Raw genomic sequence first — 55994 nt, 5'->3', positions numbered from 1 at the left:
CCGGGGCGCCCCTCGCGTCGTCCTGGGTACTCAGTGCTCGGCGGCCTCGCGGGTGAGCCGCGCGACGACGGCGTCCACCACCAGCTCGGTGACGGCGGCCATGTCCACCGCCTCAGGGTCCAGCAGCCACTGCACCTGGAGCCCGTCCATGGCGGCGAGTACCGCAGTGGCCGCCGACCGTGCGGGGGAGTGGCCGTGCGGGCCCGGCGTGCTCGCGGCCTCCCGGTGCTCGGGGCCGATCCGGTCCAGGACCGCCGCCTCCGCCTCCTCGCGCAGCACGGAGTAGCGCTCCCGGAACCACTCCTGGGCGGGGTGTTCGGCGGTGGCGCTCTCGGCGGAGAGCACCGCGTACAGCTGGGTGGTGCCCGGGCGTTCGGCGTTGCGGCGTGCGGTGGCGACCAGGTGGTCGAGCATGGCTCTGCCCTCGGGCGCCGGGTCGTTGCTGTCGCGCAGCTCCAGCACGGCGGTGAGCAGGTCGGTCTTGGAACCGAAGTGGTGCAGCACCCCGGCGGGGGTGATGTCGAGCAGCGCCGCGATGTCCGCCAGTGAGGTGTTGTGGAAGCCCTGCGTGGCGAAGACCTCGGCGGCGGCGCGCAGGATGCGTTCGCGCCGGTTCACCCGTCGGCGCGGTGCGCCTCCGGGCGTCGGTCCCTCCTCCGAACGCGTCCGCGCGGGGGTCGTCTCGCTCATGCCTGCTCTCCACTTCCTCGTACCGCTCGGGTACTCCGGGCCACCGGAGGCGCCCGCCAACTCCCCACGCTATCCAGGCTCCTCGGGGGTTCCGCCTCTCCCGGGGCCGCTCGGACTCACCCCGGAAGGCCGCACAAAGGGTCGGCGCAGGCTGGCGTACGCGCCGAGCAGCTGACCGGGGATCAGGGGGAGTGCGGTGACCGCCAACAGGACGAACGGGTGGCGGGCGTAGTGGGCGAGGGGGAACCACAGGACGGAGCCGAAGGTGCGCGGAAGCCGGGGGTGCGACACGAGGCCTAAGGGGGGAAGGGGGGATCGGGGCGGGGACAGACTACCGGTGGCCCCTGATCTCGCTGAGGCGGGCGTTCGTGGCGTGTGCCAAGGAGCTGGCCGGGGGCGGTGACGGAGCTGTTCCACCGCCGCCCCCGGCGTGTGCACGGCCGTTTGGGGCCGGTGCCGGGCTCACGTCGCACTGGTGACGCGGCGGCGGAAGAGGGTGTAGTCGGCGCCGCCCTCGAAGGTGGTGCTGCTCAGCCGCTCGAAGCTGGCGGGGTCGAAGGCTGCGCCCTCGAAGAGGGGGCGTCCGTGCCCGGCGACGACGGGGTAGCGCTTGATCATGAGTTCGTCGATCTCCGGGAGCAGGTAGCCGGCCATGGCCGGGCCGCCGACGATGACGATCCCCAGGGGGCCCTCCTCCTTCTTGAGCTCGCGGACGGTTTCCAGGGGGTCCGTGGCCACGACGGTGACGTTGGGGTCGGTGTCGGCGGGCAGGGTGCGCGAGAACACGATCTGGCGCATGTGGTCGTAGGGGCTGGTCACGCCCTCGTTCAGGGCGACCTGGTAGGAGCCGCGGCCTTGGAGCATGGTGTCGAAGTGCTTGTTGGGTACGTCCAGCCCCAGCGGGGTGCGCGCCACGGTGGGGAGGAGTTCGGGGTACTCGTCGACGTGGAACCGGCCGTTGTCGCCGAGTTCGCCGCCCGGGTCGGGGGCCTCGTAGAAGTCGTGCGAGTTGTCGGGGCCACAGGCGTAGCCGTCGATCGATACCGCGACGAAGTAGGTGAGGGTTCGCATGTGTCTCCTTGGAAGGGGTACTCCTGCGGCCGATTGACCACTAAGATTGAAGTACTTCGATTAAAGTACTCCACGCATAGTGGTTTGCCAAGCGGTCGCACGGGATTTCTTCGCACGAAGGGAAGAACACATGGTCAGGAACCCTGAGCGGCGTGCCGCGCTGCTCGACGCCGCCATCGACGCGCTCGCTGAGGAGGGCGCGCGCGGACTCACCTACCGGGCCGTGGACACCCGCGCGGGCGTGCCCGTGGGAACGGCCTCCAACTACTTCTCCAGCCGTGAGGACCTGCTCGCCCAGACCAGCGTCCGCACCTACGAACGGTTCATGCCCGAGCAGGAGGAGTGGGCCAACGTGCTGGAGGGCCCACGGGACCGGGCCAAGCTCGCGGAGGTCATGCGCGCCACGGTCACGCGCATGGCGGCGAACCCCAACGTCCACCTGGCCACGCTCGAACTCCAACTGGAGGCCACCCGCCGTCCGGAGCTGCGCGCCGACCTCACCGCCCGGGTCCGCGCCGACCTGGACGCCAACATCGCCTTCCACGAGCAGAGCGGCATCCCCGGCGGCCGACACACGGTGGTGGTGCTGTACCTGGCCCTGAACTGGCTGGTCACCGAGCACCTGACACTGCCCGGGGTGCTGGCCGCGGAGGGGGACCTGGAGGGGCTGGTGGACCTGGTGGTCGGCCAGCTCACCCTTGAGGGCTGAGGCCCGTGGCCGGGTGGCGCGGGGCCGTCACGCCCCGCGCCGGAGCCGGGGTCACCAGGCGCGGACGCCGACCGGGGCGGGCAGCCGCTCCGGCAGCCAGGTCCACGTGCCGTCGTTCTCGGTGAACCGGCGCTGGACGCGGCTCACCTCCCCGATCGGGTTGCTGAACACCTGCCGCCAGTCACCGGCCGCGCGCTCCTCCAGGTAGAGGCTGCTCGCGTCGGTGCGCATGCGCACCGCCTGGAGGGTGTGGGAGGAACCGTCGTTCAGCTGGATGCGGTAGTAGGCCATGGGAGTCCCCTGAGTGTCGTCCTGGAAAGTGAGGACGGTGGAGTCCGGTACACGCGCGTTCGAGGCTGGAGGATCTGTCTCCCGGGTGCGGCGTGGCCTCGGGGCGGTCCACGAGGCCGGGCCGAGGTTGTGTTGGCGCGGTGCCAAGGCGGGAAACAGGTGCGGGTGCCGGGGCACCGTGCTGTCCGCGTGTGGGGACTCTACTCCGGCGGGTTCGACGACACAGCGTGAACAGGCGAATCCGAAGTGAAATCGGGGAGAACGGTGTCTCCGCTCAGTCGGCCTCCCCGGAGAGCCGGGCCCTGGCCTCCATGAGGGCGAAGCCCAGCAGGTTGCGGCCGCGCCAGAAGCGGGGGCGCTCGGCGTTCTCGTGGGTCCGGCCCAGGCCGATGCCCCAGATCCGGTCGCGGGGGCTGGCCTCGACCAGCACGCGCTGACCAGTGCCGAGCAGGAACGCGCGCAGGTCCTCGTTCTGGCCGAACTTGGCGACACTCCCCCGCACGACGATCTCGAAGCGCTCCCGCTCCCAGACCTCCTGGTCGAAACCGCCGACCTGGCGGCCGATCACCTTCGCGTCGCGCGGGTGATCGGCCGCCACGATCCGGTCGGCGGCCTGGGGGTCTCCGAAGAGCCGCGCCTTCCCGGCCATCATGAAGTGCTCGGCGGTGCGGTAGGTGGTTCCGTCCACGGTGAAGTCGGCGGGCCACCACTGGGAGAGGCAGCTCGACGACACCCCGCTGGGCGGCGGCTGGTGTCCCCAGAAGTGCAGGTACCTGATGCGACCCTCGACCCGGAGCAGGTCCGCCACTGACCTCGCGTCGGCGGGGTGGTGTCCGTCGTTCATGGCAGGAGTCTGCCAGCGCCCTGTGACGTTCTGGCGGGTCAGTCGAACTGGAACGACCGCTTGGCCAGCCCGTGCCAGAAGCCGTCCACCGTGGACGTGGCGGTCCGGCGGTCGTCCAGCCCCGCGCCGAGCGCGACGAACAGGGGTGCGAAGTGGTCGCTGCGCGGGTGGGCGAGGGCTGCGGCCGGGGCCTTGTGCCGGAAGTCCAGGAGCGCGTCGACGTCGTGGTCCAGGACGGCCCGGTGGGTCCAGTCGTCGAACTCGACCGACCACGAGGGCGCGTCGCCGTGGGTCTGCCGGGACATCTCCCGGAGGTTGTGGGTGGTGAACCCGCTGCCCATGATCAGTACGCCCTCGTCGCGCAGGGGTGCGAGGCGGCGGCCGAGTTCGAGGAGGCGTGCCGGGTCGAGTGTGGGCATGGAAACCTGGAGGACCGGGATGTCGGCTTCCGGGTACATCTCCTTCAGCGGGACGTAGGCGCCGTGGTCGAGGCCGCGGGCGGGGTCCTGGTGGAGGGTCTCACCTGGACCAGTGGTGAGTTCGCGGACGCGTCCGGCGAGTGTCGGAGCACCCGGGGCGGCGTAGGTCACGTCGTAGTAGCGTTGCGGGAAACCCCAGAAGTCGTAGGTCAGAGGGGTGCCGTCCGTGGTCGCGCCGACGGTGAGCGGCGCGTCCTCCCAGTGCGCGGAGACGACGAGGATCGCCTTCGGGCGGACGAGGTCACCAGACCAGTCGGCCAGCTGGCGGGTCCACTCGGTGTCGTCGGCCAGGGGTGGTGCGCCGTGGCTCAGGTACAGCGTGGGCATGCGTGTCGCCATGGCGGCGCCTCCGGGTTCGGGGTGGTGGTCCGTGTCCGGTAGAAACACAATTGAACGCTCAAGTATTTCAGGGGGCACAGGTCCGATGGCCGAGACACGCTGGCTCGACGACGGCGAGCAGAACACGTGGCGTGCCTTCCTGATGGCCGTCAACCTGCTCGACGGCGCACTGGACCGCCAGCTCAGGCACGACGCGGGGTTGCCGCACGCGTACTACCAGATCCTGGCCATGCTGTCCGAGGCGCCGGGGCGCGAGCTGACGATGACCCGGCTGGCCCGCCTGCTGCGCTCCTCGCCGAGTCGCCTCTCGCACGCGGCCGCGCGGCTGGAGGGCGACGGGATGATCCACCGCCACAAGCGGCCGGAGGACCGGCGCACCGTGATCGTGGAGATCACGCCTGTGGGGATGAAGGCGCTGGAGGATGCGGCGCCGGGGCACGTGCACGAGGTGCGGCGGGTCCTGTTCGACACGCTCAGCTCCGAGCAGGTGGGTCAGCTGCGGGAGATCTCCGAGTCCATGCTGTCCGCGCTCGACCCCCAGGGTGAGGAGCCCAGGTACCCGGACCCCGACGGGACCGGCACCCGGGACTGAGCGGAGTTCTGTTACCAGCCCTGACCTGGGCGGATGGTGGTCCCGTCGAACCCGTTCCCCCGGACTCTATGTGTTCGGCCGGATACGTACTACCATGCTGCTTCCCGGGAAAAGGTTGTGACCTCAAGTGTTGCAGTCTCTGCAACGAGGTGGCCGCTGACACCGGGATACCCGCTCACAGAACAGGAACACCATGAACGAATCACTCAAAAGCAGGGCTGGCGATGTCGTCGCCCTGCTCTCAAGGGCCGTGATCGGGGGGCTGTTCATCCTCCACGGGCTCCAGAAGGCCGTTGACCTGGGTGGCGCCACCGAGGGCTTCGCGGCTCTGGGTGTGCCCTTCCCGACCCTGTCCGTCCTCGTCGCCGTGGTCGTCGAAGTGGGTGCCGGTGTGGCGCTCGTCGTCGGCTTCGCGCTTCCTCTCGCGGGCCTGTCCCTCGCCCTCATGATGGTTGGGGCGTACGTCTTCGCCCACGTCGGTACCCCGCTGGTCGGCGGGTACGAGCTGGTGCTGGTGCTCGGCGTCGCAGCCCTGGCCCTCGGGTTCTCGGGGGGTCGCCACGCGGTGGACCGGCTGCTGCCCTGGGGCCGCGTCCGCCACGCGCGCGGAACCGAGGAGTCCGTGTCGGCATGAACCGCACGGACTGATTCGGCGTCCGTCCTGACCAGGGGCCCGTGATTCCACCCCCCGTCCGGACTCGCACCGCTGACGCGGCCGTCCACACCGGTGCTGGGCGGCCGTTCGTGCTGTCCGGGGTCCCCGCGCGGGAGACTCCCGGCCCGGCACGTCAGTGGTAGGAGATCGACACCAGCCCCGCCGCCGCGAAGTTCCCCGCCGCGAGCTCGTCGCGCTGGATGATCCAGAACACGCACGCGGTGAAGCCCGGGTCGTCGGGCATGTCCAACTGGGCCTGGGCCAGCAGTACCCAGCCCCCCTTCTCGTCCTCGGGGGAGGAGCCCATGATGGGCGGGTCCTGCGGCGAGTAGGCGTATCCGCCCAGGTACAGGCTGACTTCCCATTGACGGGATCTCTGGTCGAGGTACTCCAGCTCGTGCTCGAAGTAGAGGTCGCTGATCTCCGGGTGGAGGAGGACGGCGTCGTCGGCGTGCGACGGGAGGCTCGGGAAGGTCCGGGCGTAGAGGGGGTGCTGGTCGAGGGCGGGGAAGTACTCCCCATCGTCGGGGACCGGCCGCTCGGTGGTGGGCGTTCCCGCCGGAACGTGGATCACGGAGCGGGAGTTCTCCATCAGGGCGAACCCGGCGGGGTCGGTCCGGTCAGCGAAGAACAGCAGGTGGCCGTCGCGCGGCAGGGCGAGGTTGCAGGCGTCCGGGGGGAGCGCGGCGCAGTCGACGGACGCGATGAAGTCCAGACCGCTGTCCCACTCGACGCCCTCGGGGAGCGAGGGGAGCCCGCCGTACTGTCCGACCAGAACGCCGCCGTCCTTGTTCGACGGAGTGAGTTCGGCCTGGGGAAGGGCGAGGTTCAGGGCCAGCTCGATGGCGTGTTCGGGGACGCCCTTGGCGCGGGCCTTCTCGCGGTACGTCTGGGTGCTGTGCATACCGGACATGCTGCCGTAGCGGAGCGACAGTTCCGGAAGCGCTGAGGAAAGCGCTGGTCCCGCCGGGCACTGCCCGTGGAGATGGTTTCAGTGTCCGTCTCTGAACCCGGTTCTCTTCTAGCCTGTTCTCAGGAGAGTGAAGGGAAACACGGTGGGAGAGAGCTTGTCGAGCAATACGGCAGGGAACGTCGGACCGGGCGCGTCTCTGTTCCAGGCACGGAGCATTGGCCAGGTCAACCAGTATTTCCAAGGGGAGAATCCGCCGACGTCGGAATGCGCCGACCGTGATCCCTGGGTGGAGAAGGCTGGGGAATCCCCGTTGTGGAGGCTCGTTCCGGCCGACCGTGACATCGAACCGTTCCGCCGGGCCACCGTGGAGTTCGTCGGGAAGCTGGTCCCTCTGCGAGATGAGGCGGAGTCCCAGCTGTCCCACGATCCCTGGCTCGACCCCGGTGTGCCTCTGCGCTTTCACGAGCGGCTGACCCAACTGCTCGATTCCCCTGGACGGGTCGAGGACACGGACCTGTATCCGGCCGAGGCGGCCCTCCTGGTACTCACTCCCTTCCTCTTCCGCGTGTACGAACTCCGCAGGACAGCGGAACGGGCCACACTGGCTCCGGGCACTCTCGAAGCCGCCGCTTCGCCCTCTCCGGCGCGCGCCTCCTTCGAGGCGTTCGCCGCCGAATACCGGGGCCTCAGGGAACGGGTGCTTCGCCGGGGCCAGGATGAGGAGGCCGTGGGCTGGTGGCTGTTCCACCGCTGGATGGCGAAGGCGGAGAACAGCCTTGGGGTCGATGACCTCTGGGGAATGGCGCCGGATCTTTTCCACAGGCTGTGGAAACCCGATCGGATTCGGCACGTCCTCCACGGACTCCGCCTCGGCCGCGGGGTCTGCAACGGCGAATACCTGGCAGACCTTCGGGAGGATGAGTACGTGCCCGCTGAGGGTGCACAGCACCTCCGCGAGCGCCGACTGGCCCTGATCCTGGCTCTGGGTAAGGGGATGGCTCCGGAACCGACCTCACTGCCGGACACCGTGGTCGAACACCTCGCTATCCCGTTCCCGGTGGACCCCGCGCGGGTGCGGGAGACGGTGTCCGAGGCCTGGTGGGGCGGGGACCCGCACCTGCTCAGCCTGAACGCGGAGTGCGGCCACGAAGCGGTGATCGAGGGCCTGCACCAGTACGTGCAGCGGGTGGACGAGATGTTGCACGGCATCCACCTGGCCCTGCGCGGGCGCTTCGCCCAGCTGCCTGCCCGGCTCTCCTCCGACCGGGTCGAACCAGCCAAGGGGTCCTTCGAGAGCTGGGCGAGGTTCCGCATCGACGAGCGACGCGCCCGTGAGCTGCTTACCGGCGAGCAGTTGTACAAGAACAAGGATCTGGCGATCCGGGAGTTGTACCAGAACGCCCTGGACGCCTGCCGCTACCGCAGGGCACGGACCGAGTACCTGGACCGGATCTCCCTGGCCAGTTACACGTACGAGGGATCGATCGAGTTCACCCAGGGCGTGGACGAGGCGGGACGTCCCTACGTCGACTGTTCCGACAACGGGGTCGGTATGGGGGAGGAGGAGCTTCGGGGGGTCTTCTCCCACGCGGGCTCGCGGTTCGCGGAGGAGTCGGGCTTCCTGATGGAACAGGAGCGCTGGGCACGGGAGGACCCGCCGATCCGGCTGTACCCGAACAGCAGGTTCGGGATCGGGGTGCTGAGCTACTTCATGCTCGCCGACGAGATCCGGGTGACCACCTGCCGCATGAGCGCGGACGGAGCTCTGGGACCGGAGCTTGAGGCGGCCATCCACGGTCCTGGGCACCTCTTCCGCGTGGTCCGGACCGGGAGGGATTGCAGAACTCCCGGTACGACGGTACGCCTCTACTTGAAAGAGGATGAACTCGGAAGCCGTTGGTCGTCTGTTCGGGCACTCAGGGAAGTACTTGCCCTAGCCGAATTTACGACAAAAGCCAGTTCGATTGAAGATTCCGAGTGCTGGATGGCGGGGAGGCTCAACCATGCCGGCTTGGCAGGACGAAAAGCAGATTCTGGTCGCTTGAGGGGAAGTCCTATCGTTTGGGAGCGGTCTCCTGAGGGTGTGGACTTCTTCTGGTGTGAAGGTCAAGGTCAGATTCTCGTGGACGGCTTGAAAGTAAAAATCAGTGATTTCTATCCTAGTGTTCCTGTCATGGACTCTGATTTCCATGGGTTTGTGGTGAATCTTTCAGGCCCGCGCGCCCCGAAGGCGCTCTCTGTGGACCGATCACAGGTGTTGAGTGATGTATATAGTGGCATCCTTAAGCTGCTTCATGACTCTGTTCAAGCTTTCGGGGTGGGGATCGAGTGTCCTTGGGATGACGAATGGTTCATGAAAACCGTTGGGGGGCGACATCGGGTCGGTGATATTCTGGCGGGTCTATCGATTCGGGAGGGGTTTTCTGCAGGAATAAGCCGCGAGCTTTGTCTGGGGGATGGCGGCTACCTTCCTGTCGACTCGTGGCTTTTGGGGGTTAATATCAAAGCCTCCGGTGGGCTGCTTCCAGTTCAGGTTTTGAAGCCCAATGTCACCTATCCAGTGGAAACTGGATTACTCCTTTGGCGGCTTCTCTATTTGGGCAAAGGAGGAGTTGCTGAAGAGCTTTTGGGAATGTGTAAAGATTTGCCTGATGTTAGTGAACTTCGTTTGGGCATTCCGACTGACCAGGTCCTTGCGATAGGCGATGGTGGGATCTGTGAAAATGATTTGATATCTGCGATCCAGCGGGGTTCGATCCTGGGTATGGGTGTGGGCGATGTTGTGCAGAGGTGGTTGGATCTGGGATTCACCCAGGGTGACCTCACTGTACCCGTTCATTCTTTGCCGCGTATGTTGGATACTGTAGAAACTCACGAACTTGTCCAGACTGGGGTCATTCGCGTCGTAGGGAGAGCCCGGCCAACTGATCTCGCTCAGGTTGCGAATCGCATGAAAGTGGGTCTGGAACAAGCCCGGGGGCTTATGCAGGAACTAGGTGCGACGGTATTTGATGACGTTGTCTCGGAGGCAAAACTGGCCCACGTGAACACCTTGCGGGAGATCGTTTACTCGGGAGAATGGACTACTCCTTCGCTGGAAGATATCGCTAGTTCGCTCAGATTGCCGCTGGTGGCGGTATGTGAACTACTGGATCGGATGGACCTTGGGGGATTGCTCGATATTCTGCTCAAGAGGTTCTTGGTGGATATTTGTTTCGATGGAAGCACTAGTTCAGGAGAGGTGCTTCGTGTCGCCCGTGGTGTGTTGAAATTCTTGGAAGATTCGGAAGTTCAGTATGGGGATCTTCTGAGGAAGGAAGGCCCTGGAAATCTGGATCTGGATAGCGCCGTGCGGCGTCTCGTTGCATGCGGCGTGGAGGTTCCTCTGGGGCTGGTGGACTCTAAGGACGGTGCGAATGGTTGGGATTGGATAAGAAAGTTTTCATCTCTTCCTATTGGTGCTCCTGTTCCCTTGGGAGTGGTTCTGGCTTTGACTCGCAGTGATGTTGACCGAGTATCTGTAGTAGGCGAAATATCGGAAATGGGTATATCTGTAATGGAACCAGACCTGCCGCCCGGGTTGTCGTATAGTCAATCGGTTGAACTGATGCAGAGGAACGCGGAAAACAAATATTCAACCCGGATTGATATCAGTAAGCCACTGTCCGTGTCTCATCTGATCGTTCGGTCTCAGCGAATGGGGGAGTCGCTGGCGAACGTGATGCAGTGGTACGACCACCTCGGATACAGGGTCCCCAACCTGGAGAAGCTGCTGCCGCACGCTATCCCGCGCATACCGCGCAGGTGACCTGCAGGGTCATCGAGCAGGAGCGGACGCGTGCCGGTGGGGCGAGTGCCCTGGTCTCTGCCTACTATGGCTAGCCATGCGTATTCTCGTGGTCGAGGACGATGACCGGGTGGCGCGCGGGCTGGTCACCGCGCTCCGGGCAGCCTCCTTCGACGTACAGCGGGTGGCCACGGCCGAACGGGCCCTCTCGGCGCCCTCGGCGGACGTGGTCCTGCTCGACCTCGGCCTGCCCGACGCCGACGGGATCGACCTCCTGCGCAAGCTCCGCGAACGCCCGCAGACCGCGATCATCGCCGTCACGGCCCGGGGCGAGGAACGCGACCGGGTCCGGGGCCTGCGCGCGGGCGCCGACGACTACGTGGTCAAGCCCTTCGGGGTCGCCGAACTCCTCGCGCGCATCGACGCCGTGCTGCGCCGCACCCGGACGGCGCGCGCCGAACCCGAGCAGGTCGACCCCCCGTTGCGGGTCGGGAAACTGACCCTGGACGTCCACTCCCGGGAGGCCCGAATGGGGGCCGAGCCCCTGCCACTGACCCGCAAGGAGTTCGACCTCCTGCGTCTGTTGGTGGAACGCTCCCCCCGGGTGGTCGCACGGGACCAGATCCTCGACCAGGTGTGGGGCGCCGCCTGGGAGGCCTCCTCCCGCACCCTCGACACCCACATCGCCTCCCTGCGCGCCAAGATCGGCCCCGGTCCGCGTATCCGCACGGTGCGCGGGGTCGGCTACATGCTCGACGAGGCCTGAGTGCTCCGCCGCCTCCTGACCATCCTGCTCCCGATCGCCTTCGTGCTGGTCGGCGCGGTGCTGGTGCCCATCGCGACGGTGATCGCCCAACAGCAGACCCAGGCCGTGTACGTCGACCGGCTGGGCGACGCGGGCCGGTTCGCCTCGTTGGCGGGGACGGCCCTCCAGGCCGAGCGGAGCAACGCCCTCACCCAGGAGATGTCCCGGTACGAACAGCTCTACGGCATCCCCGTGGTGCTGGTCGCCCCCGACGGAGAGGTGATCGCGGGCTCCGGCGAGTCCGACCGGATGCGCACCCTGGTCGCGGACGTGGGCATGGGTTCCGTGATCACGGTGGCGCTGGCGGGCGAACGCCCGGAACCCCCGACCACGGTGTGGCCCTGGCGGTCGGACCCGCTGGTCATCGCCGAACCCATCGGCCGGGACAGCGAGGTCGCCGGGGCGGTGGTGCTGGTCGCGCCCACCGACGTGCTGGGCGCGGAGATCCTCACGACCTGGGGCTGGATGGTGCTGTTCAGCGTGCTGCCCCTCGGGCTGCTGGTGGCGGCGTCGCTGCCGCTCTCGCGCTGGGTCCTCCAGCCCATCCACCGACTGGACGCCGCGACCACGGCGGTGACCTCGGGCGACCTGGACGTCCACGTGGACGCGGAGAGCGGCCCGCCGGAGCTGCGCCGCCTCACGGACTCCTTCAACACGATGGTGGGCGTGGTGCGCCGCGCCCTGGAACGCCAGCGCTCCTTCGTCTCCGAGGCCTCCCACCAGCTCCGCAACCCCCTGGCCAGCCTGCGGCTCTCGGTGGAGAACCTGGCCCCCTACCTGAAGGGGGCGGACGCCCGCGAGGCGCACGAGATCGCCATCGACGAGGCCACCGCCATGAACCGCATGCTCAACTCGCTGCTGGCCGCGACCCGGCTGGAGAGCGTGACCGGATCCGAGGTGGTGGAGGTCGCCGGACTCGTCGACACCCGGGTGGCGCGCTGGAACGCGCTGGGGGAGTCGCGCGGGATCGAGGTGACCACGGACCTGCCCGACCTGCTGTGGGCGCACGCCCCGGCGGGCGGCCTGGGCAGCATCCTGGACGAGCTGGTCAGCAACGCGCTGCGGCTGTCCGGCGGCACCCGGATCGAGGTGCGCGCGGAGGACGGGGAACAGGTGCGCGTGGGTGTGCTGGACAACGGTGTGGGCCTGCCGAAGGAGGAGCGGGAGGCCGCCCTGGACCGGTTCTGGCGGTCCCCGACCCAGCAGAACACCGAGGGCACCGGCCTGGGCCTGCCGATCGTCGCCGAGCTGGTCCGTGAGTCGGGCGGTCAGCTCAGGCTGGGCGACGGACTCGCTGACGGGGACCGGCCCGGCTTCGGTGTGGTGATCACACTGCCCTCGGCCCCGCCGCCGTCGGTGGAGGACCGACCGGGCTGACCCAGGCCGCCTCGGACGCGGGTTTGTTGTGCCGGTACCACCGTTCGGCCCCGGCGTGCAGCGGAACGACCCCCGTCGAGATGCCGGTCCGCACGTTGATCTGCGCGGCCTCGGGGCGCTGCTCGGCCAGGCGTGACGCCCCGGTGTAGACCGTGTCCGTCACCGCGTACACGAGCTGTTCGGGCAGGTCCTCCCGGCACAGGAGCAGGTTCGGGATGGACATGGTGGGACAGGCCGGGATCCCGGTGTAGGTGGTGGCGGGGATGGTCGCCGGGAAGTAGGACTCCGGGTACACGGTGACCATCTCGTTGGCGGGTCCGGTCAGGTCGACCAGGCGCAGCGGCAGCTGGTCCGCGAGGTCCGCGATGGCCGGGGTGGGCAGCCCGGTCAGGGAGAACATGGCGTCGATCTCCCCGGCGGCGAGCGCCTCGGCGGAGCTGGCCTGGTTGATCCGGACCGCCTCGGGGCGCACGCCCGTCACCTCCGCGATCTGCCGGGCGGTGAACTCGGTCCCGGAGTTGACCGCGCCCACGGAGACCCGCAGGCCCTCGATGTCGGAGAGGGAGCGGACGGGGGAGTCGGCGGGCACGAGCAGGTGCACGAAGCTGTCGTAGAGCCGCCCCACCGCCTGGATGGTGGAGCCCTGCGTGACGACGTCCGTCGCGAGGATCGAGTCCAGGTTGGCCAGCCCGAGGTCGGCGTCGTCCGAACCCAGGAGGGTGAGGTTGTCGTGTGAGGCCCCGGTCTCGACGGTCTCGACCCTCTGGTCGGGCAGCCGTTGGTCGAGGAGCCGGGCCAGGGCCCCGCCGATCTCCCGGTAGACGGCGCCGGCAGGGCCGGTGGCGACCACGATCCGGTCGATCCCCGGCGCGGGGTCGTTTGTGCAACCGCTCACGGCCGTGGTGGTGAGCGCCCCGAGGGTCCCCAGGAGCACTGCCCGTCTGGTCGGTCCGGTCGATCGCATACCCGCAGCTTAGGCGGGGTCGTGTAGGGGGAGGGAGGCCGAGGGCACCTCACCGCGTGTTCCAGGACACATACCCAACGTCGTCCTATGTCAGAGGAATCCCAAGAAATGGAGAGTTACTTTGCACACATGACGGTGTGAGCTCACCATCTGGGGAGTTGAGAGGTAACTCGGAGGTCATCCTGCGGCAATCCGCAGATCACACCTCCGAATACGGGCACTCCGCAGCGTCGGCGCCCAATGGAGGAGGTACCCATGACTGTCCAGAAGGACGTCGAAGCTCCCGACGGTCCGTCGGTCCAGAACGAGGAGGACTCCTCGTCGGGCATGACCCGAGGCCGTCTGATCGGGCTCATCGCCGGTCCGCTGGTCGGCCTGGCGATCTTCCTCGCCATGCCGGAGATGCCGCTTCCGCTGGGTGAGGGCGAGACCGAGGCGGTCCTGTCCGTCAACGGAGCCGTCGTCGCCGCGATCACCGCGTGGATCGCGATCTGGTGGGCCACCGAGGCCCTGCCGATCCCGGTGACCTCGCTGCTCCCGCTGGTGCTCTTCCCGCTGATGGTCGAGGGCGCCGCGATCGGGGACGTCGCCTCCTCCTACGGTTCCGACACGATCTTCCTGTTCATGGGCGGCTTCATGCTGGCCCTGGCCATGCAGAAGTGGAACCTCCACAAGCGCATCGCGCTGACGATCGTCTCGAAGGTCGGCTCCAACACGGTCGGTCTCATCGCGGGCTTCATGATCGCCACCGGGTTCATCACCATGTGGGTGTCGAACACCGCCACCGCCGTGATGATGCTGCCGGTCGGCCTCTCCGTGATCGCGCTGATCACCCAGTTCCGCGGCGGCCGCACGGACGCGAACTTCGCCACCGCCCTGATGCTGGGCATCGCCTACTCGTCGTCGATCGGTTCGGTCGCGACCCTCATCGGCACCCCGCCCAACGTCCTGATGGTCGGTTACCTCAAGGACAACCACGACATCAGCATCGGCTTCGGCCAGTGGATGATGGCCGGTGTGCCGCTGGCCGCCGTGTTCATGCTGATCGCCTGGTTCGTGCTGACCCGCCTCTTCAAGCCCGCCGTCAAGAAGGTCGAGGGCGCGCAGGAGCTCATCTCCGAAGAGCTGGCCAAGATGGGCCCGATGTCCAAGGGCGAGAAGCTGGTCCTGGCCGTCTTCGCCTTCGCCGCGCTCTCCTGGATCTTCATCCCGATGATCGCGGACCTGGGCCCGGTCGCCTCCGTCGCCCCGTGGCTCGGCGGCGTCACCGACGCCGGTATCGCGATGACCGTCGCGGTCCTGCTCTTCCTGATCCCCGTGAACCGCAAGACGCAGCTGATGGACTGGGAGACCGCGGTCAAGCTGCCCTGGGGCATCCTGCTGCTGTTCGGTGGCGGTCTGGCCATCTCCGCGCAGTTCACCGCGACCGGCCTGAGCGCCTGGGTCGGCAGCCAGGTCTCCTTCCTGTCGGGTGTCCCGGTCTGGGTGCTGATCCTGGCCGTCACGGCGCTGGTCCTCTTCCTCACCGAGCTCACCAGCAACACGGCCACCGCGGCCACGTTCCTGCCGATCATGGGCGGTGTCGCGATGGGCATGGACATGGACGTCCTCGCCCTCGTGGTCCCGGTCGCGCTCGCCGCCACCATGGCGTTCATGCTGCCGGTCGCCACCCCGCCCAACGCGATCGCGTTCGGCTCGGGCTACGTCAAGATCGGGGAGATGATCAAGGGCGGCCTCTGGCTCAACCTGACGGCCCTGTTCCTGGTCCTGGGCACCATGTACGGCCTGATGACCTGGGCCCTGGGGATCTCCCTGTAGCCGTCACAGCCACGGGCCGCCCGGAGCTGAGACCGGGCGGCCCCTTCCCCGGGACGGTGGCTCCGCCTCCCCGGAACCGTCCCGGAACTCCCGAGAGCGCCCCTTCCGACCCCGTCACCGTTCACCGGGGTCAGGGAGGGGCGCTCCCTTCGTCGCTCAGATCCTCCGGTCCCGGCCCGCGCCGAGCGCGACCCCCGTCTGGACCAGCGCCAGGGCGCCCACCAGGACCAGCACGAGGTCCGTGGCGCCGGTGAGCTGGATGAGGACACCCGCCGCGATCGGCCCGCACGCGGCGAGCAGGTAGCCCATGGACTGCGCCATCCCGGACAGCCGGGTGGTCTCCGCCTGGGTGCGGCCGCGCAGGCCGATCAGGGACAGCGCCACCACGATGGAGCTCCCCGTGCCCGCGCCCGCCACCATGATCCACAGCGGCCCCCAATCCGGGAACCACAGCAGACCGGCCATGGCCACCACGATGAGCAGGCTCACCGCCAGGCAGGCGGGGCGCTGCTCCGCGCGTCGGCCCATCAGGGTCGTGATGGCCAGCCCGGCCACCACCCCGGTGATCTGGAACGCAAACAGGTGCCACCCGGCGGTCTGCGCGCTCACCCCGCGCGCCGCCTCCACGCTCGGCAGCCAGTTGATCAGGGTGAAGTAGGCGGTGGACTGGAGCCCCATGAACGCGGTGACCAGCCACGCGGTCGGTGAGCGCCACACCGACCCGGCCGGTTCGGCGGGGGAGTCGGCCGAGGCGGCGACGGGCACGGGGGAGGGGACCCAGCGGACCCGGGCCGCCCAGACCAGCAGGGCGAGCACCACCGGAACCGCCCACAGGGCCAGCGACGCCCGCCATCCGCCCGCGAGCGCCGCGAGGGGTACGGAGAGCCCGGCGCCCAGGGCGGCGAACCCGGTCATCACCGAGGAGGACACCCCGGTGAACAGGGCGATCCGCCTCGGGTGGTCGCGCCGCAGGATCACCGGGACGAGCACGTTCCCGAACGCCACGGCCGCGCCGATCATCGCAGTGCCCAGCCACAGGGTGGCCAGGGTCGGGAGGGAGCGGACCACGATCCCGGCGGCCAGGAGGGCCAGGGCGGCCAGGACGACGCGGTCCACCCCCCACCGGGCCGTGGGGCCGTGGACGACCGACGAGAAGAGGGCGAAGCCCAGCAGCGGAAGCGCGGTGAGCATCCCCAGGGCGCCGTCGGAGAGCCCGGTGGTGGTGCCGACGGCCTCCAGGACGGGACCGACCGAGGTCAGGGCCGGGCGCAGGCAGGAGGCGATCACCAGCACCGAGCCCAGGGCCAGGGCGGCGCGCGCCCAGGAACGGGTGGGGGACTGGGTGGCGGGGGCGCTCACGCGGTCCCGCCCGGCCGGGTCTCGTCCTCGATGACGGCGCTGATGAACCCGAGCTCGTCGGCGAGCTCGACGGCGATGGCGCGGGCGTGCTCGGGGGAACCGTCCTCGACCGCGGCGAGCAGGCCCTCGTGCAGGTCGTTGAGGCCCTGCACCTCGGGCAGGGAGGTGGTGCGCCGGATGGACTCCACCACGTTCTCCCGGAGCGCGTCGTAGAGCCGGGTGAGCAGCGGGTTGTGGGCGGCCTCCACGACGGCGCGGTGGAAGCGGGAGTCGGCGGCCACGTAGGCGTCCACGTCGTCGGCGCGCTCGGCCTCGGCTCGGGCGGCGACGGCCTCGCGCATGGCGTCCAGGTGGGCGTCGGTGCGGTGGCGCGCGGCGCGTTCGGCGGCGGCGACCTCCAGTACGGCGCGGACGTCCAGGACGTGTTCGAGGTCGGTGCCGCCGCTCTGGGCGAGCAGACCGGTGAGCTCGTCGCTGGCCCGGACGTAGGTGCCGTCGCCCACGCGGGGCTCCAGCAGCCCGGCGGCGGTGAGGGCGCGCAGGGCCTCGCGGACGGTGCCCCGGCTGACCCCGAGCTCCTCCGCGAGGTGCTTCTCACCGGGGATACGGCTGTGGACGGCCCAGGCCCCGGTCGTGACGCGCTCCCTGAACTGCCTGCTGACCTGCACGACCAGGGGTTCGGCCCGGGTGGGCTGGGTCATGGACGTCACGGTGGCCTCCTGGTTGTCCGACATTTGCACGGGGAGTCTAGGGATCCGGGGTCCGCGCCCACAAGGGTGCCCCGGGGCGTTCGTCCCGGGACGGGGGTGTGCGACAATCGCCCCGGCCGCACACCACTCTCCACCTTGGAGGTCTGTGTGCTGCCCGCACTCGGAACCGACGCCGTGCCGCCCGCTCGCCGGGCCCCGACCGAGTGCCCGGACCGCCCGCCGCGCCGAGGGCTCTGACCCCGGACCGGCCGCGCCCGTCTCCCCTTCGCCGCCCGACGGCCCTTCCGCACGAGAGCCCTCCGGGGCGGTCGCCGCCGTGCCCGGACCCGTATTCATCCGATGATCCGAAGGAGTGTCCACCAACGTGACCAGTACCGAGCCCGAAGAACGGACGACCGCCCCCCGAGGGGCCGTGTGGTGGGGGCCGCTCCTGGCGGCGGCCGCCACCCTCATCTGGTCCGGGAACTTCGTCATCGCCCGGGTCGTCTCCGGGGAGATCCCACCCGTCCAGACCGCCTTCTGGAGGTGGGCGATCGCCCTGGTCGTCCTGCTGCCGTTCGCGGCCAGGGGGCTCTGGGAACACCGGCGGACCATCCGGGAGCGCGCCCCCTACATCGCCCTGGTCAGCCTGCTCGGCGTCACGCTCTTCAACACCCTGATCTACGTCGCGGGGCACACCACGTCGGCCACCAACCTCGCGCTCATCGCGGCGGCCTCCCCGGTGGCGATCGCGGTCTTCGCCGTGATCGGCGGGGAACGCCTGTCCCCGCTGCGCGTCACGGGCATGGCCGTCGCCCTGGCGGCCGTGGTCGGCCTGATCACCAAGGGCGACGTCGGGGTGCTCCTCACCATGGACCTCGCCACCGGCGACCTCTGGATGCTCGCGGCCATGTTCACCTTCGCCGGGTACTCCGCGCTGCTCAGGCGCAAACCCCAGGGGCTGCCCGCCGTGGTCTTCCTCGCCGCCACGGTTCTCTTCGGGCTGGTCATGCTGCTCCCCGCGCAGATCGTCTCCGTGACGACGCAGGGCGGCTTCACCCCGACACCGGGGAACCTCGCGGCCCTGCTCTACATCGGGGCCGCCTCCTCGGCGCTGGCGTTCTTCCTGTGGAACAGGTCCGTGGAGATGATCGGCGCCACCCGCGCCGGGGTCCTCTACTACCTCCAGCCGGTCTGCGTGGCGGCCCTCGCGTACCTGACCATCGGGGAACCCGTCACGGGAGCCCAGGCGGTCTGCGCGGTGCTCATCGTGGCCGGGGTGGCGCTGTCGTCAGCGCGCAGGTGACACGACGGAGCCCCGCCACGGGTGTGACGGGGCTCGTGAGGTCGGTGCCTAGTCCTGCGGGGCGCGACGCGGACGGCGCGGGCGGGAGGACCCACCCGAGCGCGGGCCGCCGTAGCCGCCACGAGGACCGCCCTGGCCGCCGCGCGGACCGCGCTGACGGTTCTCCCGGCGCGGCTCGGGGGGCAGGCTCACCGGCACACCGGACGGGGTGCGGGCGCCGGTCACGCGGGCCAGCTCCGGGTCCTCGGCGTGCACCTGGGCGATCTGCGGCTCGATCCGCGCGCGGTACATCAGGCGGGTCATGTCGCGGCGCTGGTTGGGCGTCACGAGCGTGACCACGTTGCCGGACTCGCCCGCGCGGGCGGTACGGCCGCCGCGGTGCAGGTAGTCCTTGTGGTCGGTGGGCGGGTCGATGTTCACGACCAGGTCCAGGCCGTCCACGTGGATGCCGCGCGCGGCGACGTTCGTGGCGATCAGCGCGGTGACCGTGCCCTCCTTGAACTGCTTGAGGGTGCGGGTGCGCTGCGGCTGGGAGCGGCCGCCGTGCAGCGGTGCCGCCCGGACGCCGCTGGCCAGCAGGTGCTGCGCCATCCGGTCCACGGCGTGCTTGGTGTCCAGGAACATGATGACCTGGCCGTCGCGGGCCGCGATGTGGGTGGCGGTGGCCTGCTTGTCCGCGTGGGACACGTGCAGGACGTGGTGCTCCATGGTCGAGACCGCGCCCTCGGACGGGTCGACCGAGTGCACCACCGGGTCGTTGAGGAAGCGGCGGACCAGCTGGTCCACGTTCCGGTCCAGGGTGGCCGAGAACAGCATGCGCTGACCGTCGGACGGGACCTGCTCCAGGATCGCGGTGACCTGCGGCATGAAGCCCATGTCGGTCATCTGGTCGGCCTCGTCGAGCACCACGGCCTCGACCTGGTCCAGGACGCAGTCGCCGCGCTCCATGAGGTCGCGCAGACGGCCGGGCGTGGCCACGACCAGCTCGACGCCCTGGCGCAGGGAACGGGCCTGGCGGTGGATGGGCATGCCGCCCACCACGGTCGCCATGCGCACCCGCACCGAACGGGCGTAGGGCGTGAGGGAGTCGGTGACCTGCTGGGCGAGCTCGCGGGTCGGCGCCAGCACCACGGCCAGCGGGTGCCGCTCCTCGGCCTTGCGGCCCTCCAGCCGGGCCAGCAGAGCCAGGCCGAAGGCGAGGGTCTTGCCCGAGCCCGTCTGGCTGCGGCCGAGGACGTCCCGCCTGGCCAGCGAGTTCGGCAGCGTGGCCGCCTGGATCGTGGAGGGCGTGGTCAGCCCCTGGCGGGCCAGCGTCTCCTTGAGCGGAGCGGGCATGTCCAGGGCCTGGAAGTCGTCCACCGGGTCGAGCCCGGGGTTGACGGTGGTCGGCAGCGCGAACTCGCCGCCGGAGAAGCGCGAGCCGCCGCCGGGGCGGCCCTGGTTGCCGCCGCCGCGACGGGGACCGTCGAAGGAACGACGGGGACGCGGGCGGCCGTAGGAGCCGGAGCCGCCGCGGGAACCGTTGGAAGTGCGGTCGCGACGTGCGTTGGTACGGGGATGGTTCACAGATGACCTTTCGCCGACGACATAGGCCGGGTCGGAAGTCCACAGCAGTGCTTCGGCGAGTGACACCGAGACTGCGTGGGGGAAAATACTTCGATATCCACGGCCCACACGTAGCGCTGGGGGTCGTGGCGGACGAACCGGTGCCTGTCGGAGAACGACTGCCAGATGACCGGCTCTGGAACGGCAACGCGGAGAACGCCCGAGAACACGGGCACCGCGATGGCAACCTCACGAACCTAGCACACGGCCTCCGAGCCGACGGGTACCGCGCCCTGTGGGACTGCGCACCATACGACGGAGGGCCCCGCCGTCCGCTCGCGCGGAGGACGGGGCCCTCGGCCGTCGACTAGGAGTCCTTCTCCGTGGCGGCCAGGTCGTCGAACCTCGTGTTCTCGGTGGGTCGCACCCCGGTCAGGTAGCCGGCCCGGGCGATGGCGTTGCCGCCGACCGCCGCCGTGGCCAGCTGGATGAGCAGGGCCAGGCCGATCTTGACCGCGTTCTCCACGGACGGGTAGTGCAGGAGCAGACCGAGCAGCACCAGCGCCGTCCCGAGTCCGCCCGCGATCCCCACCCCGCTGAGCCGGGCGTAGAAGTCCTGGAGGCGGAGCAGACCGACCGCCCCGACCAGGAACACCAGGCCGCCGGCGACCATGCAGGCCACCCCGGCGACGTCCAGCGGGTTCATCGCTTACCTCCGGTGATCAGGCGGGCCAGGGACAGGGCGGCGAGGAAGCCGGTCAGCGCGCACACCAGGACGATGTCCACGACCAGCTCGGTGTCCAGCCGGAAGCCGAGCATGGCGACCAGCCCGACGAAGCCGAAGAAGATGATGTCCGAGGCGGCGCCCCGGTCGGCGGCCGAGGGGCCGGTCAGGATGCGGTAGGCGGCGATGGCCATGGCCAGCACGATTGCGGCCAGGCCGATGTCGATGAGCTGCATCAGTTCCGTTCCCCCTCAACAGGGACGCTCTCCGGCGGGCCCGCCGGGCGGGTGACTCCCAGGACGCGGTCCTCCATGGCGTGGATCTCCTGCTGGAAGGACGCGCGGTCCTCCACGTACAGCCCGTGCACCCACAGGGTGGCGGGTGAGCGGCGCACGGCCACCGTGACCGTCCCCGGTGTCAGGGAGATCAGGTTGGCCAGCAGGGTGAACTCCAGGTCGGTCCGGCAGCGGACCGGGACCTCCACGAAGGCCGGGGTCGCGGAACTGCCCGGGGTGACGATGTCCCACATCACCTGGAGGGAGGTCTTCACGATCTCGGCGCCCGCGTAGAAGGGGAACCAGAGCACTCGCGGTGCCCACATCGGGTGGATCATCGTCCCAGCACCGCCTCGACGTATCCGGAAGTGTCCATGAGCCCGTTCGCGGCCTGTGCGCTGAGGTCGAGCAGGACCTGGGCGCCCAGACCGATGCCCAGGGTCGTGGCTGTCAGGATCAGGCCCGGCACGATCAGCGCCGTCCGGATCCTCGGTGTGGTGCGGGTCGCGGTGGCGACCGCACCGTTGGGGTCGGCCGAGACGGGGGAGACGTCCTCGTCCGGGGCCTTGCCCCAGAACACGCCGCCCCAGATCTTCAGCATCGACATGAGGGTGATCAGGCTGACCGCGATCATCACCGCCATGGCGGTCCACTGGGCGTCGTCCACGGCCGCCACGACCAGGGTGAGCTTGGCGACGAACCCGGAGAACGGCGGCAGTCCGGCCAGGGACAGGGCCGCGCCCATGAACACCAGGGCCAGCAGCGGCTCCCGCTTGGCGATGCCGCCGAGCCGGTCCAGCGCGCCGGTTCCGTAGGTGTGCTCGATCGCGCCCGTCGACAGGAAGAGCGACGCCTTCACGATCATGTGGTGGATCAGGTAGAAGATGCCCGCCATGAGCCCGAGCTCGGTGAACAGGGCGACCCCGAGCAGGATGTACCCGATCTGGCTGATCATGTGGAACACCAGGATCGAGCGGGTGGTGCCCTCACCGACCGCGCCCATCACGCCGATGAGCATGGTGAGGGTGAAGGCCACGACGCCGATCCACAGGAACTTGGCGTCCCCGTCGAAGACCAGCGCGTACAGGCGGTAGATCGCGTAGATCGCCACCTTGGTGTGCAGGCCGGAGAACAGGGCGGTGATCGCCGGGGAGGCGGCCGGGTAGGTGCGGGCCAGCCAGCCGTGCACCGGGACGACCGCGGCCTTGATCGACAGGGCGAGGATGACCACGCCCATGCCGACCGCGACCATCGGGTCGTCCTTCGCGGCCCCGGCCAGCTCGCCCATGTGCACGGTTCCGGCGGCGGCGTAGACCAGCGCCACACCCGCGAGGAAGATCGTGGACGTGAGCAGGTTGACCGTGACGTAGATCCGTCCGGCGCGCAGCCTGCCCATGGCACCGAGCATCGCCAGCAGACCGTACGACGGCAGCAGCATGACCTCGATGAACACGAACATGTTGAAGATGTCGCCGGTGAGCAGCGCACCGGACACACCGGCCGCCAGCACCAGGACCAGCGGGGAGAAGAACGACCGCCGGTCGTCCCCGGTGGCCATCGCGAACGCCGAGCACACCAGTGCCAGGAGCGAGGTGGTCCACAGCATGAGTGCGCTGAAGACGTCGGCCACGAACGGGATGGCGACCCCGTTCTGCCACAGGCCCACGTTGTGGGCGAACACGGCGCCGTCGCGGGTGAGCCAGACGAGACCCGAGGCGCCGAGCAGCGACACCGCGGTGGGCAGGAGCAGCAGGGTCCGGCGCAGCCACAGGGGTCCGCGCAGGACGATCAGCAGTCCGGCGCCGACCAGCGGCACCGCGACGAAGAGAGGCAGCAGCGCCGCGTTCATGAGGCGTCCTCGGTGTCGTCGTCGCTGCCGGAGGCGGCGAGGGTGAGCATGTAGATCGCGATGGAGAAGGCGATCACGATCGCGGTGAGCACGAACGCCTGGGGCAGCGGGTCGGCGGCCGTCGGCGCGGTGCCGAACTGGAGCAGGGGCAGGTCACGGCGGAAAATGCCGCCCGCCGACATGATCAGCAGGTTCACGGCGTGGCCCACCAGGATGAGGCCCAGGACGATACGCACCATGCCGCGCTGGAGCATCAGGTAGACGCCTCCGGCGACCATGACGCCGATGGTGATGGCGAGGGTCATCGCTTGCCTCCCGTGGTGGAGCCGTCCAGGTCGTGTGCGTCGGTGTCCGGGGACACCCCCGTGTCGGACCCGGGCGGGGCCGAACCGTCGGAGCCCGGGCTGCCGCGTTCGAGCCCCAGCTCGTTGAGCGCGGTGAGCAGGACGCCCACGACCGCCAGGTAGACGCCGATGTCGAAGACGAACGCCGTCGTGAAGTGGAAGTAGTCGCCCCAGGCCAGCGGGATCTCCGCGTGCAGCGGCTTGAGGAACGAGCCCTCCAGGTAGCCCAGGAACCCGGAGAACGCGGCCACCAGCACACCGGTGCCGATGATCGCGGGATAGGCCAGGCGGATACGCGCCGCCTTGTCGCTGGCCGCCGAGAGGTAGGTCAGCGCGAAGCCCGCACCGCCGACGAGACCGGCGATGAACCCGCCGCCGGGTTCGTTGTGGCCGCGGAACAGCAGGTACAGCGACCAGATGACCAGGAGCGGCATCAGGAAGCGGCCGACCGTGCGCATCAGCACCGTGTTGTCGGCGGGGTCGTGCGCGGCGTTGGTCGGGCCCACGACCACCTGGCGCGAGGAGTGCACCGGGAGCAGGTCGCTGGACCGGATCACCGCGATGATGATCAGGCCCGCCACACCGAGGACGGTGAGCTCGCCAAGGGTGTCCAGGGCTCGGTAGTCGACCAGGATCGTGTTGACCACGTTGGTGCCGCCGGTGTCCTCCGGGGCGTTGGCCAGGAGGTAGTCGGCCACGGGCGAGAGCTCGCGCCGACCGGTGAGGGCGTAGGCGCCCAGACCGGCGGCCAGACCGGCGCCGATCGCGATCGCGGCGGTCAGGACGGTGCGGCGGCGCCGGACGCTGTGGAAGCGGCGCGGCAGGCGGCGCAGCACCAGCACCGCGACGACCACGGTCAGGATCTCCACCAGCAGCTGGGTGAGGGCCACGTCGAAGGCGCCCAGGAAGAACAGCCACAGGGCGACGGTGAACCCGGCCACGCCGACCAGGGCCAGACCCGCCATCCGGGAGCGGGTGACCACGGCGGCTCCGACGGCCACCACCATCAGGCCCACGAGGAGCCAGTCCAGGCCCAGCGAGGTCTGCCCGGCCGGTGGCGGCAGGTCCAGGCGGAACACCACGGCGACCAGGGCCAGCGCGATGATCAGCACCATCGGCACACCCAGGTGGAAGGCGGGGGAGTCGGTGCGGGTGAGGTCGCCGGTGCGCCTGCCCACCCGGATGACGCCGTCGTACAGGGCCTCGAAGACCCGCACACCGGTCACCGGTACGAGGTCGCGTCCGGCCAGCGCCTCACCGGAACGGCTCCGCCAGGACAGCAGGGCGCCCAGGCCGATCGCCAGCGCGGACATGCCGAGGGCGGCGTTGAACCCGTGCCACAGCAGCAGGTGCGCGTCGGCCGCCTGGTGGGTGGCGTTCAGGGCCACCTCGTTGACCAGCGGGTCCAGGGCCGGGACGGTCAGACCGAGCAGCACACCGCCCAGGGACGCGAGGATCGCCGGGAACCAGAAGCTGGAGCGCGCCTCGGTCGCGGCGCGCTCCTGGGAGTCGCCCCTCGGCTCACCCCCGAACGCCCCGTACACGAACCGGAACGAGTACGCGAAGGTGAACGCTGCCGCGGCGACCGCGACGGCTCCGGCCACCGGGCCGAACCAGGCCGGGCCGGGTGCGTGCAGCAGCGACTCGAAGAGGTTCTCCTTGCTGATGAACCCGAGCAGCGGCGGGATGCCCGCCATGGAGAGCGCGGACAGGGCGGCGACGGTCGCGGTGACCGGCATCCGCCGACGCAGGCCGCCCAGCTGGCGCAGGTCACGGGTGCCGGTCTGGATGTCGACCAGGCCGACCACCATGAACAGCGCCGACTTGAACAGGGCGTGCGCCACGGTGTGGACCGCGGCCGCGACCAGGGCGGCGGGGGTGCCCACACCGATCACCGCCACCAGGAAGCCGAGCTGGCTGACGGTGGAGAAGGCGGCGAGCCTCTTGAGGTCGTGCTGTTGCAGGGCGAAGACCGCGCCGATGACGGCGGTGGTCAGACCCAGGGTGATCAGCAGCGTGTTCCACACCATCAGGTCACCGAAGGCGGGCGTGAAGCGCATGGCCAGGTAGATCCCGGCCTTCACCATCGCCGCCGCGTGCAGGTAGGCGCTGACGGGTGTGCTCGCCGCCATGGCGTCCGGCAGCCAGTAGTGGAACGGGAACTGCGCCGACTTCGTGAACACGGCGACGGCGACCAGGACGGCCACCAGCGACGCGAACCCGGTGTCCTGGGTCCAGGAGGTGTCCGCCAGGATCGCGCTCAGCTGGGTGGTGCCGGTGCGCACGATGAGCAGCACGACCGCCGCGAGCAGCGCGAGGCCGCCCATGGCGGTGAGCAGGAACGTGCGGATCGCCGGGCGGCTGGCCGACACCCCGGACAGGCCGATCAGGTAGAAGGACGCGATCGTGGTGAGCTCCCAGAACACGAAGAGCAGCACCACGTCGTCGGCCAGGACCAGGCCCGTCATCGCCAGGGCGAAGAGGGACATCAGGAAGTAGAAGCCGAGGCGGCGGCCGGGCGGGAAGTACCGGGTCGAGTACGCCATGATCAGCGCGCCGATGCCGGTCACCAGCATGGTGAACAGCCAGCCGAGGCCGTCCATGCGCAGGTGGAGGGAGACCCCGATCTGGGGCATCCAGGGCCGGGAGAACTCCAGCGGGACCCCGGCGCCCAGCACCTGCGGGGCCTGGGCGGCCACGAGCACGGTGAGGCCGAGGAACACGGCGGCGACGGGCCAGCCCGCGTTACGTCCCAGCAGTCTGTCCAGTAAGGGTGTGCTCGCCACGGTCAGTGCGAGCACGATCATCAGAAGCAGCAGCACCACGCCACTGTCCTTTCACGGCGTTGTGCCGCGCGACGGAGGCATGGCGGGCCCAGGGGGCGACCGGTGCGGTACGCGCGGCGACACGGATGGGGAGCGGTTCGGAACGCGTCGGAGGGACGCGGTCAGCCGGGTCCCGGCGGGCAGGAACTGAGTTCGCCGTGCGCGTTGGTGCCCCACGAGGTGGTGTAACCGTTGGTGCCGTGCGGGCGGGGGTTCCCGACCGGGAGCTTGTGGCGCTCACCGAAGCGGCTTCTGCGCAGCGCGCGCGAAGGAATCGCGCTGGTCCTCGTCATTACGGTGTGCTCCGGACATGGGTCGTAGGGACGCCGACCAGTCTTCCCGGCACACCATTGGCGCGTGTGGCGCCGCGCCCATGTTCGTCGATGGTGCCGCATATGTCCAGTTCCGGCCATGTTTCACCAGGGACAGACGGTACCGACGAGCTCGGAGCGCTCCGGTCAATATAGCCCCTGAACAGGTACTATGCCCAGGGCTGTCGAATCGGAGGTCGAAGCCCCGCCCACGGTTGGCCGGACCGGGGGAACGCGCGTAGAGTGCCGGTCAGGTGTGCCGGGAAGACTGGTCGGCGAAGCGCTCATCCCTACCCGAAACCAGGTGCGCCCATGCCGGAGACCACTCCCCACGGAGCTCGTGTCTACCGTTCCGAACTCGCGGAGCGGACCGTCCGAGGATGGTGCAGGGAGCGGCTCGACGAGTACCCCGACCTGGTCTTCCTGCCGGAGATCGCCACGTCGATCGGCCCCACCCGAGCCTTCCGGATGCCCGGTGGGCCCGGAACCCCCGTGGTCGTGCTCAGCGGCACCAACTTCAACAGCGCGCTCAGCGCCTCACCCGCCTCCGACATGACGGAGGAGCGGGACGTCTACCTCGTGGACCTGCCCGGGCAGCCCGGGCTCAGCTGCGGCGTGCGCCCCCGGGGACACCGCGCCGAGGCGTACGGCAGATGGTTCGACGAGGTGCTGCCCGAACTGGTGGACCGCCCGGCGGTGGTGCTCGGCCACTCCCTGGGCGCGGCGGTCGCCCTGGCCTCGAAGCCCCGTGACCTGGTCAAGGGGATGGTCCTGGTGAACCCGGCCGGGCTCACCAACGCGGCGACCCCGCCCGAGCTGATGCGGGTGACCCTGCCCTGGATGATCGGTCCGCGCGACGACAAGAGCACGAGGCTGCTCAACTTCATGAGCGGGCCCGACTTCCGCCGCCCCCTCCACCCGTTCGCGGCGTGGATGACGATGGTCGGCAGGTACTGCCGCACCAGCCTGGCGCCGGGGCCGCTCCCCACCGAGTCCCTGCTGGCCTGGCAGCAGCGGAACGTCACCGTGGCCACCGGTTCGGACGACGTGTTCTTCTCCCCGGCCCGCCTGCACGGCCCGGCCCGCCGGTTCCTGGACACCGATCTGCACGTGCTGGAGAAGGCCGGTCACCTGGCCCCCTACGAGTTCCCCGAGCAGGTCCGCGAACTGGTCCGCCGGGCCGCCTGACCCGGGTGGAACCGTCCCGGTTCGGGGAAGACTCACCGCATGGGATTACGGAACCACATCGTCGGACTGGACGAGATCCGCCGTGACATGGGGACACTCGTGGGAGGCAAGGCGGCCAACCTCGGTGAGATGGCCGCCGCCGGGGAGCGGGTCCCCGCCGGGTTCTGCGTGACCACCGCCGCGTACGCGTCCGGCACGGTCCCCGCCGAGCAGGTCACCCGCGCCTACGAGGCACTGGGCGGGGGCAGGGTCGCGGTGCGCTCCAGCGCGACCGCCGAGGACCTGCCCGACGCCAGCTTCGCCGGACAGCAGGACACCTACCTCGACGTCGAGGGCGCGGACGCCGTCGTGGACGCGGTCCGCCGCTGCTGGGCCTCCCTCGACAACGAACGGGCCGTCGCCTACCGCCGGGCCAACGGGATCGACCGGGCCGACGTGGGCATGGCGGTGGTCGTGCAGCGCATGGTGGACTCCGCCACCGCCGGGGTCATGTTCACCGCCGACCCGCTCACCGGCACCCGTACCCGCACCGTGGTGGACGCGGTGCGCGGTTCGGGCACCGCGGTCGTGGACGGCTCGGTCGAACCCGACCACTACACGGTCGACGACGGGCACGGCCCGAACGAGGACGGGGGCTGCCTCACCCGGGCCCAGGTCGTCGAGCTGGCCGCGACCGGGCGGCGCCTCCAGACGCTCTTCGGCTCCCCGCAGGACGTCGAGTGGTCCCACGACCGCGACGGCACCCTGTGGCTGCTCCAGTCCCGCCCCGTCACCACCCTCTTCCCGCTGCCCCCGCAGGGCCTTCCCGACCTGCCCCGCTTCTACATGGAGACCGGGCACATGCAGGGCATGCTCCGCCCCTTCACCCCGCTCGGCCTCTCCCTGCTCCAGCAGGTGTGGACCCGCTGGTGGTCGGGGGCCGGGGGCGCCGCCGGGACCGCCGACCCCGACCCCGACCCCCTGATGGTCGGCGTCGGTGGTCGGCTGTACGCCGACCTGTCCCCCCTCCTGAGGAGCGCTCCGCTCCGGCGGAGGGTGGCCCGGGGTATGGACGTGTACGGACCCCGGGTGCGCGCGGCGGTGGAGCACGTGCTCGACGACCCGCGCTTCGCCCCCCGCCCCGGGCTGCCGTTCTCCGCGTCCACGGGGCTCAGGGTCGCCGCCACCCTTCTGCCCGCCGCCGTGCTCGGCGTCGGGTACGCCCTGGCCCGGCCCCGCGCGGCCCGGGACCGCGCCCACGCCGCCGTGGCCCGTCTGCGCACCCTGCGCGGCCCGGGAGCCGGGACGAGCCCGGCACGACGGTGGGACTGGATCCACGGACCGGCCTTCGACGCGATGCTCGGCCGGGACCTCATGGCGGTGATCGGCCCGGTCTTCGCCGGGATCGTCACCGGCACGGCCCCGGCGGCCCTGCTCGGCGGCGTCGCCACGAAGGCGGAGACCGACACCGTCCTGGGCGGTCTGGCGCACAACGTCACCACAGAGATGGACCTGGCCCTGTGGCGGGTCGCCGAACGGGCCCGCACCCATGGAGACCTGTTCACCGGCACGCCCCCGGAGGAGCTCTCCGCCCGGTACCTGCGCGGAGAGTTGCCCGACATCGGCTTGGACGCGTTCCTGGACGCCTACGGGCACCGGGCCGCCGCCGAGGTGGACATCGGTGTCCCGCGATGGCGCGAGGACCCCGCGCCCGTGTTCGGGACGGTCGCCAACTACCTCCGGCTCAAGGACCCCGACCAGGCGCCGGACCGCAGGTTCGAGCGGGCCCGGGCCGTCGCCGAGACCAAGCTCGCGGAGCTCGGTTCCCGGGCCGTGCGGAGCCGCCCGGTGCGCGGGACGATCGCCGTCTTCCTCATGCGCCGCTCCCGTGAACTCGCGGGCATGCGCGAGTACGCCAAGTTCGCCTGGCTGGTGCCGTTCGCGGAGATACGCCGCCAACTGCTCCTGGTCGGGGAGGACCTGGCGGACGAGGGACTGCTGGCCGGGGCCGACGACGTCTTCTTCCTGCGTGTGGACGAGGTCCGAGCGGCCGTGGAGGGCGCAGACCAGCGGGAGCTCGTGGCCGGGCGCCGCCGCGTCCACGGACGGGAGCTGCGCCGCCGCACGGTGCCGGGGACCCTCCTGACCGACGGTACCGACGGGGAGGCCACGCTTCCCGCTCCGGCCTCGGAGCGGGGCGGGCTGCCGGGGATGCCGGCCGCGCCGGGCCGGGCCGAGGGGCGTGCCCGCGTGGTCCTCGACCCGGTCGGCGCCCGGATCGAACCCGGCGAGATCCTCGTGGCCCCCACCACCGACCCGGGCTGGACCCCGCTGTTCATGACCGCCGCAGGGCTGGTCTCCGAGACCGGTTCACCGATCGCGCACGGCCCCACGGTCGCCCGCGAGTACGGGATACCGGCGGTGATCTGCGTCCGGAACGCCACCACCGTGATCCGCACCGGGGACCTGCTGCGGGTCGACGGCGCCACGGGGACGGTCGTCGTGGTCGACGGGACGGCGGACCCCGGCGCGGGGTGAGGGACCCGACCGCGTCGGTACTGGAAGATGACGTGGAGTTGGCGCGGCGCCGGGGGTCCGTTAGGGGACCGGTGCCGACCATGGAGGTCGGGCCGGTCGGCCCGACGCACGAGCGCTCAGACGGAGGGACGGCCATGACAGAGCCCGGCTACGAGGACGGGACGGACTTCGAGGACGCCGACCGGGGGTTCGTCGGCGCGCTGGTCCCCGGGGTGGTGCGCGACGACCGGGGCCGGGTGGTGTGGGACGGTGACGCCTTCGGGTTCCTGGAGGGCGAACGCCCCGACTCCGTCCATCCGAGCCTGTGGCGCCAGGCCCGGCTGTGCGCCCGGCAGGGCCTGTACGAGGTCACCGAGGGCGTCTACCAGGTCCGGGGCCTGGACCTGTCGAACATGACGCTGATCGAGGGCGAACGCGGTGTGGTGGTCGTCGACCCGCTCGTCTCGGCGGAGACCGCCGCGGCCGCCCTGGCCCTGTACCGGGAGCACCGGGGCGAGCGGCCCGTGACGGGACTGCTCTACACGCACTCGCACCTCGACCACTTCGGCGGCGCCCTCGGGGTGATCGACCCGGAGCGGGACGACGTGCCCATCCTTGCGCCCGAGGGCTTCCTGGAGCACTCCGTGGTGGAGAACGTGTACGCGGGCCCCGCCATGCTGCGGCGCGGCATGTACTACTCGGGCGCCAACCTGGGGGTCGGGCCCGACGGGGCCGTCGGCATGGGGTTGGGGGCGGCGGTCTCCACGGGCACGCCCAGCCTGGTGCCGCCCACTGTGGACGTCACCCGCACCGGCCAGGAGGAGGTGGTGGACGGGGTCCGGTTCGTCTTCCAGATGACGCCCGGGACCGAGGCGCCCTCGGAGATGAACTTCCTGCTGCCCGACCACAGGGCCCTGTGCATGGCGGAGAACGCCACCCACACCATGCACAACATCCTCACCCTGCGCGGCGCGGTGGTGCGCGACGCCCGTGTGTGGTCCCGCTACCTCAACGAGGCCGTCCAGCTGTACGCGGACCGGGCGGACGTGCTGTTCGCCTCCCACCACTGGCCGACCTGGGGCCACGACCGGATCGTGGGATACCTGTCCGAGCAGCGCGACCTGTACGCGTTCATGCACGACCAGACCCTGCGCCTGCTCAACCGGGGACTCACCGGCCCGGAGATCGCGGAGGAACTGCGGTTGCCGGAGGGGCTGGAACGGGCCTGGAGCACCCGTGGCTACTACGGTTCGCTCTCCCACAACGTGAAGGCGATCTACCAGCGCTACCTGGGCTGGTACGACGGCAACCCCGCCTCGCTCTGGGAGCACCCGCCGGTGGAGAGCGCCCGCCGGTACGTGGACACCATCGGGGGCACGGACACCGTGGTGGCCAGGGCCCGCGCGTACGCGGACGACGGGGACCCGCGGTTCGCCGCCCAGCTGCTGCGGCACGCGGTGTTCGCGGACCCGTCGCACACCGGGGCGAGGGAGCTCCTGGCCTCGGTGTTCCAGCGGCTCGGGGAGGGCGCCGAGAACGCGACCTGGCGCAACTGCTACCTGACCGGCGCGAGCGAGCTGCGCGAGGGCGTGGTGCACACCGGCCTCGGGTCGTCGAGCATGGCCGCCATGCTCACCGTCACCCAGCTCTTCGACACGGTCTCCATCCGGGTGGACGGCCACCGTGCCGCCGCGCTGTCCGTGGTCATCGACTGGACCCTGACCGACCTGGGGGAGTCGTACCGGACCCGGGTGTCCAACGGGGTCTTCGTCCACTGGCCCACCGAGGGGGAGGGCGACGGGGACGCGGACCTGACCCTGCGCCTGACCAAACCCCGGCTCCTGGCCCTGCTCGCGCACGGGGACACGGAGGGGATCGACCACGACGGGGACCTGGACGCGGTCCGGCGGGTCATGGAGGTGCTGGACCGGCCCGACCCCGACTTCGCGATCGTCACCCCCTGACCTCGTCGGGCCACGCGAGGACACCCGGACACGACGTTCCGGGGGAGGGCGGCGCCGGTCCGGGCCGCCCTCCCCCGTGTGCGGTCAGACCCCGGAGTCGGTCGTACGGGCCAGGTGGCGGTCCTCCACGTCCGAGATCCGGTGGGCGAAGGACACCGCGACGATCGAGACCACGGCGGTGAGGCTCAGGTACACGGCGATCGGCACCCACGAGTCGTCGAACCGGGACAGCAGCCAGGTCGCGATCAGCGGCGCGGTGCCGCCCGCGAGCGCCGCGCCGATCTGGTAGCCGAGGGTCACCCCCGTGTAGCGCACGCGCGTGGAGAAGATCTCCGAGCTCAGGGTGCCGATGGTGGCGGTCACGGGCGCCCACAGGACACCCAGGCCGATCACGGTGGCCAGGATCAGCATGAGGTTGCTGCCGGTCCCCAGCATCAGGAAGTACGGGGCGGTGAACAGGCCCAGGGCGGCGGCGCCGACCAGGTAGACGCGCTGGCGGCCGAACGTGTCGGAGAGCCGTCCCGCGAGCGGGATGCACACGGTCGCCACGACCGCGCCGATGGTCACCGCGTTGAGCGCGGTCGTGTTGTCGAAGCTCAGGGTCCCGGTCGCGTAGCTGACCACGAAGGTGCCGAAGACGTAGAAGGGCGCGGTCTCCACGATCTTCGCGCCCACGGCGACGAGCACCGCCCGCCAGTGGTGGCGGAAGGTCTCCGCGACGGGCAGCTTGGCGACGTTCCCCTCCTCCTTGGCCTGGCGGAAGGTGGGGGTCTCGTCGATCCCGGAACGGATCCACAGACCCAGCAGCACCAGGAGGACGCTGGCCACGAACGGGACCCGCCAGCCCCAGGTCTCGAACTGGTCGTCCGGCATCAGCGACATGAGGGTCAGCGCGAGGCTGGCCAGCAGCATCCCGGAGGTGATGCCCATCTGCGGCACGGATCCGAAGAAGCCGCGACGGTTCTCCGGGGCGTACTCGTAGGCGAGCAGCAGCGCCCCGCCCCACTCCCCGCCGATGCCCAGGCCCTGCACGATCCGCAGGAACACCAGGAGGACCGGCGCGAGGATCCCGATGCTGTCGTAGGTGGGCAGCAGCCCGATGAGCATCGTCGCGCCGCCCATGAGCGACAGCGTGATGATCAGCGTCTTCTTCCGGCCGATCCGGTCACCGATGTGCGAGAACAGGACGCCGCCGAGCGGTCGGATGAAGAACGTCAGCGAGAAGGTCAGGTACGACAGCATCAACGAGACGAGCGGGTCGTCCGAGGGGAAGAAGAGCTTGTTGAAGACGAGGGCGGCGGCCGTGCCGTAGAGGAAGAAGTCGAACCACTCGATCGTGCTTCCGGTCAGACTGGCCACCAGGACCTTGGCCCTGGGTGGGCGGGCCTGCGCGTCGGACGCGCTCGTGCTCTCGGGACTCATGGACGGGGCTCCAGACGGGGACGGGTTCCACGGGCGGAAGGCAGAGCCCGTGAGTACGGCCTGGAGCCTAGGAGCGGGTGGCGCCCGTCACCGTTGTCCGAACCGACGACAAGCCGGGCGGGGCGGTGTCGGCCGCGACAACGCGGCCTCGCACGGGGATCACCGCAGGTCGGCCGTGATCTCGGGGAGACCTGAGGGCGGCCGGACCGCGACCCGTCGCCCCGGTCACACCCGCAGGCTGACCGACGCCAGGAGCCGCTGGTCGGCGTCGTCCAGGTCGAGCCCGGTGAGCGCGCAGATCCGCCGGATGCGGTGGCGGAGGGTGTTGGGGTGGACGTGCAGTCCGGTCGCCGCACTGGTCACGTCACCGAAGGCGTCCAGGTAGGCCGCGAGGGACCTGCGCTGCTCGTCGTCGAGGGAGTCCAGCCGCTCGTCGCGCAGGTGGGGGCGTTCCGCGAGGTACTCGACCACCTCACGCAGCACCACCGAGGAACGCGTCTCCTCGTAGTCGGCGACCAGCCGGCCGGGGTCGTCCGCGATGACCTCCAGGACCCGGCTCGCGTGCTTCTTCAGCGCGGGCACCCCGCGCATCCGGGGCGCCACCCCCGCCACGGAGCCCTGCACCGGGGTGCCGTGGTGCTGGCGCAGCATCCCCACCAGCTCCCGGACCCACGCGAGGGGCGCCTGCCCGGAGGGCGTGGGCAGCAGGACGTAGAGGAGGCCGCAGGCCGGGATGACCAGCGCGTTCCTGCGGTAGGCCGCCGCGTACACCGAGACCACCTCGGCGGCCTGGTGCAGCCGCCACGGCTGGTCCACCTCCTCCTCCCGCAGGGCCAGGGCGATCACCGAGACAGGAGTGGCGGGGTCCACGCCCAGGTGCCGGGCGAGCGCGTCGGTGTCGAAGGCGCCGGTCAGCAGCCCCATGGACAGTTCTCCGGTGTCGTGGCCGGTGGCGCGGGCCCCGCTGTTCACGCGTGACACGTGGACGGCGGCCAGGCGAGCCGCGCCCCGGAGCACCTGGTCGCTGGTGGGAGACAGGGGACGGTCGGCCTGCTGCACCCAGATGCTGCCGAGGGGCCGCTCCCCGGCCCGGATGCCCACCACCCTCCTGCGGGAGGCGCCGAGGTCGGGGCGTTCCGCGACCTCGACGACCTCACCGGCGCGGATGCGCTCGTCCACGCCCCACGCGCGCAGGTGCGCGATGAAGGACGCCGGGCAGTCGCGGCCGAGGATGGTCTGCTGGCGCAGCTCGTCGGCGCCCTCGTGGGAGGCCGAGTAGGCCAGCACCCGGTTCGCGCCGTCCTCGATGCTGACGATCCCGCCGGTCAGCGTCGCGACGGTCTGGGCGAGGGAGAACAGGTCCCGGTGCCGGTCCTCGGGGTCGAAGGAGTCCAGCGCGGTCCGGGCGAGGGCCGCGAACTCCGCGGCGGCCAGGGCGGGGTCCACGGAGAGCACGGCGAGGTCGAGGTCGCGCAGCCCGTCGTCGGGCGTCCCGGGTACGGCGACGGCGCTCGCCCCGCCCCGCACGGCCCGCCGGGCGAGGGCGACGGCCTCGGCGCCACCGGCCGGGGCGACGACCAGGGACCCCGGGGGCACCGGGTCGTCGGGGTGGGCCACCACCACGGAGTGCACCAGGGCGTCCAGCCCCCGGGGCGCCGAGACCAGTCCGTGGACCGGGCCCTCCAACGCCTCCATCAGGGACTTCACGGTCGGTCCTGGTCTGCTCACGATCATCACCTGTCGGGTCCGGGTGGGTTTCGGACCATTGTGCGCCTCCGCCGGACCTGGTCTGACCAGGCCCCCGCCCGGATCGGGCCCGGTCGGCCTACGCGTCCAGCAGCTGGGTGACCGTGTGCTCCCCGATGGCACCCAGCAGCGGGTGCTCCGGGGCGCTGGCGCACAGCAGGGTGGAGTACAGGAGCGCCCAGGCGCGGGCGCGGTCCCAGGTGGGGGAGTCGATCCCCCGGCGGCGGTCCAGGCGGGCGCGCAGACGGGCGCGGTCCTCGGGGCCGAAGGCCAGCCAGGCGGCGGCGAGGTCCGAGGCGGGGTCGCCGGAGGTGAGGTCACCGAAGTCCAGGACCGCGACGAGGTCGAGGCGGCCCCGCTCACGGGTGCGGTCGACCGAGCCGACCAGGAGGTTGGCGGGGTGCGGGTCCCCGTGCAGCCAGAGCGCCGGACCGGCCCACTCGGGGGTCGGGAGCAGCTCCTCCCACAGGGCGAGCAGTTCCGGGGCGCGCAGGTCGGGGCTGGCGGCCAGGCGTTCGCGCACCCGGGCGTCGCGCTCGCGCAGGGGCACCCCCCGGACCGGGTTGCGGGGAGCGTCGACCGGAGCGGGCACGTGCAGCCGGGACAGGAACAGAGCGAGGGGTTCGACCAGGTCGGAGCGTTCGTCCACCGGGACCTCGGCGGCGGTGCGGCCCTCGAACCACGGGACGACCGACCAGTGCCAGGGGTAGCCGTGCCCGGGTCGGCCCACCCGCACGGGCACCGGGACGGGGACGCCCACGCGCCCCGCGATCCCGGGCAGCCAGCGCTGTTCGTTCAGGACCAGCGCGGCGGCCGCCTCCCGCCGAGGCATGCGCACGCACAGGTGCTCCCCCAGGCTGAGGAGGGTGTTGTCCCAACCGTGGGAGACGGGGGCGACCGGCAGATCCGCGAGGTCGGGGTGCTGCTCCCGCAGGAGCCGGCGGACGAGGTCGGGGGTGACGGTCACTTCGGCCGGAGGGGTGCTCACCACCCCAGTATCCCGGGATCAGTAGTAGACGGCGAGCGGTCCGTTCGGGCCGTCGACGACGGTCACCGGGGTGTCGAACACCCGGGTGAGGACGTCGTCGGTCATGATCTCCGCCGGGGTGCCGAACTCGACGACCGCCCCGTCCTTGACCGCGCAGATGTGGTCCGCGTAGTGGCCCGCGAAGTTGATGTCGTGCAGCACGATCACGATCGTCCGGTCGAGCTCGGCCGCGGCCCGGCTCAGGTGCTTCATCATCTGCACCGAGTGGCGCATGTCGAGGTTGTTCAGCGGCTCGTCGAGCAGCACGTACTCGGTGTCCTGGCACAGCACCATCGCCACGTACGCGCGCTGGCGCTGGCCGCCCGACAGCTGGTCGAGGTAGCGGCCCTCCAGCTCGGTGAGGTCCAGGAAGTCGATCGCGCGGCTGACCACCTCCTCGTCGGCCACCGTCAGCCGCCCCCTGGAGTGGGGGAAGCGGCCGAAGGCGACGAGCTGGCGCACCGTCAGCCGGGTGATGAAGTGGTTCTCCTGGCGCAGTACCGAGACGACCTTGGCCAGGTCCTTGGAGGGCGTCCTCGCGACGTCGTACCCGGCGATCTCGATGGTGCCGGCGTCGAGGCCGAGCAGCCGCCCCACCATGGTGAGGAGGGTGGACTTCCCGGCGCCGTTCGGGCCGACCAGGGCGGTCACACCGCCCCGGGGGATCTCCAGGTCCACGGGGCCGATCGTGACCTCGCCGCCGTAGTCCTTGCGCACGCCTTCGAGGGTGATCACAGCCGGCCCTTTCTGAGGATGACGAACAGGAACACCAGGCCGCCGACGAACTCGATGATGATCGAGACCACCCCGTTGGCGTAGAAGACGTTCCGCATGACGAAGTAGGCGCCGCTGAGCACGACGAAGCAGGTCAGCGCGGCGACCGGGAACACGTACCGGTGGTCGTGCGTGTCGGCGAACTGGTAGGCCAGGGTCGCGACGAGGAAGCCGAGGAAGGTCATCGGGCCCACGAGGGCGGTGGAGACCGCCATGAGCACCGACACCAGGAAGAGCACCCGCATGGTCTCGCGCCGGTGGTTCAGGCCCAGCCCGGTGCAGGCGTCCCGGCCCAGCGCCACGATGTTCAGGCGCCGCGAACCCAGCACCAGCAGGGTCGCGGCCACCAGGCACAGCGGGATCGCCACGGGCAGGTACGAGGCGTCGGCGTTGGAGACGTTGCCGAACAGCCGCGCGGCCAGCACGTCGAACTCGCTGGGGGTGAGCAGGCGCTGCATGAACGTGGAGACCGACGCGAGGCCGCCGCCGATGATGATGCCGATGAGCAGCATCACCTGGAGGTTGCCGTAGCGGCCGGACAGCAGCCAGCCGTACAGCAGCATGGCGAACCCGACCATCAGCGCGATCTGGAGCAGGAACTGCGGGAGGCCCGCGACGGCGAGGACGCCCGCGACGCCCAGGAAGTACACCGCCGAGGTCTGGACGGCGACGTAGAGCGCCTCGAACCCCATGATCGACGGGGTGATGATGCGGTTGTTGGTCACGGTCTGGAAGCTCACCGTGGCGATGGCCTGGCAGATCGCCACCACGGCCATGACCACCACGTTGGTGGCCCGCAGCTCCGCGATGCGCCAGAACCCGTCCGAGCCCACCGGCATCGGGTTGTCCCAGGCCAGCAGTCCGAAGGCGAAGCCGACCGCGAGGACCACGAGGACCGAGACGACGATCCGGTAGCGGAGGCGGGCGCGCGGTGTGGGCAGGGTCCGGGAGGTCCGCGCCCGGGGAACGGTCGACTCAGCCACGGCGGCGCTGCCTCAACAGGAGAAGGATGAACACCACGGCGCCGACGACGCCGAGGATGAGGGACACGGGAACCTCGAAGGGCATGACGATGGTCCGGCCGACCAGGTCGCACACCGTGACGATGCCGACTCCGAGCAGGCACACCCACGGCAGGTTCCCGCGCAGGTCGTCGCCGCGGAACATCGAGACGATGTTGGGGACGATGAGCCCGAGGAACGGCAGGTTGCCCACCACCACGGTCACCACGCCGGTCGCCACCGCGATGAGGGTGGTGCCGAGCAGGATGACCCGGTTGTAGTTCAGGCCGACGTTGGTGGAGACCTCCTCGCCCAGACCGGCGACGGTGAACCGGTCCGCGACGACGAACACCGCGACGGCCACGACGGCCACGATCCACAGCGGTTCGTACTGTCCGCGCAGGACCGAGGTGAAACTGCCCGCGAACCACACGCCGAGGTTCTGGAGCATGTCGGTCTGGAGCGCGACGAAGGTCGACACCGAACTGACGACGGCACCGAGCATGATGCCCACGATCGGGACGATCAGGGAGGAGCGCAGGGTGACGCGGCGCAGGAAGAGGAAGAACACCATCGTGCCGACGAACGCCGCGAGGATCGCCCCGGCCATGCGGGTGCCGATGCTCGCGCCCGGCATCAGGATCATCACCGTGAGCAGGCCGAGGCCCGCCCACTCGGTGGTCCCGGTGGTGGTCGGCTCGACGAAGCGGTTCTGGGTCAGCAGCTGCATGACCAGTCCGGACATGGCCATGGCGGCGCCCGCGAGGACGAGGGCGACGGTGCGCGGGATCCGGGTGATCGCGAACATCTCGCCGCCGTCGTCGGCGCCTCGGATGTCGTACACACCGGTGGCCAGGGACAGCGCGAGGAGGGCGCCCACGACGGCGACGCCGATGAGCAGCTTCCAGTCGAACAGCCGCCCCTTGTGCCGGGTGCGCGACGGGGACGGGGTCGCGGGTGTCACGTCCGGGCACCCCCGGTGCGGGGGCACGCGCCGACGTACCCGGTGGCGTCGGCGCGTGCTCCGGGGTCGAGCGTGATCAAGCCCGGGCCTCCAGGGCGTCCGCGAACGCGTTGAAGAACTCGGTGTAGGTCTGGATGCCCTCGTTGGTGTAGGTGTCCACGGGCATGTGGACGATCTGCTCGTCCTTCACGGCGGACACGCCGGAGAGCGCCTCGGAGCTCGACAGGATGTTCTCGGCGGTCTCGTACCCGGCCTCGTCGGCGGCGACGGCGGCGTCGCGGTCCATCACGAGGATCCAGTCGGGGTTGGAGTCGGCGATGGCCTCGACGGAGATGTCGTCGCCCTGGTGGTCGTCGCTGGCGCCGTCGACCTCCAGTGCGGGGGTGAGTCCGAGGATGTCGAAGGCCGGGCCGAGGGTGCGGCCGACGCTGGGAGCCAGGTAGCCGATCTCGCCGCCGGAGGTGGTGACGGCCATGACGGTCAGGTCCTCGTCGTAGGCCGCCTGGACGCGCTCGACGGCGGCGTCGAAGTCGTCCGTGAGCTGGGCGGCCTCGTCCTGCTTGTCGAAGACCTCGCCGAGCACGGTGACCTGGCGCTTGAGCTCGGCGTCGAAGGGCTCGCCCTCGCGCGGGTCGAGGTCCAGGACGGCGGCGTCGGGGACCAGGGAGGTGATGTCGTCCTGGTACTGGGTGAAGCGCTGGCCGTTGACGACGAGGTCCGGCTCGGCGGCGACGATCGCTTCGAGGTCGGGCTCGTTGTGCGTGCCGATGTCGATGATCGAGTCGTCCTGCGTGTAGCCGATGGTGTCGGGCATGAGCGACACGGCGGCGGCGGACAGCTCGACGTCCCAGTCGGAGAGGGTCTCGAAGGTCCGGTTGTCGAGGGCGACCACGGACGCGGCGGGGGAGTTCACCGTCTGCGTGCCGTTGTTGTCCTCGATCTCGACCGTGGCGCCCCCGGCGGAGGAGTCGTCGGTGTCCGGGGTCTCGGTGGAGCAGCCCGCGATGACCAGGGACGACGCGAGAATGAGTGAGAGCGCCGTGACGGGACGGCCGGGGGACTTCATGGTGGTTCTCCTCCAGGTCTAGGGATGAAGGAGAGCCTAACCTAACCTTTATTTTGGAATGTACTCGGGTGTCCCTTTTGAGAGGTTGACCTCAGTCTTACGCGCCCGTGACCTGCGTTTTCCCGGAGGGGCGGGGTCTAGCGCTGGCCGCGCTCCCGGGACCGCGCGGACTCGGTGTGTGAGTCCGGTTCGCGCTCGGGCAGCGGTACGGCGGCCAGGATCTCCTTGGCCTCGTTGTACTCGGCGTTCGGCATGGCCCGCAGGGCGCTCACCATCTCCTCGTCGGCGCCCGCGTCCAGGGCCGCCGCGACCGCCTCGTCCCGGGTCAGGGGAAACCCGAGCCCGTCCAGGACGTTCCGGAGTCCGTCGAGACCGCGTTCGACACCCATTGTTCGTCCCCCCGAGACCGCCGTGCCCCCTCGGGGTGCGCGGCTACCCTGACCTGCTCGGACACAGGTGGGACTACCCGGCGGCGCGGGGCCTCAACCGTGGGCGGCGGCGAGCGGGGTTGAGCTGAACAATGGTTGAGGTTCTAGGGTCGGCCACACGGCACCGAACCTGGAGGACACCGTGACCACCGAAGCCCCCCGACGCGCGACCTGGCGGGACTGGACGGCGCTCGCCGTGATGACGCTCCCCCTGCTGATGGCCGCCACGGACATGTCCGTGCTGTTCATGGCGCTGCCCTCGATCGCCGCCGACCTCGCCCCGGGCAGCACCCAGATGCTGTGGGTCCTGCACGCGGGGGAGTTCGTCGGGGTGAGCCTGGCCCTCACCATGGGCTGGCTGGGCCGCCGGGTCGGGCGCCGTCGCCTGCTCATGGCCGGTGTGGCCGTCTACGGGCTCGCCTCCCTGGTCGCGGCCTTCGCGCCCACCCCCGAGGTCCTCATCGCGATGCGCGCCCTCATGGGGACGGCGGCGGCCACGATGTCACCGAGTATCTTCGGACTGCTCCGGGTGGTCTTCACCGACGCCCGACAGTTCTCCGTGGCCGTCGCGGTGGTCATGAGCTCGTTCTCCGGCGGGATGGCCCTGGGGCCGCCGCTGGGCGGAGCGCTCCTCGAACACTTCTCCTGGGGCGCCGTCTTCCTGATCAACGTGCCGGTCGCCGCGCTCCTGCTGCTGGCCACGCCCCTGCTTCCCGGGGGCCGTGAGCGGGTGGAGGGGAGCGTGGACCTGCCCAGCGTCGCGCTGTCCATGGGCGCGATCATCGGCGTGGTCTTCGGACTCCAGGAGATCGCGGACCGGAGCGCCTCCGGATCCGACACCGCCGTGTGGCCCCACCTGCTCCCGGTCGCGGCCGGACTGGTGCTCGGCGCGCTGTTCGTCCGCAGGCAGCTGCGCCTGCCCGAACCCCTCATGGACGTGCGCCTGTTCGCGACCCCCGCCTTCACGGTCTCCCTCGGCGCCCTGCTGCTGATGCTCCTGGGCTACGGAGCGGCGGACATGCTGCTGGTCCAGTACCTCCAGACCGCCCTCGGCCTGTCACCCGCCGAGACCGGCGCGCTGATGGTCGTGCCCGCGCTGGCCTCCATCGCGGGCGGTCTGGGCGCGCCCGTGCTGACCCGCTGGATGCGGCCCTCCGTCGCCATGGGAGGCGGCCTGCTGGTGGCCTCCGTCGCGGGTGCGGCCCTCGCGCTCATGGTGGGCCGGGTCGGCGTCGCCGCCCTGGTGGCGGCGGCCACCGTCATGGCCCTGGCGCTCGGACCGCTCTTCACCCTCGGCGTGAACCTCATCGTGGTGAGCGCCCCGGTCAGCAGGGCCGGGTCGGCGGCGGCGATGTCCGACGTGTCGGGCGGTCTCGGCGGAGCGCTCAGCATGGCCCTCCTGGGCAGCATGGCGGCTGTCGTCTACCGGCGCGGTCTCGACGGCGCCGGTCTGGACGGGGTTCCCGGACCCGTGCTGGAGGCGGCCGGTGAGAGCGTCGGCGGTGCCGTGGGGGTGGCCGAGGGCCTTCCCGCGGACCAGGCGCAGCAGCTCCTGGAGGCGGCCTTCGGGGCCTTCACCACGGCGGTGCAGACCGGCTACGGCTTCGGCGCGGCCCTGCTCGCCCCGACCGGGCTGGCCGTGCTGTGGCTGCTGCGCCGCACCCGGCTCGACGCCTCCGAGGACGTCCCGGAGAAGAGGGAGAAGGCCCCGGACCCGGTCTAGGCCGTGTTTTTTGGATCATTCCGCGCTCGCGACCACCAGGCTGCCTCTCGCCGCGCCGATGAAGCTCGGACAGCCAAACCCGGGCTGACCTTCACTCATCGTCTTGCGAGAGATTGCCTGGACGGCCGCTCGCATCGATGGCGGCTCCGCCGCCACCGGCGAAAGCATCCAAAAAACACGGCCTAGGGCCGCGAGGCGGCGCGGATCAGGCGGAGCTGACCCACCTCGGAGACGTTCTTCATCAGCTCGCTGTTGACCCACGCGGCGGTGTGCGCGTTGGTCTTGCCCTCCGCGCCCTGCCAGGGGAACGAGGCGGGCCGGTCCAGGTCCATCTCGGACAGGGCGTCGATCCAGTCCAGCCCCATCCCGCGCAGCCAGTCCGCGGCGCCCTCCTCGCCCGGCCACCGGATCTCGGCGCGGTCCTGCGGGGTGCGTCCCAGGGTGTGGTCGAGGGTGACCGTCCACCACCAGCCGATGTGCCAGGTCAGCCAGGCGATGGTGGGTACCGGTACGGGGTCCGGCTCGCTGTCGGCCCAGTCCGGGGTCCACATGCCGCCGGGCCCGCGGCGCAGCGTCCAGCAGAGTTCGGCGGGTTCCCAGAGGTAGTCCTCCGGCTCCAGGCGCTCCAGGTGGTACTCGAAGAGCGCCCAGGTCAGGTCGTACTGGTCGCGTAGAAGGTCACGGCGGTAGTCAGGCATGCGCCCAACCTGTCACACCCGTCACCGGGCGCACACTCCTTTTCCCGCCGTCCGTCAACCCGGGAGTCGTTCCGGGTACGGGGGCGGTCGGGGACCGGTCCGCCGGGGTCCCCGACCCCGGGTCATCCCTCGGCGGCGGCGGTCTCGACCCCGGCCAGCAGGCTCGCGCGCTCCTCGGGGCCGATGTGGCGCCCCCGGATCACCACGGCGTGGATCCGCGTGGTGTTGCGGATGTCCGCCAGCGGGTCGGCGTCCAGGACCAGCAGGTCCGCGACCCTCCCCGGCTCGACCGTGCCCGACCACGACTCGCGCCCGAGGAACCGCGCCGGTTCGACGGTGGCCGTCTGGAGGGCGCGCAGGGGGGAGAGCCCGGCCCCCACCATCAGCTCCAGCTCCTCGTGCAGTCCGAACCCCGGGAGGACGCCCGGGGTCTGCGGGTCGGTCCCGGCGAGCAGGCGGACCCCGGCGTCGTCCATCGCGGCGACGGCGGCCCGGCGCAGCTCGAACAGCACACGGCGCCGCGCCGACTCCTCCGTGCCGCGGCCCTTCAGGTACATCGACTCCAGCACGTACTCCCACATGGTGGTGGTGTCCGGCGGCATGTACCGCAGGCGGGGATCGGTCAGCCGCACCCGCTCGGGCAGGTCCAGGGCCTGGTGCATGGCGAGGGTGGGGCAGTAGGCGACCTCGTTGGCGGCCATCCGCGCGAACACGGAGGCCGACTCGGCCGGGCCCTGGGTGTGGGCCGCCTCCCACTCGACCTCGGTGACCTGGTGGAACCAGCTGGAGTAGTAGGTGTCGGGTTCGAGGCGGATCCGGGCCATCGCGGCCTCCATCGCCTCCGGGTTCCGCGAGAGCGAGGGCCAGAGACCGTGGACGTGCTCGAAGGAGCGCTGCCCCGACTCGATCTGCTCCACGAGGGGCACGTGGTCGGAGCGGTGCCCGGCCACGGGGAGGTCGAGTCTTCGGGCCTCGTCGATGATCGCGTGGTAGCACTCGGCGTCGAGCCGGGAGTACACCTTGACGAAGTCGGCCCCCGCGTCCCGGGACTCGTGGACCGCGCGCCTCGCCTCCCGGGCGTTGGCGACGACGGTCGGCGGCTCCGGGTTGGGGGCGTCGTCCCAGAGCGAGGGCGCGCCGTCGATCAGGTTCCCGGCCATGGTCCAGCGCGGCCCGAGCAGGTCGCCCGCCTCCACACGGTCGCGGAGCCGCCGCAGCTCGTCGGAGCCCCACATCTCCCGCACGGCGGTGACGCCGTTGAGGACGTACAGGGCGGGGATGACCCGGTCGGCGCCGTTGCTGTGGGTGTGCGCGTCGGTGAGGCCGGGGAGCAGGTACCGGCCGGTGAGGTCCACGACCTCGGCCCCCTCGGGGACCGGGGTCACGGACGTGGGGGCGACGGTCGTGATCACGCCGTCCCGGACCAGCACGGTGTGGTCGCGGAGCGGCGGGGCCCCGGTCGCGTCGATGACGGTGGCGTGGGTGTAGGCCCTCATGGGCGCTCCTGTGGGGTCGCGGGTCAGCGGGGCGTGCGCAGCATCGGGAACATCGGCGGGCCGTCCGGGAAGTGGACCGGGTCGCCGAAGGGCGTGAAGCCGTGGCGGAGGTAGAGGTCCCGGCTGCGGGGTGAGCTCGCCTCCAGGTAGACGGGCAGGTCGGCGTCGTCGAGGCGCTGGCGGAGCATGGCGCTCCCGACACCGCGCCCGCGAGCCCGGTCGAGGACGCCGATCATCGGCAGGTACAGGTGCGGTTCGGTCGGGTGCCGCGCGGACACGAGCTCGCCCATGACGGTGAGCCGGTCCGCGTAGGGGGCGAACTCCTCCGGCGGATCCTCGTCCCAGGGGGCGCCGTGGCCGGTCCCGTCCTCGCGGATCCAGGCGGACACGCCGTCGCCGGAGGAGTCCACCAGCACCCGGTCGGTGGCCATGGCCTGGTCGACGAAGGCCCGCGTGACCAGCGGGAGCGCGCGGGCCCGGCCCTCGGGGTCCGGGAAGAGCCAGACGCTCACCGGGTCGAGGTCCATGGCGCGGGCGAGGAGGGAGGCGGCGTCGCCCTCCCGCCCCTGGTCCAGTTTCGTGATCTCCATGGCGTGATCATACGTATGTATATGACGTTTGTACAAGACGCTTGTATGAAAAATGGCTAGTATCCAGCTATGGGACACAAGGAACAGCTGCTCGAAGGGGCCAAGCGGTGCCTCTACGACAAGGGGTACGCCCGCACCACCGCCCGGGACGTCGTGGCCGCCTCCGGTGCCAACCTGGCGTCGATCGGCTACCACTACGGCTCCAAGGAGGCCCTGCTCACCGCCGCGATGATCGAGGCCGTCGGTGAGTGGACGGAGCGGGTCCTGGGGTCCCTGCGTCCCGAACGGACCACCCCGCTGGGCCGCTTCGAGGAGACGATGAACCAGCTCGCCCGCGCCTACCCCGAGGTGCGGACCATGGTGGCCGCCAACTTCGAGGCCCTCGCGCAGCTGGAGCGCCAGCCCGAACTGCGGGAGCGCCTGGTCCGGGGGCACGCGCTGGCGCGGCGGGCCCTCGTCGCCCTGGTGCTCGACGTCCCGGAGGCGGAGGTCACGGCGGAGCAGGAGAACGGGCTGGGTTCGCTGCTGCTCACGATGATGCCGGGCACGATGGCCCTGTTCCTGGTCGACCCGGACGGGGTGCCCGACGGCACCGGCCTCGTCGAGGGCATGCGCACCCTCGTCGGATCGGAGGCGGGGGCGGCTTCTTGACCCCATGTGTAAGTCTCTGCTTACATGTTCGCCGTGGATGTCATGGAGGCGATCGGAGAACCGAACCGTCGGCGCGTGGTCGAGGTCCTGTCGGCGGGCGAGCGCTCGGCCGGTGAGATCGCGGCCGGGTTCGACATCAGCCGACCGGCCGTCTCGCAGCACCTCGGGGTGCTGGTCGAGGCCGGGGTGCTGCGCGTGCGCAGCCAGGGGCGGCGCCGGCTCTACTCGGTCAACGCGTCCGCGCTGGACGAGGTGGGTGACTGGCTCGAAGCCCAGCGCGGCCGGTGGAACACCGCACTGGACGCCCTGGAACGGGCGATGGACGAAGGAGAGTCATGACGGCCCAGGTCCCGAACCCGCTGCGCGGCACGCTGGGAGTCGGTCCGGAGGGTGTGTTCCGGATCCGCTTCGAACGGGTCCTCGCCCACTCCCCGGAGCGCGTCTGGGCGTGGATCACCGACCCCGAGCGGCTGGAGCGCTGGCTTCCCGGCTGCGCGGTCGACGCCCGTGTCGGGGGTGCGGTCCGCTTCGACTTCGGTGACGAGGGCGCCGCCACCGGAGTGGTCAGCGAGGCCGTTCCGCCGGGAGACCCCGGGGTGCTCGCGCACAGCTGGTGCTGGGAGGGGGTCCCCGACTCCGTGGTCCGCTGGACCCTGGAGGCCGCCCCCGAGGGAACGCTGCTCACGCTCGTGCACGGCGAGCTCTCCCCGGAGCCCGCCGCCGACTTCGCCACCGGCTGGCACGTCGTGCTCGACGCCCTGGCGCTGGCCGCCGGTGGCGAGCCCACCGACGCCGCCTGGGGTGCGGCGGGCGAGGTCGCGGCGCTCTACGCGGATCCCTCCGCGTCCCCCGGTCCGACCGGCTGAGTGGTCGTCCGCTCGCCCCTCCTTCGGTGTGCGATTGACGATAGTGTGTGAGGCACACTATCGTGTGACGCATGAAGGACGATGAGCTCCTGGCCGGACACCTCCAGGAACTGCGGAGGGGCACGGTCGTGCTGGCCTGCCTCTCCACGCTGGAGCGTCCCCACTACGGATACGCCCTGCTGGAGACCCTGGAGAGGAACGGGTTCCCGGTGGACGGCAACACCCTCTACCCGCTGCTGCGGCGGTTGGAGAAACAGGGGCTGCTGACCAGCGAGTGGAACACCGAGGAAGCCCGGCCGCGCAAGTTCTACGAGGTCAGCGCGGACGGCCTCGCGGTGCTGGAGCGGATGACACACGAGTGGCGGGTGCTGGACGACGCGATCCGCGCCCTCGGACAAGGGGAACACCATGAGTGAAAGCGGTACCGCACCCACCCTCACGGACCGCTACGTCTGGTCCGTGACCCGCCACCTGGGTCCCGACACCGGACCGGACGTGGCCCGTGAACTGCGCGGCTCCATCCAGGACTCGGTCGAGGCCAGGATCGGAGCCGGGGAGGACCCCGAGCACGCCGAACGGGAGGCGCTCACCGAACTGGGCGACCCGGACCTGCTCGCCCGTGAGTACGGGGACCGGCCCCGCCACCTCATCGGCCCGGGCGTGTACCCGGAGTACGTGCGCCTGCTCCGGGGACTCCTGGCGGTCCTGCTGCCGCTCACCCTCGGCCTGGCGCTCGCGGAACGGTTCGTGTCCGACTCCGGTGACCCCGGTGACGCCCTGCTGGGCCCCCTGGTGGCGCTGATCGCCGTCACGGTGCACGTCTGCTTCTGGGTGACCCTCGTCTACGCGGTCGTCGAGTGGGCGCGCCCGGCCGAGGCGCGGGACCGGCCCCTGCTCCCCTGGGACACCGGGCAGCTGCCCGAGGAGACGCCCGGGCGCCGGGTCGGAGCGGCGGCGACGCTGTTCCACGTGGCCGTCACGGCCCTGATGATCGCCCTGCTGAACTGGCAGTTCCTCGGCGTCTCGAACCCCGCGCAGCAGGTACAGGTCCTCAACCCGGAGCTGGGCCTGCCCTGGGTGGTGCTCCTGGTGGGCCCGCTGGTGGCCGAGATCGTCGTGGCCCTCGCGGTGTGGCGGACCGGCCGCTGGACCCCGGCGCTCGCGGTGGGCCACGTGCTCGCCAGCGCCACCTGGGCGGTCGTCGCCGTGTGGCTGCTGCTCCAGGAACAGCTGATCGTCCCCGACCTCCCCGAGCGGTTCGGCGCGGTCTTCGGCGTGCCGGCCGACTGGTCGGTGGCGCCCCTCCCGCTCGCCGTCGCGGTGATCGCCCTCAGCGTGTGGGACATCGTCTCCTGCCTGCGCGGGATCCGCCGCTGATCCGGCCCCGCACACACGGAGGGGCCCGGGTGGACGGCGAACGTCCACCCGGGCCCCTCTCGGTCTGACCGCCTGCACCCGGCCAGCTCCGCCGAGGCGGTCTACAGCAGGAACAGGCCGATCACCCAGATGGTGACGAAGGCGGCGACACCCTCGATGGCGGTGGCCAGCGTGAGCGTCCGGTACGCGGTCGCGACCGGGATGCGGCTCAGCTGCGAGGCGACCCAGAAGAAGGAGTCGTTGGCGTGCGAGACGACCATCGCGCCGGCGCCGATCGCCAGCACCGAGAGGACCATGCCCTCGGTCGAGTCCAGACCCAGCGAACCGAGCATGGGGGCGAGCATCGCGGACGTGCTCACGATCGCCACCGTCGAGGAGCCCTGGGCGGTCTTGAGTGCGGCCGCGATCAGGAACGGCACCGCGAGGCCGAGGCCCAGGGTGCTCAGGTTGTCCGACAGGAACTCGGTCAGCGGGGAGGCGGCCAGCACGCCACCGAAGGCGGCACCGGCACCCGTGATGAGCAGGATCGGACCGGCCAGACGGACCGCGTCGTAGATCTGCTCGTTGAAGCGGGCGAGCTTGCCGTGGCCGCGCAGCAGCGTCACCGAGGCGAGCAGGCCGAGCGCGAGCGCGATCACCGGCGTGCCGAGGAACGCGACGACGTCGAACAGGGTGCCGTCACCGATGGGCTGGGACGGCAGCTTCACGACCGAGCCGACGCAGATGAGCACCAGCGGGAGCAGGATCGGGAAGAAGGCCAGGAACCCGTTGGGCAGGCGGCCGTAGCTCGCGCGCAGCTCCTCGTAGGACTGCCCGGAGATGTCGGTCTCGGTCTCGGCGGGCAGCGGCGTGAACTCCTTGCGGGAGTGCATGCTCGCGAAGATCAGACCGGCGATGGCGGCCACCGCGGCGACCGGCAGACCGATGGCGATGATCATGCCGAGGTTTTCGGTGACCCCGATGTTCTCGGCGGCGGCCAGCGGACCCGGGGTCGGCGGGACCAGGGTGTGCGTGGCGTACAGACCGGTCATCAGCGCGATCGAGGTGGCCAGCGCGGACACCCCGGTGCGCACGGTGATGGCCTTGCGCAGCGAGTTCAGGATGACGTAGCCGGAGTCACAGAACACCGGGATGGAGACGATGTAGCCGATGAGGGACATCGTCAGGTTCGGGAACCGGGTGCCCAGGACCTTGATCAGGCCCTCGGCCATCGCGATCGCGGCGCCGGAGCGCTCCAGGATCACGCCGATCATCGTGCCGAACAGGATCACCAGACCGATGTTGCCGAGAGTGCCACCGAACGACTCGGTGATGGTCGGAACGATCTCGGCCAGCGGCATCCGGTACATGAAGGCGCCCAGGATGGCGGCGCCCATCAGTGCCAGGAAGGGGCTGATCTTCCACCTGGCGGTGGCGAGCACGATGCCCGCCACGAGCAGGAGGAGGATGGCGAGGTTAATCACGGAAGTTGTTCCTTAGGGGTGGCCGAGTCAGGTCGGCCTGGATGGTGAGGGAGGACTCGACAGCAGTTGAACGCTGTCCAGGTGATGGCGGAGACGGCCTCGTCCCGCATCTCGGCCAGGGTCCGGGGCCCCTGGGCGATCGAGAACGCCGCCGTGATCCCGGAGCGGCGGAGCTCGTCGGGGCCGACGGAAACACTTCCGGCGATCACCACGACGGGCACGTTTTCTGGGGTGAGGCGGCGGACCGCGTCGACGACCTTCCCGCCCAGGGACTGACTGTCGAAGCGGCCCTCGCCGGTGAGCACGAGGTCGGCGCGGGAGAGCAGCTCCTCGGCGCCCAGGACCTCCGCGACCATCCGGGATCCGGGCAGGACCTCGGCCCCGAGCAGGGCCGTGAGGGTGACGGGCATGCCGCCCGCCGCGCCCATGCCGGGCACGTGCCGGAGGTCGTCGCCGGTGCTTTCGGCCAGGACGTCGGCCAGCCGGTCCAGGCCCGCGTCGAGGACGCGCACGTCCTCGGGGTCGGCGCCCTTCTGCGGACCGAAGACGGCGGCGGCGCCCCGGGGGCCGACCAGCGGGTTGGTGACGTCGCACGCCACCCGCCAGCGGACGGAGCGGGCGCGCGGGTCCAGCCGGTCCAGGTCGAGGGAGGCGAGGTCGTCGAGGCGGCCGCCGCCGTCGGGCAGCTCGGAGCCGTCCTCCGCGAGGAAGCGCGCGCCGAGCGCGCTGAGCATGCCGGTGCCGCCGTCGGTGGAGGCCGAGCCCCCGATGCACAGGAGGATCTCCGCCACGCCCCGGTCCAGGAGCTCGGTGACGAGGCGGCCGACCCCTCGGCTGCTGGCGGTGCGCGCCTGGAGGGGGACGTCGGCGACGCCGGGCAGGCCGTTGGCCTCGGCGGCCTCGATGACACCGGTGGTGCCGTCCGGGGAGACACCGAAGCGGGCCACGGTGGGGCGGCCGAGGGCGTCGGTGGTGTCCACCGTGAGGGGTTCCGTGCCCCAGGCGCCGAGCAGGGCGTCGAGGGTGCCCTCGCCGCCGTCAGCGAAGGGGAGGGTGTCTACGGACACGGGCAGGCCGCGGTCCGCGTACGCGTCGCGGACCCCGTGGGCCATGGCCTCTGCGACCTCGACGGCGGAGGCGCTCCCCTTGAACGAATCGGGGATCACCACGACCCGGACGGCCGGGGGCTCGTCAACGGTCTCGTCATGCTCATGCAACTCGGTGGACATGAGCGAGATCATAGAATCGGATTCGGTGCATTTCGACGGTGTAGCGCCCAGACTTCCTGCGGCTTTATCCGGGAATTATAGGCGAAATGCCCAGTGCTGCCTCGGCGTACAGGCAGATGTGCACTGTGGTCAGGTCATCGGGCCGCCGGATGTCCAGGCCCGTTGCCTCCCGGATGCGGTCCACACGCTGGAGGAGTGTGTTGCGATGCACAAAGACGGCGTCGGCCGCCTCGCGCATGGACACCGCCGAGGCCATCGCGGAGACGGTCCGGCGCTGCGCCGCGCTGAGGGGCGCGGTCCGGGCCGACATGCGGGAGAGGGTCCGCCGGGACAGGTGCGCCACGGCCACGGCCACCTCCCGCGACCAGGGCTCGGAGCGTTCGATGCTGGGGATCAGCCCCGCGTACCGGCACAGCGCGCGCGACTCCTCGGCGTGGGCCATCAGCGTGTCCACGTCGTCGGTGGCCGGGGTGCGCGTGTGGCGGCTGTCCCGGGGCAGTTCCAGGGAGTCGGCGGCGGGGAGGCGGCCGGTACCGATGATCCAGAGCGCCCCGTGCAGGACGGCCGCCCGCCGTCCGCTGACGCCGTTCACCCTGGCGGCGGCGGTCTCGGCCAGCTGCGGGGGAGCGACCCCGCCGCCCGGCCTCGGGGTGGCGGACGCCCACAGGGCCAGCGACCACGGCGCCGGGAGCCCGGAGGCGGCCAGCCGCGCCCTGGCGTCGTCCGAGCGGGTCGTGCCGGAGCTCAGCGCCGCCACGAGATCGCGGCCCTCGGTGTGCCTCCTGCTCACCGCGTCCTGTTCGTACTCCTGGGAGATGAGCAGCTGCACGGTGAGCGCGACCACCCGGGCCAGGTCCTCGACCTCCCTCGGGTTGCCGGTGACCCCGACGACCCCGCGCAGCTCTCCGTCGATCATCAGCGGCTCGTTGGCGCCGGGACGGTCGGAGGTCCCCGGCTCGGGGACCGTCACCAGCACGCTGCGCCGTTCGGCGATCACCCGCTGGGCGCCGTGGTGCAGGCTGCCGACCCGTGAGGGGTCCATGCACGCGATGATCGTGCCGTGCTCGTCCATCACGTTGATGTTGTGGCTGATGGTCGGCGCGATGAGGTCGACCACCCGTTGCGCGAGGTCGCTGCTCAGCGGAGCCCGCCGACGGTCTTCGGTCATGTCCGCAAGACTATCCCCGCGAGCCCCGAACGCCCCGGTACGCGCCACCTTCGACCCGTTGGGGACGCTCTCGCCACGATGGTGCGCGAAGCCCCGCCCTCAGGGGGCTTCCGAGCTGAGCGAACGGGTCCACCGGAGCCACCGGGTCCACAGCAGGGCCTGGCCCACGGGCACGGCCAGGGAGGCGCAGAGCAGGGCCAGCGAGAACAGCCACTCGCGGGAGCCGTCCGGGCCGTAGACGCGGTGGGCGGCGCCCGCGTCCGTCGCCGCGACCGGCTCGCCCACCAGGCAGGTCCCCGGCCCGGCGGCGTGCAGGTCGACGCTCCGGGGCGCACCGCCGGAGTCCGGGGCGAAGCTCCCGCGGCAGACGCACGACGTGTGCCCGGGGTGCTGGACGCAGGTGAGGTCGGCGGCGGTGAACACCCCCGGCGTCCCCTCTCCGCGCGCGGCCCTCAGCCCCTGGTCGAGCCCGGACACCCCCACGTGGGCCAGGGCCGCCGCCAGGAGCAGCAGGACCAGGGCGAACGGGACGGAGGGGCGCCGGGGCGCACCCGTGACGCCGCTCGGCACGGTCATCCCTCCTCCCCGCGCGCGATCCGGAGGGCGAGCGGCACGGCCGTCGCGCACAGCGCCGCCGCGACCAGCCACACCGCGCCGTAGCCGCCGGTCAGGTCCCGGGTGAGGCCGCCGAAGACCGCCATGGCGCCCGCCCCCGCCTGGTGGGCGGCGCCCACCCACCCGAAGACGACGGCTCCGTCCACCCCGAAGATCCGGCGGCACAGCAGGATGGTCGGCGGCACGGTCGCCACGTCCAGGAGGCCGAAGACCACCACGAAGGCGACGAGCGCGGCCCCGGCCTCCGGGCCGAACAGCACGGGCAGCGCCACCAGCAGCAGGGCACGGCCGCCGTAGTAGAGGGCCAACAGGCGGCGGGGATCGACCCGGTCGGTGAGCCAGCCGGACAGCACGGTGCCGACCAGGGAGAACACACCGACCAGCGAGACCAGCGCGGCGGCCGTCGTCACCGCCATGCCGTGGTCCCGCGCGGCGGGGACGAAGTGGGTCCACAGGAGCCCGTTGGTGCTGGCCCCGCACACCGCGAACGTCGCCGCGACCACCCAGAACCGGCGGTCCCGCACCGACGCGAACAGGACCCGGACCGTCCGCCGCGCGGCCCCGTGCTCCGGATCGGGCCTGGGCACGTCCGCCGTGGCGCCGTAGGGGCGCAGCCCCACGTCGGCGGGGTGGTCACGCAGGACCAGGGCCACGAGGAGCGCCGTCGCGGCGGCGGCCAGGGCCAGCGTCACCACGGCCGGACGCCACCCCTGGTGGTCCACGACCCACGCCAGCGCGGGCAGGAAGACCAGCTGGCCGAAGGCGCTCGCCCCGGTCAGCGCGCCGACCACCAGGCCGCGCCGCTCCGAGAACCAGCGGTGCGTGACGGTCGCGGCGAAGGTCATCGCCAGCGAGCCGGTGCCCGCGCCGACGAGCACCCCCCAGAGGAGGGTCAGCTGCCAGGGCGCGGTCATCACCGTGGTCAGCCCGGCCCCGACCACGACCACGCCCAGCGCGGCCACGGCGACCCGGCGGAGGCCGAAGCGGTCCATCAGCGCCGCCGCGAACGGCGCCACCAGGCCGTAGAGGAGCATGTTGGCCGAGGCGGCCAGTCCGATCGCGCCGCGCGACCACCGGTACTCGGCGTGCAGGGGATCCACGAGGAGCCCCGGCATGGCGGCGAAGGACGCGGCGGCCACGATGGTCAGCCCCGCCACGAGGGCGATCACCCAGGCGCGGTGGACGGGGGCGTGTCGGCGTCGGTTCCGGGCGGCGTGCGGGCGGTGGGGAGCGTCGGTCCTGGAAGGCATGACACCAGGCTCGTGCCCCAGGTCAGAGACGGACAGTGACCCGAAGGACAACAACCGAAAGAATCGGGCCATAGGATCGCGGTATGAGCGTCTTCGTCCGCCCCGGCCGCCACCGCGTGGCCGTGTTCGTCCGGCACGGGGTGCTGCCCATGGAGGCCGGGATCGTCCACCGCCTGTTCGGCCGGGCCCGGGGCGCGGACGGCCAACCGCTCTACGAGGTGGTCACCTGCGCCCTGGAGCCCGGGGTGGTCACCACCGACACCGACCTCACCCTCAACGTCCGCCACGGCCCCGAGGCCCTCGACAACGCGGACACCGTCGTCCTGCCCGCCGCCGAGGAGGACTACGCCGAGCGCCCGCACGACCCGCTCCGCCCCGAACTGGCCGCCGCCCTCGCCCGCGTCGGAGCGCGCACGAGGGTGGCCTCCGTCTGCTCGGCGGCGTTCGTACTCGCCGCCGCGGGCCTCCTGGACGGCTGCCGGGTCACCACGCACTGGATGTCCGCCGCGTACTTCCGCGCGATGTACCCGCACGTCGAACTCGACCCTGACGTGCTCTACACCGACAACGGGCGGGTGCTGACCTCCGCGGGGGTCGCCTCCGGCACCGACCTGTGCCTGCACATGATCCGCACCGACCACGGCGCCTCCGTCGCCAACGAGGTGGCCCGCAACACCGTGGTGCCGCCGCACCGGGACGGCGGCCAGGCCCAGTACGTCCGCCTGCCCGTGCCCGACCCGGAGCGGTCCGCCACCGCCCGCGCCCGCGCCTGGGCCCAGGAGCACCTGCACCTCCAGCCGAGCCTGGCCGACCTCGCGGAGCGGGAGTCGATGAGCGTGCGCACGTTCACGCGCCGGTTCCGGGAGGAGACCGGCCTGTCCCCGGGCCGGTGGATCGCCCTGCGCAGGCTGGACCTGGCACGCGAGCTCCTGGAGGGGACGGACCTGCCGGTGGAGCGGGTCGCCGTCCGCGCCGGGTTCGGCACCGCCGTCTCGCTGCGCCAGCACACGCACGCCGAACTCGGGGTCTCGCCCAGCGCCTACCGCCGTACCTTCCGGGGCCCCGGCACCGCCCCCGCGCGCCCCTGAACCCCGGGCTCCGCGAACCCGGAACCGCCGTCTTCGGTTCTGATCCGCGAAGACGTGCGGGGTTGCCGACGAGAGTGGGCATGATCCCGACATGGATCGACTCCTGCCCCCGACATGGCGTCCCGCCAGCGAAGCCGAACTAGAGGCCGCCCTGAACGAGGGCGCGTTCACCGAGACCCCCAAACGCGAGGCCAAGCAGCAGCTCCGCGGCTCCAAGGACCAGGCCAAGGACATGGCGTCCTTCGCGATCGACGGCGGGCTGATCGTGGTCGGCGTGCGGGAGGTCAAGGCCGAGGGGCGCTTCGAGCTGGCACCGGTCGAGTGGGTCGACCAGATCCTGGAGACCCCGGCCCGGATCGCCGCCTCCTCCTGCGACCCGCCGCTCCAGGTGTCCGTGGAGTGGCTGGAGAGCGAGCTGCCCGGCCACGGGTACCTGCTCATCGAGGTGCCCGCCTCCCCGCTCGCCCCGCACATGGCGGGCGGCGCGTACTACGGGCGCGGCGACCGGGAGAAGCGGCGCCTGCCCGACACCGAGGTGGAACGGCTCATCCGGGCCAGGGACACCTCGCTGGACGTGGTGCGCACCGCGCTGCGCGAACAGGTGGAGAAGGACCCGTTCCCGGAGGGGGCGCTGGCGCACCTGCACGTGGTCGCGCTGCCCTCGCGGCGCATCCCGGGGATGTTCAAGGCCTGGACCGCCGCCGAGGACGCGCGGCCGCTGCTGTTCGACCTGGTCCGTGACGGGGTCTCGCGGCGGACCCGGGAACGGGCCGGTGCGGCCGCCCGGGTGTCACCGGTCTTCGGGGAGCTCGTCTCCGGCTTCCGCACCGCGGGCGGCGTGGGGATCGCCACCCAGCTGTCCACGTCGTCGATGGTGGTGCGGGAGGAGCGGGACCTGCGCTTCGTCGTCCGTGAGCGCGGCGAGGTGTCCCTGTACTGCGGGCGGGCCGCCGACCGGCACGACGGCCGGTACCTGTTCTTCGACGGCGCCCTGGCCTTCCGGGTCCGGGCCTTCCTGGACCTGGTCGCGAGCCTGTCCGAGGACGCCGGGTACGGGGGCAGCTGGGACGTGGGAGTGGCCGTCACCAACACCCACGGGGTGTCCTCGTGGGACGGGGAGCGCGCCTCCTCACCGGGCACGGA

The 55994-nt window shown here is 71.1% G+C and carries 52 protein-coding genes (1 of these 52 only partly in view); 19 read left to right on the top strand and 33 right to left on the bottom strand.

The window, feature by feature from the left end; genetic code table 11:
• Positions 1-30: 30 nt before the first annotated feature.
• Both AC0VYM_RS27525 and AC0VYM_RS27520 read right to left on the bottom strand, forming a co-directional pair.
• A complete protein-coding gene (locus AC0VYM_RS27525) occupies positions 31-690 on the bottom strand; it encodes a TetR/AcrR family transcriptional regulator (RefSeq protein WP_475456958.1) in 660 nt (219 codons plus the stop codon).
• A 462-nt stretch (positions 691-1152) separates the two neighbouring features.
• Positions 1153-1761: a dihydrofolate reductase family protein gene (locus AC0VYM_RS27520; RefSeq protein ID WP_475456956.1), complete on the bottom strand. Its 609-nt coding sequence runs from the start codon at positions 1759-1761 to the stop codon at positions 1153-1155.
• Positions 1762-1891: 130 nt separating this feature from the next.
• Here AC0VYM_RS27520 and AC0VYM_RS27515 point away from each other — a divergent pair, with 130 nt between their 5' ends.
• The gene (locus AC0VYM_RS27515) at positions 1892-2470 is read left to right on the top strand and encodes a TetR/AcrR family transcriptional regulator (RefSeq protein ID WP_475456954.1); all 579 of its coding nucleotides are present in this window, start codon (positions 1892-1894) and stop codon (positions 2468-2470) included.
• Between the two features lie 51 nt (positions 2471-2521).
• On the opposite strand, the gene AC0VYM_RS27510 is transcribed toward AC0VYM_RS27515, so the two are convergent.
• From AC0VYM_RS27510 to AC0VYM_RS27500, 3 genes are all read right to left on the bottom strand, one after another.
• Complete coding sequence (locus AC0VYM_RS27510) at positions 2522-2761, bottom strand: hypothetical protein (protein WP_475456952.1); 240 nt, start codon at positions 2759-2761, stop codon at positions 2522-2524.
• Between the two features lie 274 nt (positions 2762-3035).
• Positions 3036-3605 (bottom strand): NADAR family protein, encoded by a 570-nt coding sequence (locus tag AC0VYM_RS27505; protein ID WP_475456950.1) that lies wholly within the window; start codon positions 3603-3605, stop codon positions 3036-3038.
• 38 nt (positions 3606-3643) lie between these two features.
• Entirely contained in the window at positions 3644-4423 is a 780-nt protein-coding gene (locus AC0VYM_RS27500) for a dioxygenase family protein (protein WP_475456948.1), read from the bottom strand.
• An 85-nt stretch (positions 4424-4508) separates the two neighbouring features.
• Between AC0VYM_RS27500 and AC0VYM_RS27495 the strand changes: the two genes are divergently transcribed.
• Positions 4509-5015, top strand: coding sequence for a MarR family winged helix-turn-helix transcriptional regulator (locus AC0VYM_RS27495; RefSeq protein ID WP_475456946.1), 507 nt, complete (start codon positions 4509-4511; stop codon positions 5013-5015).
• Between the two features lie 193 nt (positions 5016-5208).
• Positions 5209-5649: a DoxX family protein gene (locus AC0VYM_RS27490; protein ID WP_475456944.1), complete on the top strand. Its 441-nt coding sequence runs from the start codon at positions 5209-5211 to the stop codon at positions 5647-5649.
• Positions 5650-5803: 154 nt separating this feature from the next.
• On the opposite strand, the gene AC0VYM_RS27485 is transcribed toward AC0VYM_RS27490, so the two are convergent.
• Positions 5804-6574, bottom strand: a complete 771-nt coding sequence (locus tag AC0VYM_RS27485) for a YwqG family protein (protein WP_475456942.1) — start codon at positions 6572-6574, stop codon at positions 5804-5806.
• 295 nt (positions 6575-6869) lie between these two features.
• Between AC0VYM_RS27485 and AC0VYM_RS27480 the strand changes: the two genes are divergently transcribed.
• The 3 genes from AC0VYM_RS27480 to AC0VYM_RS27470 all read left to right on the top strand — a co-directional run bounded on the left by AC0VYM_RS27480 (position 6870) and on the right by AC0VYM_RS27470 (position 12552).
• Positions 6870-10391 carry an HD domain-containing protein gene (locus AC0VYM_RS27480; protein ID WP_475456940.1) on the top strand — a complete coding sequence of 1174 codons (3522 nt, stop codon included), beginning with the start codon at positions 6870-6872 and terminating at the stop codon, positions 10389-10391.
• A 76-nt stretch (positions 10392-10467) separates the two neighbouring features.
• Positions 10468-11136, top strand: coding sequence for a response regulator transcription factor (locus tag AC0VYM_RS27475; protein ID WP_475456938.1), 669 nt, complete (start codon positions 10468-10470; stop codon positions 11134-11136).
• A complete protein-coding gene (locus AC0VYM_RS27470) occupies positions 11137-12552 on the top strand; it encodes a sensor histidine kinase (protein WP_475456936.1) in 1416 nt (471 codons plus the stop codon). It abuts the gene before it with no gap.
• Here AC0VYM_RS27470 and AC0VYM_RS27465 read toward each other — a convergent pair.
• The gene (locus tag AC0VYM_RS27465; RefSeq protein WP_475456934.1) at positions 12503-13516 is read right to left on the bottom strand and encodes a TAXI family TRAP transporter solute-binding subunit; all 1014 of its coding nucleotides are present in this window, start codon (positions 13514-13516) and stop codon (positions 12503-12505) included. The two genes, AC0VYM_RS27470 and AC0VYM_RS27465, sit on opposite strands and share 50 nt — an antisense overlap.
• 255 nt (positions 13517-13771) lie before the next feature.
• On the opposite strand from AC0VYM_RS27465, the gene AC0VYM_RS27460 reads away from it, so the two are divergent.
• Positions 13772-15334 carry an SLC13 family permease gene (locus AC0VYM_RS27460; protein ID WP_475456932.1) on the top strand — a complete coding sequence of 521 codons (1563 nt, stop codon included), beginning with the start codon at positions 13772-13774 and terminating at the stop codon, positions 15332-15334.
• Between the two features lie 156 nt (positions 15335-15490).
• Here the strand turns inward: AC0VYM_RS27460 and AC0VYM_RS27455 are convergent, their stop codons facing one another.
• Together AC0VYM_RS27455 and AC0VYM_RS27450 are read right to left on the bottom strand one after the other, a co-directional pair.
• Positions 15491-16693, bottom strand: coding sequence for an MFS transporter (locus AC0VYM_RS27455; protein ID WP_475456930.1), 1203 nt, complete (start codon positions 16691-16693; stop codon positions 15491-15493).
• Positions 16690-17427 (bottom strand): FadR/GntR family transcriptional regulator, encoded by a 738-nt coding sequence (locus tag AC0VYM_RS27450; protein ID WP_475456928.1) that lies wholly within the window; start codon positions 17425-17427, stop codon positions 16690-16692. Before AC0VYM_RS27450 ends, AC0VYM_RS27455 begins: the two co-directional genes overlap by 4 nt.
• 340 nt (positions 17428-17767) lie before the next feature.
• Between AC0VYM_RS27450 and AC0VYM_RS27445 the strand changes: the two genes are divergently transcribed.
• Complete coding sequence (locus tag AC0VYM_RS27445) at positions 17768-18688, top strand: DMT family transporter (RefSeq protein WP_475456926.1); 921 nt, start codon at positions 17768-17770, stop codon at positions 18686-18688.
• Positions 18689-18736: 48 nt separating this feature from the next.
• Here the strand turns inward: AC0VYM_RS27445 and AC0VYM_RS27440 are convergent, their stop codons facing one another.
• From AC0VYM_RS27440 to AC0VYM_RS27405, 8 genes are all read right to left on the bottom strand, one after another.
• Positions 18737-20254, bottom strand: coding sequence for a DEAD/DEAH box helicase (locus AC0VYM_RS27440; protein ID WP_475456924.1), 1518 nt, complete (start codon positions 20252-20254; stop codon positions 18737-18739).
• A gap of 346 nt (positions 20255-20600) precedes the next feature.
• Entirely contained in the window at positions 20601-20939 is a 339-nt protein-coding gene (mnhG, locus tag AC0VYM_RS27435; RefSeq protein ID WP_475456922.1) for a monovalent cation/H(+) antiporter subunit G, read from the bottom strand.
• Positions 20936-21193, bottom strand: coding sequence for an MrpF/PhaF family protein (locus tag AC0VYM_RS27430; RefSeq protein ID WP_475456920.1), 258 nt, complete (start codon positions 21191-21193; stop codon positions 20936-20938). The genes mnhG and AC0VYM_RS27430 overlap by 4 nt, the downstream gene beginning before the upstream one ends.
• Positions 21193-21570 carry a Na+/H+ antiporter subunit E gene (locus AC0VYM_RS27425; protein WP_475456918.1) on the bottom strand — a complete coding sequence of 126 codons (378 nt, stop codon included), beginning with the start codon at positions 21568-21570 and terminating at the stop codon, positions 21193-21195. Before AC0VYM_RS27425 ends, AC0VYM_RS27430 begins: the two co-directional genes overlap by 1 nt.
• The gene (locus AC0VYM_RS27420) at positions 21567-23081 is read right to left on the bottom strand and encodes a monovalent cation/H+ antiporter subunit D family protein (protein WP_475456916.1); all 1515 of its coding nucleotides are present in this window, start codon (positions 23079-23081) and stop codon (positions 21567-21569) included. Before AC0VYM_RS27420 ends, AC0VYM_RS27425 begins: the two co-directional genes overlap by 4 nt.
• Positions 23078-23386 (bottom strand): sodium:proton antiporter, encoded by a 309-nt coding sequence (locus AC0VYM_RS27415; protein ID WP_475456914.1) that lies wholly within the window; start codon positions 23384-23386, stop codon positions 23078-23080. The genes AC0VYM_RS27420 and AC0VYM_RS27415 overlap by 4 nt, the downstream gene beginning before the upstream one ends.
• Positions 23383-26250 carry a DUF4040 family protein gene (locus AC0VYM_RS27410; RefSeq protein WP_475456912.1) on the bottom strand — a complete coding sequence of 956 codons (2868 nt, stop codon included), beginning with the start codon at positions 26248-26250 and terminating at the stop codon, positions 23383-23385. The genes AC0VYM_RS27415 and AC0VYM_RS27410 overlap by 4 nt, the downstream gene beginning before the upstream one ends.
• 122 nt (positions 26251-26372) lie before the next feature.
• The gene (locus tag AC0VYM_RS27405; RefSeq protein ID WP_475456910.1) at positions 26373-26543 is read right to left on the bottom strand and encodes a hypothetical protein; all 171 of its coding nucleotides are present in this window, start codon (positions 26541-26543) and stop codon (positions 26373-26375) included.
• A gap of 330 nt (positions 26544-26873) precedes the next feature.
• Here AC0VYM_RS27405 and AC0VYM_RS27400 point away from each other — a divergent pair, with 330 nt between their 5' ends.
• The 3 genes from AC0VYM_RS27400 to AC0VYM_RS27390 all read left to right on the top strand — a co-directional run bounded on the left by AC0VYM_RS27400 (position 26874) and on the right by AC0VYM_RS27390 (position 32209).
• Positions 26874-27749, top strand: coding sequence for an alpha/beta fold hydrolase (locus tag AC0VYM_RS27400; protein ID WP_475456909.1), 876 nt, complete (start codon positions 26874-26876; stop codon positions 27747-27749).
• Positions 27750-27788: 39 nt separating this feature from the next.
• Positions 27789-30266 carry a PEP/pyruvate-binding domain-containing protein gene (locus AC0VYM_RS27395; RefSeq protein WP_475456907.1) on the top strand — a complete coding sequence of 826 codons (2478 nt, stop codon included), beginning with the start codon at positions 27789-27791 and terminating at the stop codon, positions 30264-30266.
• A 134-nt stretch (positions 30267-30400) separates the two neighbouring features.
• Entirely contained in the window at positions 30401-32209 is a 1809-nt protein-coding gene (locus AC0VYM_RS27390) for an alkyl/aryl-sulfatase (RefSeq protein ID WP_475456905.1), read from the top strand.
• Between the two features lie 84 nt (positions 32210-32293).
• Here the strand turns inward: AC0VYM_RS27390 and AC0VYM_RS27385 are convergent, their stop codons facing one another.
• The 8 genes from AC0VYM_RS27385 to AC0VYM_RS27350 form a co-directional block, all read right to left on the bottom strand.
• Entirely contained in the window at positions 32294-33631 is a 1338-nt protein-coding gene (locus AC0VYM_RS27385) for an MFS transporter (protein ID WP_475456903.1), read from the bottom strand.
• 225 nt (positions 33632-33856) lie between these two features.
• Positions 33857-35359 carry a PucR family transcriptional regulator gene (locus AC0VYM_RS27380; RefSeq protein ID WP_475456901.1) on the bottom strand — a complete coding sequence of 501 codons (1503 nt, stop codon included), beginning with the start codon at positions 35357-35359 and terminating at the stop codon, positions 33857-33859.
• 97 nt (positions 35360-35456) lie between these two features.
• Positions 35457-36365, bottom strand: coding sequence for a phosphotransferase (locus AC0VYM_RS27375; RefSeq protein WP_475456899.1), 909 nt, complete (start codon positions 36363-36365; stop codon positions 35457-35459).
• 18 nt (positions 36366-36383) lie between these two features.
• The gene (locus AC0VYM_RS27370) at positions 36384-37139 is read right to left on the bottom strand and encodes an iron ABC transporter ATP-binding protein (protein ID WP_475456897.1); all 756 of its coding nucleotides are present in this window, start codon (positions 37137-37139) and stop codon (positions 36384-36386) included.
• Positions 37136-38161, bottom strand: a complete 1026-nt coding sequence (locus AC0VYM_RS27365) for an iron chelate uptake ABC transporter family permease subunit (protein WP_475456895.1) — start codon at positions 38159-38161, stop codon at positions 37136-37138. The genes AC0VYM_RS27370 and AC0VYM_RS27365 overlap by 4 nt, the downstream gene beginning before the upstream one ends.
• Positions 38154-39143 (bottom strand): ABC transporter permease, encoded by a 990-nt coding sequence (locus tag AC0VYM_RS27360; protein WP_475456893.1) that lies wholly within the window; start codon positions 39141-39143, stop codon positions 38154-38156. The genes AC0VYM_RS27365 and AC0VYM_RS27360 overlap by 8 nt, the downstream gene beginning before the upstream one ends.
• Positions 39144-39219: 76 nt before the next feature.
• Positions 39220-40209, bottom strand: a complete 990-nt coding sequence (locus tag AC0VYM_RS27355) for a siderophore ABC transporter substrate-binding protein (RefSeq protein WP_475456891.1) — start codon at positions 40207-40209, stop codon at positions 39220-39222.
• A 137-nt stretch (positions 40210-40346) separates the two neighbouring features.
• Entirely contained in the window at positions 40347-40598 is a 252-nt protein-coding gene (locus tag AC0VYM_RS27350) for a DUF2795 domain-containing protein (protein WP_475456889.1), read from the bottom strand.
• 181 nt (positions 40599-40779) lie between these two features.
• Between AC0VYM_RS27350 and AC0VYM_RS27345 the strand changes: the two genes are divergently transcribed.
• The gene (locus tag AC0VYM_RS27345; RefSeq protein WP_475456887.1) at positions 40780-42360 is read left to right on the top strand and encodes an MFS transporter; all 1581 of its coding nucleotides are present in this window, start codon (positions 40780-40782) and stop codon (positions 42358-42360) included.
• Between the two features lie 182 nt (positions 42361-42542).
• Here AC0VYM_RS27345 and AC0VYM_RS27340 read toward each other — a convergent pair whose 3' ends face one another.
• The 3 genes from AC0VYM_RS27340 to AC0VYM_RS27330 all read right to left on the bottom strand — a co-directional run bounded on the left by AC0VYM_RS27340 (position 42543) and on the right by AC0VYM_RS27330 (position 45144).
• Positions 42543-43058: a DinB family protein gene (locus AC0VYM_RS27340; RefSeq protein WP_475456885.1), complete on the bottom strand. Its 516-nt coding sequence runs from the start codon at positions 43056-43058 to the stop codon at positions 42543-42545.
• A 122-nt stretch (positions 43059-43180) separates the two neighbouring features.
• Positions 43181-44554, bottom strand: a complete 1374-nt coding sequence (locus AC0VYM_RS27335; RefSeq protein ID WP_475456883.1) for an amidohydrolase family protein — start codon at positions 44552-44554, stop codon at positions 43181-43183.
• 23 nt (positions 44555-44577) lie between these two features.
• Positions 44578-45144 (bottom strand): GNAT family N-acetyltransferase, encoded by a 567-nt coding sequence (locus AC0VYM_RS27330; RefSeq protein WP_475456881.1) that lies wholly within the window; start codon positions 45142-45144, stop codon positions 44578-44580.
• A gap of 69 nt (positions 45145-45213) precedes the next feature.
• On the opposite strand from AC0VYM_RS27330, the gene AC0VYM_RS27325 reads away from it, so the two are divergent.
• The 5 genes from AC0VYM_RS27325 (at position 45214) to AC0VYM_RS27305 (ending at position 48038) form a co-directional block, all read left to right on the top strand.
• Positions 45214-45795, top strand: coding sequence for a TetR/AcrR family transcriptional regulator (locus tag AC0VYM_RS27325; protein ID WP_475456879.1), 582 nt, complete (start codon positions 45214-45216; stop codon positions 45793-45795).
• Between the two features lie 24 nt (positions 45796-45819).
• Entirely contained in the window at positions 45820-46134 is a 315-nt protein-coding gene (locus AC0VYM_RS27320) for an ArsR/SmtB family transcription factor (protein WP_475456877.1), read from the top strand.
• Entirely contained in the window at positions 46131-46661 is a 531-nt protein-coding gene (locus tag AC0VYM_RS27315) for an SRPBCC family protein (protein WP_475456875.1), read from the top strand. Before AC0VYM_RS27320 ends, AC0VYM_RS27315 begins: the two co-directional genes overlap by 4 nt.
• 71 nt (positions 46662-46732) lie before the next feature.
• Entirely contained in the window at positions 46733-47077 is a 345-nt protein-coding gene (locus AC0VYM_RS27310) for a PadR family transcriptional regulator (protein ID WP_475456873.1), read from the top strand.
• Positions 47070-48038 (top strand): permease prefix domain 1-containing protein, encoded by a 969-nt coding sequence (locus AC0VYM_RS27305; protein WP_475456871.1) that lies wholly within the window; start codon positions 47070-47072, stop codon positions 48036-48038. Before AC0VYM_RS27310 ends, AC0VYM_RS27305 begins: the two co-directional genes overlap by 8 nt.
• Positions 48039-48139: 101 nt before the next feature.
• On the opposite strand, the gene AC0VYM_RS27300 is transcribed toward AC0VYM_RS27305, so the two are convergent.
• From AC0VYM_RS27300 to AC0VYM_RS27280, 5 genes are all read right to left on the bottom strand, one after another.
• Positions 48140-49501, bottom strand: a complete 1362-nt coding sequence (locus AC0VYM_RS27300) for a GntP family permease (RefSeq protein ID WP_475456869.1) — start codon at positions 49499-49501, stop codon at positions 48140-48142.
• Entirely contained in the window at positions 49498-50742 is a 1245-nt protein-coding gene (locus AC0VYM_RS27295) for a glycerate kinase (RefSeq protein WP_475456867.1), read from the bottom strand. Before AC0VYM_RS27295 ends, AC0VYM_RS27300 begins: the two co-directional genes overlap by 4 nt.
• 52 nt (positions 50743-50794) lie before the next feature.
• Positions 50795-51898 carry a CdaR family transcriptional regulator gene (locus tag AC0VYM_RS27290; protein WP_475456865.1) on the bottom strand — a complete coding sequence of 368 codons (1104 nt, stop codon included), beginning with the start codon at positions 51896-51898 and terminating at the stop codon, positions 50795-50797.
• A gap of 99 nt (positions 51899-51997) precedes the next feature.
• Positions 51998-52474 (bottom strand): hypothetical protein, encoded by a 477-nt coding sequence (locus AC0VYM_RS27285; protein ID WP_475456863.1) that lies wholly within the window; start codon positions 52472-52474, stop codon positions 51998-52000.
• Positions 52471-53763, bottom strand: a complete 1293-nt coding sequence (locus tag AC0VYM_RS27280; RefSeq protein WP_475456861.1) for an MFS transporter — start codon at positions 53761-53763, stop codon at positions 52471-52473. The genes AC0VYM_RS27285 and AC0VYM_RS27280 overlap by 4 nt, the downstream gene beginning before the upstream one ends.
• An 83-nt stretch (positions 53764-53846) precedes the next feature.
• On the opposite strand from AC0VYM_RS27280, the gene AC0VYM_RS27275 reads away from it, so the two are divergent.
• Positions 53847-54851: a GlxA family transcriptional regulator gene (locus AC0VYM_RS27275; RefSeq protein WP_475456859.1), complete on the top strand. Its 1005-nt coding sequence runs from the start codon at positions 53847-53849 to the stop codon at positions 54849-54851.
• A gap of 91 nt (positions 54852-54942) precedes the next feature.
• A protein-coding gene (locus AC0VYM_RS27270) for an AlbA family DNA-binding domain-containing protein (RefSeq protein WP_475456857.1) crosses the window boundary here: on the top strand, positions 54943-55994 show its 5' portion. 151 nt of this gene lie beyond the right edge of the window; only the first 1052 of its 1203 coding nucleotides appear in the window; it begins with the start codon at positions 54943-54945; its stop codon lies off the right edge, out of view.

Source organism: Nocardiopsis sp. iso_237 (assembly GCF_056173345.1).
This window is presented reverse-complemented; position numbering and strand designations above follow the sequence as displayed.

Excerpts from the sequence above, each read along its gene's own strand:
- mnhG (WP_475456922.1), bottom strand. The coding sequence starts at position 20,939 with ATGAACCCGCTGGACGTCGCCGGGGTGGCCTGCATGGTCGCCGGCGGC.
- AC0VYM_RS27505 (WP_475456950.1), bottom strand. The coding sequence starts at position 3,605 with ATGAACGACGGACACCACCCCGCCGACGCGAGGTCAGTGGCGGACCTG.
- AC0VYM_RS27350 (WP_475456889.1), bottom strand. The coding sequence starts at position 40,598 with ATGGGTGTCGAACGCGGTCTCGACGGACTCCGGAACGTCCTGGACGGG.
- AC0VYM_RS27415 (WP_475456914.1), bottom strand. The coding sequence starts at position 23,386 with ATGACCCTCGCCATCACCATCGGCGTCATGGTCGCCGGAGGCGTCTAC.
- AC0VYM_RS27305 (WP_475456871.1), top strand. The coding sequence starts at position 47,070 with ATGAGTGAAAGCGGTACCGCACCCACCCTCACGGACCGCTACGTCTGG.
- AC0VYM_RS27335 (WP_475456883.1), bottom strand. The coding sequence starts at position 44,554 with ATGAGGGCCTACACCCACGCCACCGTCATCGACGCGACCGGGGCCCCG.
- AC0VYM_RS27420 (WP_475456916.1), bottom strand. The coding sequence starts at position 23,081 with ATGAACGCGGCGCTGCTGCCTCTCTTCGTCGCGGTGCCGCTGGTCGGC.
- AC0VYM_RS27425 (WP_475456918.1), bottom strand. The coding sequence starts at position 21,570 with ATGATCCACCCGATGTGGGCACCGCGAGTGCTCTGGTTCCCCTTCTAC.
- AC0VYM_RS27315 (WP_475456875.1), top strand. The coding sequence starts at position 46,131 with ATGACGGCCCAGGTCCCGAACCCGCTGCGCGGCACGCTGGGAGTCGGT.
- AC0VYM_RS27275 (WP_475456859.1), top strand. The coding sequence starts at position 53,847 with ATGAGCGTCTTCGTCCGCCCCGGCCGCCACCGCGTGGCCGTGTTCGTC.
- AC0VYM_RS27490 (WP_475456944.1), top strand. The coding sequence starts at position 5,209 with ATGAACGAATCACTCAAAAGCAGGGCTGGCGATGTCGTCGCCCTGCTC.
- AC0VYM_RS27510 (WP_475456952.1), bottom strand. The coding sequence starts at position 2,761 with ATGGCCTACTACCGCATCCAGCTGAACGACGGTTCCTCCCACACCCTC.
- AC0VYM_RS27500 (WP_475456948.1), bottom strand. The coding sequence starts at position 4,423 with ATGGCGACACGCATGCCCACGCTGTACCTGAGCCACGGCGCACCACCC.
- AC0VYM_RS27340 (WP_475456885.1), bottom strand. The coding sequence starts at position 43,058 with ATGCCTGACTACCGCCGTGACCTTCTACGCGACCAGTACGACCTGACC.
- AC0VYM_RS27330 (WP_475456881.1), bottom strand. The coding sequence starts at position 45,144 with ATGGAGATCACGAAACTGGACCAGGGGCGGGAGGGCGACGCCGCCTCC.
- AC0VYM_RS27475 (WP_475456938.1), top strand. The coding sequence starts at position 10,468 with ATGCGTATTCTCGTGGTCGAGGACGATGACCGGGTGGCGCGCGGGCTG.
- AC0VYM_RS27515 (WP_475456954.1), top strand. The coding sequence starts at position 1,892 with ATGGTCAGGAACCCTGAGCGGCGTGCCGCGCTGCTCGACGCCGCCATC.
- AC0VYM_RS27295 (WP_475456867.1), bottom strand. The coding sequence starts at position 50,742 with ATGATCTCGCTCATGTCCACCGAGTTGCATGAGCATGACGAGACCGTT.
- AC0VYM_RS27525 (WP_475456958.1), bottom strand. The coding sequence starts at position 690 with ATGAGCGAGACGACCCCCGCGCGGACGCGTTCGGAGGAGGGACCGACG.
- AC0VYM_RS27400 (WP_475456909.1), top strand. The coding sequence starts at position 26,874 with ATGCCGGAGACCACTCCCCACGGAGCTCGTGTCTACCGTTCCGAACTC.
- AC0VYM_RS27390 (WP_475456905.1), top strand. The coding sequence starts at position 30,401 with ATGACAGAGCCCGGCTACGAGGACGGGACGGACTTCGAGGACGCCGAC.
- AC0VYM_RS27520 (WP_475456956.1), bottom strand. The coding sequence starts at position 1,761 with ATGCGAACCCTCACCTACTTCGTCGCGGTATCGATCGACGGCTACGCC.
- AC0VYM_RS27465 (WP_475456934.1), bottom strand. The coding sequence starts at position 13,516 with ATGCGATCGACCGGACCGACCAGACGGGCAGTGCTCCTGGGGACCCTC.
- AC0VYM_RS27460 (WP_475456932.1), top strand. The coding sequence starts at position 13,772 with ATGACTGTCCAGAAGGACGTCGAAGCTCCCGACGGTCCGTCGGTCCAG.
- AC0VYM_RS27450 (WP_475456928.1), bottom strand. The coding sequence starts at position 17,427 with ATGTCGGACAACCAGGAGGCCACCGTGACGTCCATGACCCAGCCCACC.
- AC0VYM_RS27405 (WP_475456910.1), bottom strand. The coding sequence starts at position 26,543 with ATGACGAGGACCAGCGCGATTCCTTCGCGCGCGCTGCGCAGAAGCCGC.
- AC0VYM_RS27385 (WP_475456903.1), bottom strand. The coding sequence starts at position 33,631 with ATGAGTCCCGAGAGCACGAGCGCGTCCGACGCGCAGGCCCGCCCACCC.
- AC0VYM_RS27495 (WP_475456946.1), top strand. The coding sequence starts at position 4,509 with ATGGCCGAGACACGCTGGCTCGACGACGGCGAGCAGAACACGTGGCGT.
- AC0VYM_RS27325 (WP_475456879.1), top strand. The coding sequence starts at position 45,214 with ATGGGACACAAGGAACAGCTGCTCGAAGGGGCCAAGCGGTGCCTCTAC.
- AC0VYM_RS27285 (WP_475456863.1), bottom strand. The coding sequence starts at position 52,474 with ATGACCGTGCCGAGCGGCGTCACGGGTGCGCCCCGGCGCCCCTCCGTC.
- AC0VYM_RS27310 (WP_475456873.1), top strand. The coding sequence starts at position 46,733 with ATGAAGGACGATGAGCTCCTGGCCGGACACCTCCAGGAACTGCGGAGG.
- AC0VYM_RS27355 (WP_475456891.1), bottom strand. The coding sequence starts at position 40,209 with ATGAAGTCCCCCGGCCGTCCCGTCACGGCGCTCTCACTCATTCTCGCG.
- AC0VYM_RS27320 (WP_475456877.1), top strand. The coding sequence starts at position 45,820 with ATGTTCGCCGTGGATGTCATGGAGGCGATCGGAGAACCGAACCGTCGG.
- AC0VYM_RS27290 (WP_475456865.1), bottom strand. The coding sequence starts at position 51,898 with ATGACCGAAGACCGTCGGCGGGCTCCGCTGAGCAGCGACCTCGCGCAA.
- AC0VYM_RS27485 (WP_475456942.1), bottom strand. The coding sequence starts at position 6,574 with ATGCACAGCACCCAGACGTACCGCGAGAAGGCCCGCGCCAAGGGCGTC.
- AC0VYM_RS27280 (WP_475456861.1), bottom strand. The coding sequence starts at position 53,763 with ATGCCTTCCAGGACCGACGCTCCCCACCGCCCGCACGCCGCCCGGAAC.
- AC0VYM_RS27430 (WP_475456920.1), bottom strand. The coding sequence starts at position 21,193 with ATGCAGCTCATCGACATCGGCCTGGCCGCAATCGTGCTGGCCATGGCC.
- AC0VYM_RS27395 (WP_475456907.1), top strand. The coding sequence starts at position 27,789 with ATGGGATTACGGAACCACATCGTCGGACTGGACGAGATCCGCCGTGAC.